Raw genomic sequence first — 56,391 nt, 5'->3', positions numbered from 1 at the left:
GAACAGCGCTTCGAGCGCCTGGAGATGCGCACCGCCGCCGGCAACACCGCCGCCCAGCAGGTCGCCCAGAAGATCGGCTGCATCAGCGAGGGCGTCCTGCGCAACGCCTGGATAGCCCGCGCCCAGACGGAGGACGGCGGATGGACCGACATCAGGACCGACCTCATCGTCTGGAGCCTCCTCCCCGAGGACCTCGACGGCGGCACCGGCCGGTACAGCGACGCGCGGCACCCGTCGTACACCGACTGGAACTGACCGCGCCCACCCCCTTCCGCACCCCGCGAACCGGTACGCTCGCCCCTGCCCCGACCTGCATCGACACCCCAGGAGACTGACGAAGATGGCCGACCGGGTCACGGTGATCGGATGGGACGGCTCGCCCCTCACCGCGGCCGCGCGGGGCGCCCTGTCGGCCGCCACCCTCGTCGCCGGGGCCGCCCACCACCTCGGGCTCCCGGAGGTCCCCGAGCGGGCCGAGCGCATCCGCCTCGGCAGCGTCGACCTCGCCGCCCGCCGCATCGCCGGCCACCGCGGCACCGCCGTCGTCCTCGCCGACGGCGACCCGGGCTTCTTCGGCGTCGTGCGCACCCTGCGCGCTCCCGAACACGGCCTGGAGGTCGAGGTCGTGCCCGCCGTCTCCTCGGTGGCCGCCGCGTTCGCCCGCGCCGGCATGCCCTGGGACGACGCCCGCGTCGTCGTCGCCCACACCCGGACGCTGCGCCGCGCCGTCAACGTCTGCCGCGCACACCCCAAGGTCGCCGTCCTCACCTCCCCGGGCGCCGGCCCCGCCGAACTCGCCCTGCTGCTCGAAGGGGTGCACCGCACCTTCGTCATCTGCGAGGCCCTCGGCACCGAACGCGAACAGGTCACCGTCCTCACCTCCGACAAGGCGGCCGACCACACCTGGCGCGACCCCAACGTCGTCATCTCCATCGGCGGCTCCGGCCCCCCCGGCGGCGGCTGGCTCATGGGCCCGGACCCCGGCCCGGTCCGCGGCTGGGGCCTGCCACCCGAGGCGTACGAGGACGACACCGCCCCCGCCCCGGGCCGCACCCCCGAACTGCGCGCCGCCCAGCTGGCCCGGCTCGGCCCGCGCGTCGGCGACCTCGTGTGGGACATCGGCACCGGATCCGGCGCCTTCGCCGCCGAGGCCGCCCGGTTCGGCGCCGCCGTCATCGCCGTCGACGCCGACCCGGCCGCCTGCGCACGCGCGGAGGCCGCCGCCCGCCGCTCCGGCGTCCAGCTCCAGGTCGTCGCCGGCCGCGCCCCCTACGTCCTGGAGCGCCTGCCCGAGCCGGACGTCGTCCGCGTCGGCGGCGGGGGAGCGGACGTCGTCGCCGCCTGCGCCGACCGCCGCCCGGAGCGCATCGTCACGCACGCCGGCACCCGCGACGAGGCCGAAGCCGCCGCGGCGGCCCTGGCCGCCGGAGGCTACGCCGTCGAGTGCGTCCTGCTCCAGTCCGTCGACCTCGACCCGGACACCTGGTCGGAACGCGCCCGGTCCGTGGCCTTCCTCGTCGCCGGCCGCAGACCCGCCCCGTGATCTCCCCACTACGGAAGGCCAGGTAGGCTGGCCGACCGTTCCACCGCGCCGGACGTCCGGCGGCCCTCCGGCCACCGCCGGGCGGCACCCGGACCACACCCGGGGACGGGGCCCCGGAGAGGGGCGCCGGGCGGCGGGACGTGGGAGGGGGACGCGCGACGTGGCGCAGTCCACAGCCGACCGTGGCGGAAGCCGCTGCCACGGGGCCCGAAGGCGGCGAGAATGCAGTGTGTCCGCACGCCGTTCGTGCCGCGCGGCGCGCACGCTCGTTCTTCACGGCGGGCGGAAGTCTGAAGGAGCACAACCGATGGGCGAGGGGTACGCATGACTGACACCGGCCAGGTCCCGGGCGAGGGGCAGCCGGAGAACGCAGGCATGGTGGAGCAGCCGGGCATGCCCGCTCCGGGTGCGTACACCTTCCTCGACCCCTCCGACACCACCCCAGAAGACGACGACCTGCTGCTGATGCCGGGTGCCCAGGGCGCCTGGACGGAGCCGCAGCCCGGTGTCGTCCCCGCGCCCCCCGTGGCCGTACCGCCGGCCGAGCACCTCGGGTACCAGCCGCTCGTCCAGGAGGCCCCGGCCCCCGCGTACGAGCCGCACGAGACCGGCGCCCACGAGGCGGGCGGCCGGGACTCCGGCTCCGTCGACCTCGGCGCCGTACGGATCCCCGCGCCGGCCGCCGAGAGCCCGCAGCCCCAGAGCCAGCAGCCCCGGCGTCCGCTCCACATGGGCCCGCCGACCCCCGACGGCACGGCCGGCGTGGTCCGCTCGCTCGCCGACCGCGGCCCCGCCCCCGTCCCGGCCGCGCCCGCGCCGGTCCAGTCCCCGCCGACCAGCGGCCTGGAGTACCTGGACGCGCCCCACACGGCCCCGGCCGCCCCGGTGGCGCAGCCGGTCGAGGTCCCGCAGCACGTCGACGCCTCGCCGCAGGGCGCCGAGGCGTGGCCGCAGGAGCCACAGCAGCCGCAGCAGCCGCAGGAAGCCCTGCAGCCGCTGGAGCCGCACGCGTCACAGCAGGCTCACCACCCGCTTCCCGCCCCAGCAGAAACGGTCGTTCCCGACCAGGCGGCACCCCCGCAGTTCGCTCCGGCTCCGGCCCCGGCGGCGCCCGAGGCGCCGGTCGACGAGCAGGCGGTGACGGTCCCGCAGGCCACGGAGCAGCAGGCCCCGCAGCCGGTGGTGACGGTTCCCGCGCCGCGCGACGCCACGGCACCGGAGCACCAGGCCATCTCCGCGGCACAGGCGCCCGGGGCACCGGCACCCCCGGCGGCCCCGGCGCACCCGGAGCAGCCGGTCACGCCCCCCGTGCCGGCGCCCGAGGAGGCCCTCGCCCCGGAGCAGGCCCCCGAGACCCCCGAGGCGGCCCAGGGCCCCGAGACGGCCGAGGCCCCCGTGGAGGCCGCCCCGACCCCGGAGCAGCCGGAGCAGGCCGCCGAGCCCGCGCAGGCCCCGGAGGCCGTCTCCCCGGAGGCCATGACCCCGGACGCAAAGGCGCCGCAGGTCCCGACGCCGGCACCGACCGAGCCGCAGGCCGTCGTCGTCGAGCCGGTACCGGCTCCGCAGCCGGAGCAGCCGCCCGCGGCCGAGCCGGTGGCGGAGGCGCCTCAGGCCCCGGCGCCCGAGCCGCAGGCCGCCGCACCGGCGGCCCCGGCCGCGGAAGAGGCCGCCGCGCCCGCCCCGGACGCCGTCCCGGAGGCCCCCGCGCCCGCCCCGGCCGCACCCGAGGCCCCGGCCTCCGTGCCCTCCAAGACGGCCGCTCCCGTCGCCGAGGCCGTCGTGCCCGTGGAGCCCGAGGCCGTCGTGCCCGTGGAGCCCGAGGCCGTCGTGCCCGTGGAGCTCCAGGCCGAGGCGCCCGCGCCGACGGAGCCCGCGACGGACGTCCAGCCCGCCGAGCAGGCCCCGGCCACCGCCGGTCAGGCCGCCGTCGAGCCCACCGAGGCCGCCGGGCAGCCCACGGAGGAGGCCCCGGCCGCCGCGCCCGCGCCCGAAGCCGCCCCGGCCACCGAGCCCGCGCCCGCCGACCCGCCCGCCGAGGACCCGGCTGCCGTACGGCAGGCCCCCGCCGAAGAGCCGGCCGCCGCCGAGCCGCAGCCCCTGGAAGAACCGGCCGCCGCGCAGCCGCAGCCCGCCGGGGACGCGGTCCCCGTCCCGGACGCGGCACCCGCCGAGGACCCGGCCGCGGCGCCGGAGGCCCCCGAGGCGGCGGTCCCCGCCGGCCCGCCGGCCCCCGGCTACGCCGACGAGGAGCGCGAGGCGATCCTCCGCGTCATGCGCGAGCGCCGCGACATCCGCAACGGCTTCCGCAGCGACCCGATCCCGCACGAGGTGCTGCTCCGCGTCCTGGAGGCGGCCCACACCGCCCCGTCCGTGGGCCACTCGCAGCCCTGGGACTTCGTCGTCATCCGCTCGGCCGAGACGCGCCGCACGATGCACGAGCTCGCCCAGCGCCAGCGCGAGGCGTACGCCACGTCGCTGCCCAAGGGCCGGGCCAAGCAGTTCAAGGAACTGAAGATCGAGGCCATCCTCGACACCCCGGTCAACATCGTCGTCACCGCCGACCCCACCCGCGGCGGCCGCCACACCCTCGGCCGGCACACGCAGCCCCAGATGGCCCCGTACTCCTCCGCGCTGGCGGTGGAGAACCTCTGGCTCGCCGCCCGCGCCGAGGGCCTGGGCGTCGGCTGGGTGAGCTTCTTCGACGAGCGCGAGATGGTCCGTGCCCTCGGCCTGCCCGAGCACCTGGAGGTCGTCGCCTACCTGTGCGTGGGGTACGTCGACGAGTTCCCCGAGGAGCCGGAGCTGATGCAGGCGGGCTGGGCCAAGCGCCGCCCGCTGTCGTGGGTCGTCCACGAGGAGACGTACGGCCGCCGGGCCCTGCCCGGCGAGCAGCCGCACGACCTGCTCCAGGAGACCGTCGCCACCGTCCGGCCGCTGGACGCCAAGGCGCTCGGCGAGGCGTGGGAGCGGCAGAAGCGCATGACCAAGCCGGCCGGCGCGCTCGGCATGCTGGAGATCATCTCCGCGCAGCTGTGCGGCCTGTCCCGGAGCTGCCCCCCGCCGATCCCGGAGCCCGCCGCCGTGGCGATCTTCGCGGGGGACCACGGGGTGCACGCCCAGGGCGTCACCGCCTGGCCGCAGGAGGTGACGGCCCAGATGGTCGCCAACTTCCTCGGCGGCGGGGCCGTCTGCAACGCCTTCGCCACCCAGGTCGGCGCGGAGGTGTGCGTCGTCGACGTCGGCGTCGCCGCCGACCTGCCGGCCACCCCCGGCCTGCTGCCCCGAAAGGTCCGCGCCGGCACGGCCGACTTCACCGCCGGCCCCGCCCTCACCCGCGAGGAGGTGCTCGCCGCCCTGGAGGTCGGCATCGAGACCGCCCGCGACCTGGTCGCCGCCGGCAACAAGGCGATCCTCACCGGTGAGATGGGCATCGCGAACACCACCGCGTCCGCCGCCCTCATCTCCGTCTACACGGGCGCCGACCCGGCCGAGGTCACCGGCCGCGGCACCGGCATCAACGACGAGATGCACGCCCGCAAGGTCGACGTCGTACGCCGCGCCCTCGACCTGCACCGGCCCGACCCGGCGGACCCGATCGGCGTCCTCGGGGCGGTCGGCGGCCTGGAGCACGCCGCGATGGTCGGCTTCATCCTCGGCGGCGCCTCGCTGCGGACGCCCGTCATCCTCGACGGCGTCAGCGCGGGCGCGGCGGCCCTCGTCGCCCGCGCCATCGCTCCCGAGTCGCTCGCCGCCTGCATCGCCGGCCACCGCAGCGCCGAGCCCGGCCACATGGCCGCGCTCAACAAGCTGGGCCTGCGCCCCCTGGTCGACCTGGACCTCCGACTCGGCGAGGGCACCGGCGCCCTGCTCGCCCTGCCCCTGGTCCAGAGCGCCGCCCGTGCCATGCACGAGGTCGCGACCTTCGACTCGGCGGGCGTCAGCGAGAAGTAGCGCGACCACCACCGCGCGCCCCGCCCGCCCCCGCGCACACCGCGGCCGGCCCGTCACCCGACGGACCGGCCGCGGCGTGACGATCGCAACGCGTCCGGGCCGGCGGCGCCCCCGGCCGCGACCCGTATCGTGGTCGCCAGCGCACGCCCCCCGCCCCACCAGCCACTTCACCGTCGCAGTGGCCCCGCAGCCGCACCATCCGCCGAGGAGACCACACCGCCATGGTCGAGCACGCCGAGCAGCCCGCCTACCCCGTCGGACTCCGCCTCTCCGGGCGCCGGGTCGTCGTCATCGGCGGTGGCCAGGTCGCCCAGCGCCGTCTTCCGGCCCTCGTCGCCGCGGGCGCCGACGTCACGCTCGTCTCGCCCTCCGCCACCGCCTCCGTCGAGGCCATGGCCGAGGCGGGGGAGATCCGCTGGGAGCGCCGCCGGTACGAGGACGGTGACATCGCCGACGCCTGGTACGCGCTCGTCGCGACGAGCGACGCCGAGGCGAACGCCCGTGCCTCCGCCGAGGCGGAGCGGACGAAGACCTGGTGCGTTCGGGCCGACGACGCCGAGGCGGCGACCGCCTGGACCCCCGCGACGGGCCGGGTCGAGGGCGTCACCGTGGCGGTCCTCACCGGCAACGACCCGCGGCGCTCCGCCGCCGTGCGCGACGCCGTCGTGGAGGGGCTGCGGGACGGCAGCCTCGCCGCCCCGCAGCACCGCTCCCGGACGCCGTTCGTCGCGCTGGTCGGCGGGGGACCGGGTGACCCCGACCTGATCACGCTGCGCGGCCGTCGGCTCCTCGCGGAGGCCGACGTCGTGATCGCCGACCGGCTGGGCCCGCGCGACCTGCTCGACGAACTCCCCCCGCACGTCGAGGTGATCGACGCGGCGAAGATCCCGTACGGCCGGTTCATGGCCCAGGAGGCGATCAACAACGCCCTGATCGAGCACGCGCGGCGGGGCAGGTCGGTGGTCCGCCTCAAGGGCGGTGACCCGTTCGTCTTCGGCCGGGGCATGGAGGAGGCGCAGGCGCTGGCCGAGGTGGGCATCCCCTGCACGGTCGTCCCCGGCATCTCCAGCTCGATCTCCGTCCCCGGCGCAGCCGGCATCCCCGTCACGCACCGGGGCGTCGCCCACGAGTTCACCGTGGTCAGCGGGCACGTCGCACCCGACGACCCGCGCTCGCTCGTCGACTGGGCCGCCCTGGCGAAGCTGCGGGGCACTCTCGTCGTCCTCATGGGCGTCGACAAGATCGGCCGCATCGCCGAGGCGCTCGTCGCCCACGGCAAGGACCCGGCCACCCCGCTCGCCCTGGTCCAGGAGGGCACGACGGCCGCGCAGCGCCGCGTGGACGCCACGCTCGCGACCGTCGCCGAGACGGTACGGGCCGAGGACGTCCGCCCGCCCGCCGTGATCGTCATCGGCGACGTGGTCCATGAGGGGCCGGAGAAGCCGGGGCGGTAACGCCCCGAGCCCCGGACGCCGGCCCACCGGGCCGGCGCCCCGGTCCCCAGCCCAGCCCGGCCCCCAGACCCAGCCCCAGACCACCTCCGGGTGGCGCCGCACGGCGGCACCCGGGCACCCCCCCACCGACGAGGCAGCACCGTGGCAGAGATCATCACCCTCGACGACCCCGACGATCCGCGCCTGCACGACTACACGGGCCTCACCGACGTCGAGCTGCGCCGCCGCCGCGAACCGGCGGAGGGACTGTTCATCGCCGAGGGCGAGAAGGTCATCCGCCGCGCCCGGCAGGCCGGCTACGCGATGCGGTCGATGCTCCTGTCCGCGAAGTGGGTCGACGTCATGCGCGACGTCATCGACGAGGACCCCGCCCCGGTCTACGTCGTCCACCCCGACCTCGCCGAGCGGGTGACCGGCTACCACGTCCACCGGGGCGCGCTGGCGTCCATGCGGCGCGAACCGCTGCCGGAGGCGTCGCAGGTGCTGGCGACCGCCCGCCGCGTGGTGGTCATGGAGTCGGTCAACGACCACACCAACATCGGCGCCATCTTCCGCAGCGCCGCCGCCCTCGGCATGGACGCCGTCCTGCTCTCCCCGGACTGCGCCGACCCGCTGTACCGGCGCTCGGTGAAGGTCTCGATGGGTGCGGTCTTCTCCGTCCCGTACGCCCGGCTCGACGCCTGGCCGCGGGGCCTGGACGCGGTGCGCGACGCCGGGTTCCGGCTGCTGGCGCTGACGCCCGGCGAGGACGCCACCCCGATCGACGAGGCGGCCCCGCACCGGCTGGACCGGGTGGCGCTCATGCTGGGAGCCGAGGGCGAGGGCCTGACGGAGCGGGCGATGCGGGCCGCCGACGAGCGGGTCCGCATCCCGATGGCGCACGGCGTCGACTCGCTCAACGTCGGCGCGGCCGCGGCGGTGGCGTTCTACGCCGTGACGGCGGGCCGCCCCCAGCCCTGACCCGGCCACCCCCGGCGCCGGCCCGGCCACTGCCCTCCTGACCCGGCCACCCCCGGCGCCGGCCCGGCCGCTCCAGCCCTACCCCGGACTCCGCGGCCCTGACCCCACGCGGCCGTCCGCGGCCCCGACCCACGGCCGCGTTCAGCCCTGGAGGGCCTGCGCCCCGGCGATCCCCAGCAGCACGACCAGCGTCACGACGACGAAGACGAACAGGCGCTGCCGCAGCAGCCGCGGATTCGCCGGTCTGCGCAGCCCGGAGGACGCCCCCGTCCCCGTCCCGGTCCCCGGGCCGGTCCTGCGGGGGCCCGTGCGCGGGCCGGTGCGCGACCCCGGGTGCGACGCGTTGCGCCGGGGCCGCGACGAGCCGCCGGTCCGCGATCCCTGCCCGCCCGGGTTGCGCGGCGCGGGGGTGCGCTGCGCCGGCCGCTCCGGGTACCGCTCCGTGGGCCTCGGCTGCGCGCGACCGCCCCGGGGCCCCGTGGAACGCTCGGCGCGGGCCAGGCGCTCCGCCCGCTCGGGCCGGGGCAGCGCGGGCCGCCCGTCCGGAGGCTGGGGCGCCATGCCGAGCCCCTGCGCCTCCCGCGCGGCGATCTCCTTCAGCCTCAGGGACAGCTGCAGGGTGCTGGGCCGCTCCTCGGGCTCCTTGGCGAGGCACGCCCGCACCAGCGGTGCCAGGGCGTCCGGAACGCCCTGCAGGTGGGGTTCCTCGTGCACCACGCGGTACAGCAGCACCTCGGAGCTGCCGTGCCCGAACGGCGAGTCGCCCATCGCCGCGTACGCCAGGGTGGCGCCGAGGGCGAAGACGTCGGTCGCGGGGGTGACGGTGGCGCCGCGCACCTGCTCCGGCGCGAGGAAGCCGGGCGAGCCCACCGCCGTGCCGACGTGGGTGAGGGTGGAGGCGCCGGTCGCCCAGGCGATGCCGAAGTCGATGATCCGCGGACCCTTGGGGGAGAGCAGGATGTTCGACGGCTTCAGGTCCCGGTGCACCACACCGGCCTCGTGGACCGCGACGAGCCCCTCGGACAGGGCGGCCCCGATCGCGGCGACGTCGGCCGCCGACAGCGGCCCCTCCTCGGCGATCTTGTCGTGCAGGGAGGGGCCCGGTACGTACTGCGTGGCGAACCACGGGCGGTCCGCCTCCAGATCGGCCGCGACCAGCCGGGCCGTGCACCCGCCGCGGATCCGCCGCGCGGCGGACACCTCGCGCGCGAAGCGCGAGCGGAACTCCTGGTCCTCCGCGAGGTCCGGCCGGATCACCTTCAGCGCCACCCGCTGCCCGCGCCGGTCGGAGCCGAGGTACACGACCCCCATGCCGCCCGCGCCGAGCCGCCGGTGCAACCGGAACGAGCCGACGACACGCGGGTCCTCGCGCCGGAGCCGCATCATCGCCATGTCCGTCCCCTACCTGCCGTGGGGAGCTCCCCACCCCGCCGTCGCGGTCTTCTGACGCGCCCAGCTTACGTACCCGGACCCGGGTGCGCTCATAGGCCGCGCCCTCACGCCCCGATCGATTCTCCGTCCCGCACGCGCCGCCTGAGGCCGGCTCAGGGGCCCTCGGTGGGCGGTCCGCTGGGTCCCACGAATGATCAAGATGCTTGACGGGCAAGGGGGTTGGCCCTCGGTCCGGGTGCTCCGTCCGCCACCCGGTCGGGGGGCCTCCGCGCGGGCCCGTGGGGGAGGCGTGAGGACCCGCACGCGCACCCCGGGGGGACGTGAGCGATGTCACCCGCGCGCCGGGCGGCGCCCCCCTGCGCCCTGCGCGCCGTCCGCTCCTCGACGGCCTTCCCTCCGGGAGGACCCCGGGGCGCGGGGCCGCCGTCTCCACCCAGGGGAGTACGCGCCCCGGGGGGCCTCCTCCTGGAGGAGGCCCGGCAAGGGGTACGACGGCATGACGCCCGGGCTGTCCCGTTTCCCTAGGGTTGTTGTCGAGCGGCGGGTGCAGCACTCGTCCCCCGAGGTCCGACACCCGCCGCCGCAGACAGACGGGAGAGGGCCATGGCGGACACGGCACCGCGGACGGTGGTCCGCACGCTGGGGCGGAAGGCGTCGTACGTCTCGTCCGACGGTCGGCCGCCGGGCCGTCGCCACCCCCTGGTGGCGACGGCGATGGTCCTCCCCCTCGCCACCCTGCTGGTCGTCGTCTTCGGCGGCTGGGAAGCGGTGGTGACACAGGCGTCGTCCGTGGGCGTGATGCTGGGGCGCTGAGCGGCGCTCCGGGCCCGGGAGAGCGGCCCGGGCCGGGGACATCCGGCCATACAGCCCCGTGGGGACGGGGGTGCGGCGGACGGCAGTGGCGGTGGGTCGGCTGGGGAGCCGGCCCACCGCCACTTCTTCACGTCCGCACGTCCGGCTGCTCGCCCTGCCCCCGCCCGGCTCGCCCCGCCCGCCGCGCAGGTCACACCCGCCACGCAGGTCCGGGGCCCACTCGAGGTCGGCGTACGACGGAACCCCCGTCCGCGCGGGGCGGACGGGGGTTCCGGAGGTGTGGACGATACTGGGATTGAACCAGTGACCTCTTCCGTGTCAGGGAAGCGCTCTCCCGCTGAGCTAATCGTCCTCGGGACCACGAGACCGTGACAGATCGTACGGAACCGCGGGCACTGCGTGCGCGATACTGGGATTGAACCAGTGACCTCTTCCGTGTCAGGGAAGCGCTCTCCCGCTGAGCTAATCGCGCGGGAACCGCTGCTACCAGCGGTTTCAGTGGACGATACTGGGATTGAACCAGTGACCTCTTCCGTGTCAGGGAAGCGCTCTCCCGCTGAGCTAATCGTCCTTGGAGGTGGAGACGGGATTTGAACCCGTGTAGACGGCTTTGCAGGCCGTTGCCTCGCCTCTCGGCCACTCCACCCGGAGTGTGCGGGGTCTCGGGAAGATCCCCCACGTCGAGCGGACGACGAGATTCGAACTCGCGACCCTCACCTTGGCAAGGTGATGCTCTACCAACTGAGCCACGTCCGCCTGTCTTTTCCGGCCCGCTTCCGCGTCCCGGCGACGTGTTGAACTCTAGCGGATTCCCGGGCCAGTACAAAAACGCGTTTCCGCAGCGTGCTGCCCCGCCGTCCGGCGCGACCCGGTTCCGCGCCACCACCGGCCCCCGCGCCGACCTGTGCCGACGGCTCCCGAACGGCCCCGGGGCACCCCCCGCCCTACACTCGCATCCGTGCACGACCTCGCTCCCCTCGCCCGCTTCGGCGGCCTCGTCGCAACCGACCTGCGGGACGTCACCAGCGACCCGGAGGCCCTCGACTCCTCCGGCTTCTGGGCCGTCGCCGCCGACTTCGAAGGCCGCCTCACCTGCGCGCGCTTCGGTGACGTCCGGCCCGAGCCGGTGCCCGCCCCCGTACCCGGCCGATGGCGCGGCCCCGCGGCGGGCGACTGGACCTCGTCGCTCGACCGGGCGGCGTACACCGCGGGCGTCCGCCGCATCCGCGAGCACATCGCGGCCGGCGAGGTCTACCAGGCGAACCTCTGCCGGGTGCTCTCCGCGCCCCTCCCGCCCGGCACGGCGGACGCCGCCGACGTGGACGCCCTCACCGCACTGCTCGCCCGCGGCAACCCGGCCCCCTATGCGGGAACGATTCGCCTGCCCGCGCACGGGGTGGAGATAGCCACCGCGTCGCCCGAGCTGTACCTGCGGCGCGACGGCCGCACGGTCGAGTCCGGCCCGATCAAGGGCACCGGCAGGACCGCGGACGACCTGCTGGAGAAGGACCACGCCGAGAACGTGATGATCGTGGACCTGGTCCGCAACGACCTCGGCCGGGTCTGCGCCACCGGGACCGTCACCGTCCCCCGGCTCTGCGCCGTCGAGCCCCACCCCGGCCTCGTCCACCTGGTGTCCACCGTCCGCGGCGAGCTGGCCACGGGTGAGGGATGGGCCGGGCTCCTGGGCGCGACCTTCCCGCCGGGTTCGGTCACCGGCGCCCCGAAGTCCAGCGCCCTGCGGATCATCCGGGCACTGGAGACCGCCCCCCGGGGGCCGTACTGCGGCGGCGTCGGCTGGGTCGACGCCGACCGCCGCACCGGGGAGCTGGCCGTCGGCATCCGCACCTTCTGGCTCGACCGGCGCGAGCGCGGGGGCGTCCTGCGCTTCGGGACCGGGGCGGGCATCACCTGGGGCTCCGACCCCGAGCGGGAGTGGCAGGAGACCGAGCTCAAGGCGGCGAGGCTGCTCGCGGTAGCGTCGGGCGTCCACGAGGCGAGCGGAAGGATCATCTGACATGAAGGTGTGGGTCAACGGCGGACTGCGGGACGCGGACACGGCGACGATCTCCGTCCTCGACCACGGCCTGACCGTGGGGGACGGGGTCTTCGAGACGCTCAAGGCGGTCCAGGGCCGGCCCTTCGCCCTCGAACCCCACCTCGACCGGCTCGTGCGCTCCGCGCGCGGCCTCGGTCTGCCCGACCCCGACCTGGACGAGGTCCGCCGCGCCTGCGCCGCCGTCCTGGAGGCGAACCCGATGCCGCTCGGCCGGCTGCGCGTCACCTACACCGGCGGCCTCTCCCCGCTCGGCTCCGACCGGGGCGACGACGGTCCCAGCCTGGTCGTCGCCGTCGGCGAGGCCACCCCGCGCCCGGATAGCACGGCCGTCGTCACCGTCCCGTGGACCCGCAACGAGCGCGGCGCGCTCACCGGCCTGAAGACCACGTCGTACGCGGAGAACGTCGTCGCCCTCGCCCGCGCCCACCGGGCCGGCGCGTCGGAGGCGCTCTTCGCCAACACCGTCGGGCGGCTCTGCGAGGGCACCGGTTCCAACGTCTTCGTCGTCGTCGACGGCCGGATCCACACCCCGCCCCTCGCCTCGGGCTGCCTCGCCGGGATCACCCGCCGGCTCGTCGCCGAGTGGACCGGCGCCGTCGAGACGGACCTGCCGATGGACGTGCTGCGGAGCGCGGAGGAGATCTTCCTGACGTCCACGCTGCGGGACGTCCAGGCCGTCCACCGTGTCGACGACCGCGAGCTGGCGCCCGCGCCCGGCCCCGTCACCGCCAAGGCCATGCGCGTCTTCACCGAGCGGTCGGCGCTCCTGTGACGGGGTGATGGCCCGGCCCCCCGGGGTGGGTAGGAGAAGGGTGATGACCACCACCCTGCGGCCGGTCGGGCCGCTCCAGCAGGCCGGCGACGGCACCCGCTCGCGCGCCTACGAGGTGTGCGTGAACAGCCGCCCCGTGGGCGGCGTGCGGATCGCCACGGTACGCACCGCCGACGGGGCCGTCGGCACCATCAGCGACCTGCGCGTCGCCGAGGCGGACCGCGGCCGCGGCCGCGGGACGGTGGCCGCCCTCGCGGCCGAGGAGGTGCTGCGGGGCTGGGACTGCGAGCGGATCCGCGTCTCGGTGCCGGCCGACGCCGCGCCCGCCCGGCGTCTGGCCGCCGCCCTCGGGTACACCGAGAGCGGCCACCTCCTGCTCAAGGAGCTGGACCCGGCCGCCCCCCGCCCGCCGGCCCCCGCGGGGCTCGAGGTCCGGCCGATGACGGCCGCCGAGTTCACCCCCTGGCGGAGCGCCGTCCCCGGCCGCCGGGAACTGCTCCCCGACGACCCGGCCACCGGGGGCGCCCGGGTCGACCTCGCCCTGCGGGACGGCGTCCCGGTGGGCCACCTGTGGACCGGGTGGCGCGACCTGCCGGCGGGGGAGCGGGTGCCGTACGTCTGGGAGCTGGAGGTCACCGCCACCGAGCGCGGCAAGGGGTACGGCCGGGCCCTCATGCGCTGCGCCGAGGCCGCCGTGCGCGACGCGGGGGGCCACCGCCTCGCCCTGCGCGTGGACCCCGCGAACGCCCCGGCCCGCGCCCTGTACGACTCCCTCGGCTACCGCCCGCTCGCCGTCGACTACGAGAAGCGCCTGTACTGAGCCCGGTCCGGCGCGCTCAGCCCGCGAGGAGGCGGTCGGCGATCTCCTCCACGCGCGCCCGCAGCCCCTCCTGGCTCTTCCCGCCGTCCAGCCGCTCCCCGCCGATCAGGTACGTGGGCGTCCCGGTGACGCCCAGCGCCTTGCCCTCGGCCTGGTCGGCGTCGACGGCCAGCAGGTGCCGGCCGTCGATCAGCGCGGTGTCGAACTCCTCGGCGTCCAGGCCCAGTTCGCGTGCGACCTCCAGCAGGAACGCCTCGCCCTCGGTGTCCAGCCGTTCCACCCGGGCGAGGACCGCCTCCGCGTACGGCCACCCCCGTCCCTGCGTCAGGGCCTCCTCGGCCGCCTGCGCCGCGGCGTAGGCGTGCCGGTGCTTCTCCAGCGGGAAGTGGCGCAGCCGCACCTCCAGCCGGTCGCCGTAGCGGGCCCGCAGCGCCCGCAGGTCGTCCAGGGCGGTCCGGCAGTCCGCGCACTGCAGCTCGCACCAGACGTCCAGGACGACGGGCCGCACGGTGGGATCGGTGGTCGAGTCGCTCATGGCCCCAGTCTCCCAGCCGCGCGGTCCGCGCCCCAACCGGGACCCGGGACGGAGAGGGACCCGGAGATTCCCCGGAGATGACGCGCCACGCCCACCCGGACCGTGGCCGCCGCGCACCACGCCGATGCAGGATGGAAGGGACGTGACCCCCAGCTCTGGAGGACCGGATGCTCGCCGAGACCATATGCACCGCGGTGGCCGCGGCCGGACTGGGCGTCGCGGCCGTCACGGCGTACCGCAGGCGCTTGCGCGCCGCCGTGCGCGTCACCGCCTACGCGCTCGTACCGCTGGGCCTGGTACTGACCGGCACCGTCCGGTGGCTGGCCGGTACGGCGTTCAGCCCGGCGGCCTGGGTCGGCTTCGGCCTGCTCGGCGCGTCGTGGCTGATGTTCGCCGGGACCCGGATCGCCGAGCACCGCGCGGGTGGCGGCCGCGGGCGGCGCGGTGCGGCGGCCGCCGACGGGCCCGGGGCCGTGGCGCGGGGTGCGGCCCGCCCGCCGCTGGACGCCGGGGCCCGGCCGGGGAAGGCGACCGCGGCCCCCGGCGACGACTTCGACGAGATCGAGGCCATCCTCCGGAAGCACGGCATCTGACGCGGCCCGCCCCGCGCGGGAGCGCTCCTGAGGCGCGGCCGGCTGCGGTACCGGGGCCGGGCCCGGGAGGGGTGCGGAGGCGCGGCCGGGGCGGTCCGGGGTGGCGCGGAGGGTGGCGGTGGGAGGCGCCGGCATGGCGCTCCACGGCAGAATGAGGGGAACTGCCCTGCTTTGGGGGGCCTGTTGGGTCCGGAGCGGCCCGTCGGCTGCGCCATGATCTGCCCCGAGATGCTCGATACCTCGCGGGAGCAGACCCCCGCCACCTCCGAAGAACCGCGCGGCTGCCTGTTCGCGCTCTCCCAGCCACCGCTCATGATCTTCCTGGCGGTGATCGGCGTCCTGCTGTTGATGGCGTCCGTGCACGACCTGTTCCTGCTGTGAGCCCGGCCCGGTGCGGGGCCGGCCCGCCGACCGGTCAGCCGGCCGCCTCCCTGCGTCGGGCGCGGTAGGCCGCCACGTGCAGACGGTTGCCGCAGGTGCGGCTGTCGCAGTAGCGGCGGGACCGGTTGCGGGAGAGGTCGACGAAGGCACGGCCGCAGTCCGGCGCCTCGCACCGCCGCAGCCGCTCCCGCTCGCCCGCCACCAGGATGAAGGCGAGGGCCATGCCGCAGTCGGCGGCGAGGTGGTCGGCGACCGAGGCGCCGGGGGCGAAGTAGTGCACGTGCCAGTCGTAACCGTCGTGGTCGGTCAGCTGCGGCGTGGTGCCGGCGGCCGCCACCAGCTGGTTGATCAGCCCGGCCGCGGTCCGCGCCTCGGGCGCCGCGAACACCTCGGCGAACCGGCCCCGCACGGCGCGCACCGCCCGCAGGTCCTGTGCGTCCAGCTCGCCCACGCCGCTGATCTTGTGGGCCTCCACGAACGCGTACAACGACGGCACGTCCCCGAGCGCCTCGCCGCGGCCACCCTCCGGCGCCGTGTTCACGAGGTCGACGACGGTGTCGAGGGCGATCCGGGTGTCGTGGGGGATCAGCACGCTTCCGCTCCCTGGCCTGCCGCGGGCGGGCGCCCGACGGGTTCCGCTGACTCTAGCGGCTCGTCCGCGGCGTCCCCGGCGCGCGCCCGCGTCCCCCGGACGGCGGAGGGACCATGCCGGGGCGGTGGGGCCGGGGAGCGTCCGCGCCGGTGCGTGCCGGGGGAGCGCGGGTCGCGCGAGGCGTGCGTGCGCGTGCGCGTGCGGACGGGCGGGGACGGCCGGCACCGCGACGGTGCGCGGTGACGGCCACCCCTGCCCGTCCGCAGCTCACCCGTTCCACGGCCGGCTGCCGTGCGGTGGCCGTGGAGGGGTGTGCCGGCGCCGTCGCCCCGAGTCGGACGGCGCCGGATGGCTCTGGGTCGCTCAGTCGTTCAGCTCTCCGCCAGGATGTGCGAGAGCTCCGTGTCGAGGTCGAAGTGGCGGTGTTCGGTACCGGGCGGAACCGCGGCGTCGGTCCGCTTCAGGAACGACTCCAGGGCCCGCGCCGGCGCCTCGAGCAGCGCTTCGCCCTCCGGGGAGCTCAGCGCGATGCAGACGACGCCCTGACCGTGGCTGCGGGAGGGCCAGACTCTGACGTCGCCGGTGCCGGTGGGCCGGTGCAGCCCTTCGGCGAGGAGATCGCGGGCGAAGACCCACTCGACCGTCTCCTCGGCGCCGGTGTGGAAGGTGGCGTGCACGGCATACGGATCGGCCGTGTCATACCGCAGGCCCGCGGGGACGGGCAGTGAGGACTCACTCGACACAACGAGGCGCAGGTGCAGCTCGCAGCTGACCGTGGTGTTCATAAGCGCCATGGCCTTTCGCTCAGTGTGCGCTCGGGGATTCGCACGTCGGCGAAATCGACATCCCACCTACCGTGCCGTTGTAAACCCCTCTGCCCGTTTTGAGTGGCCTTGGGTACCTCGTTCGGCGGTGTGTAACCGGCGGTTATAGGTCCATTTCGGTAAGCCGCGCGAACCCGGAACGTCAGGTAGGTTGGGCCTTATGCGCGCGGAGAGTGACGAGCGGGAGAGGGTCGCCGGGCCTGCGGCGGCCGGTGGGCCCGCGGCGGGGGACATCCACGGCCGGGAGCACGCCGGCGGGACGGACGGCACCGGGACGACCGCCACGGAGCGGCCGCTCGGCTCGCGCGCGCCCGCCTTCGTCAAGGCGAGGCGCACCCTGCACCTCAGCTGGCAGGTGGGGGTCTTCCTGATCGGCCTCGCCGTGGTCCTGGCGGGCGTGCTCATGCTCGTCCTGCCCGGCCCCGGCTGGTTCGTGATCTTCGCGGGCATGGCGATCTGGGCGACGGAGTTCGTCTGGGCGCAGCTCGTGCTCCGCTGGACCAAGCGCAAGGTCACCGAGGCCGCGCAGCGCGCGCTCGACCCCAAGGTCCGGCGCCGCAACATGGCGCTCACCGCCGCCGGGCTCGTCATCGCCGGCGCCCTCGTCGGGATCTACCTGTGGAAGTTCGGCATCGTCATGCCGTGGAAGATCGCCCAGTGACCCGTCGGGCCCCCGAAGCTGGTCGGCGCACCCCCTGACATGCGGTAATGTTTGCCGTGCGCCCGGGCGATTAGCTCAGCGGGAGAGCGCTTCGTTCACACCGAAGAGGTCACTGGTTCGATCCCAGTATCGCCCACCACCCGGACCGAAGGCCCCGAGGATCCACCGATCCCGGGGCCTTCGGCATACCCGCGCGCGGACGCGGAACACGGTCTGCCATGGACTGGCACCGCTACCGCTTCCGCAGCCTCTGGACCCTCCCCGCCCCCGCCGCCACGGTCTACGCCGTCCTGGAGCGTCCCGAGGAGTACCCCCGCTGGTGGCCCCAGGTCCGTGCCGCGCACCGGCTCGACGGCCGCTCCGGCACCGCCCGCATCCGCTCCGTGCTCCCCTACGCGCTCGCCGTCACGCTCACCGAGCGCCGCCGCGACCCCGCCGCGGGCGTCCTGGAGGTGACCCTCACCGGCGACGTCGAGGGCTGGGCCCGCTGGACCGTCACCCCGCACGAGACGGTCGGCAGCCGGGCCCTGTACGAGCAGGAGGTCCGCGTCCGCAAGCCGCTGCTGCGCCGCCTCGCCGTACCCGCCCGCCCGCTCCTGCGCGCCAACCACGCCCTGATGATGCGGGCCGGGCGCCGCGGCCTCGCCGCCCGCCTGCGAGCGGTTTGAACGAAAGCCCGCGGGACCTGTATGGTTCAGTGCGTTCCCGGGCGATTAGCTCAGCGGGAGAGCGCTTCGTTCACACCGAAGAGGTCACTGGTTCGATCCCAGTATCGCCCACCGAGGAAGGCCGGTCCGTTCAGCGGACCGGCCTTCTCGCGTTCCCGGCCGCCCCCGCGCCGGCCACCGCTCACGCGGCCGCCACCGACTGTCCCGGGCGCACCGGCCACGCCGGGTCCACCTCCTCCTCCGAGCCGTTGCGCGCGAACCACGCCTGCAACCCCCGGGCCTGCGCCGCGTGCCACACGGCCTGCCGGGAGTGCAGCTCCGCCACCGTCAGCTCCTCCAGCCGCGTGGCGAACCGGCGCCCCACCGCGCGCACCACCCCCAGCGCCGCCGCCGCGTCCGCCGCGGCGTCGTGCGCACCGTCCAGCGCCACCTCGTAGTGCGCGCACAGGTCGGTCAACGTCCGCCGGCCCTTGCGGTACCGGTCCAGGTGCTTGTCCAGCACCCGCGGGTCCAGCACGCGCAGCGGCGCGTCGTTCAGGTAGCGCCCCAGCGACGACGCCCGGTGCCGGCGCAACTCCCGGTCCAGCAGCGTCAGGTCGAACGGCGCGTTCATCACCACCAGCGGCCGGCCCGCGGCCGCCTGCTCGGACAGCGCCCGGGCTATCTCCTCCATCACCGGCGCGGGCCACCGCCCCAGCCGCTGGAGGTGATCGTCCGTCAGGCCGTGCACCTCCGTCGCCTCCCGGGGAACCGGCACGCCCGGGTTCACCAACCACCGCGTCGTCCGCACCCGGCCGCCCTCGGCGTCCTGCACCACGACCGCCGCCGAGACGATCCGGTCCCGCTCCACGTCGACGCCCGTGGTCTCCGTGTCGAAAGCGGCCAGGGGTCCTTCAAACCAGTGCGCCATACCCCGAACTCCTCGTACATCAGCGGCAGATGGTCAGATCCCCTGCCCGAATCGGTGATACCCGGACCGTTTGCCCCGTACGCCGCCCGGTGACAACACACATGAGCAGCAGCTCTCCTGAAGCACAGCCAGCCCGGAAGGCACGAGGAGCCATGGCGCTCGCCGCGCAGCCCGACCCCGGCACCCAGCCCGTACCGCCCCTCCGCGGCGACCTCGCGACCACCGCCTGCATGGAGACCCTCCAAGTCGGCTACCTGCACGCGGTCGTGGCCGCCGCCGGCTGCACCCTGTCCCAGCCGTTCCCCGACAACGGCATCGACTGGCACGTCAGCCACAGCGCCCCCGGCCACGCCGTCGACGACGAGGTGACCATCAAGGTGCAGCTGAAGGCCACCTACCAGATCCCCCCGCGACCACCGGGCCCCGCCTTCTCCTTCACCCTCGACAACGACCACCTGCTGAAGCTCGCCCGCAGCCCCGTGGCCGTCCACAAGATCCTCGTCGTGATGCTCGTCCCCCGGGCCCGTGACGACTGGATCGGCGCCGGGCACGACCGGCTCGACCTGCGCCACTGTTGCTACTGGACCAACCTCGCCGGCCACCCCGTCACCGGCAGGCGCCGCACCACCGTCCGCGTACCGACCGCGCGGATCTTCGACGACCGGGCCCTCTGCGGGATCATGACCCGGGTAGGGGCGGGAGGCAGACCCTGATGCACCGACCGACCGACGGACCGGCCCACCCCGAACCGCACCGAGTCGACCCCCGCGTCCTCGGCGCCCTCCTCGACCGCCACGGCTGGCACCGCCGGGGCGGCGCCGCCGGCCGCTACACCCGCTGGACCCCACCCGGCCCCGGCACCACCCCCACCAGCCTCCTCATCCCCGACGGCCGCGCCTTCCCCGACTGCGACGACCTCCTCGCCGAAGCGCTCGCCGCGCTCGCCCGCAGCACCGCGCCCTCCGCCCGCGACGTCCTCACCGCCCTCGCCGTCCCCAGCGACGAGGTGCGCTGGTGGTGCGGGACCGGCCAGGACACCGGCCCGCCCGCCCCGCTCGGCGCCCCCGCCGAGGCGGCCCCCTGGACCGCCCAGGACCGGTTGCGCGCCGCCGCCCGCCAGGTCCTCGTCGCCGCCGCGCTCGCCGTGCACGGCCACGCCCGCCACCACGGCGCCCGCCACCGCGACCGCGCCCGCGCGCTCGTCGACGGCGTCCTCGTCGGTACGCCGCCCCCCGCCGGGTGCGGGCTCACCGCCTTCGTCCCCGTCGCCCCGGCCCGCCCCGTCACCGAGCGCCTCCACCACGCGCTGCACGCGGCCCGCGAGGCCGTCGACTACCAGCGGGCCACCGGCCGCCCGGACGCCTTCGACACCGCCGTCGCCGCCGGCGTCAGCCGCGAACTCACCGAAGCGCTCGTCGCACTCGTCCACGGCACCGAGGGCGCCGCCGTCACGCTCGCCTGGGCGCCCGCCGCGGGTGCCCCCGCCGGCTGCGCCACCCGCCCCGAACCCGTCGAGTTCACCCCCGGCGACCTGCCCGCCCTCCGCCAGGCCGGCGACCGCTACCTGCGCGACGAACCCTCCGTACCCGCCCGCGTCACCGGCGCGGTCGTCCGCCTGTGCCGCTCCGGCCCCCGCGGCGCCGGCACGGTCCGGCTGCGCGTCCTGTCCGGCGCCGACGTCCCGCGCCTGCGGGTCACCCTCGACGAGGACGCCTACCGGACGGCCGTCCACGCCCACCTGGCCGGCCTCCCGCTGCGCCTCTCCGGCGACCTGGACAGCCGTGCCGGCTTCCGCCGGCTGACCGGCGCGCACGACGTGGAGCCCGTGCCCGTGGACGACGCCGAGCGCGACCGGCTGCTGAAGGCGCTCGACGGGGAGAGCTGACCCGGGCAAACCGTTTCGCGACGGGGGACGCCGGCTCGGTACCATGCGGTACTACATGCGCGCGCCCCCCTCCCGGGGCGCTCCCCCTTCAGTCAGGAGAGACCGGTGTCAGACGTCCGTGTGATCATCCAACGCGATTCCGAGCGGGAAGAGCGCGTGGTGACGACGGGCACTACGGCCGCCGACCTCTTCGCCGGCGAGCGCACCGTCATCGCGGCCCGCGTGGACGGCGAGCTGAAGGACCTCGCATACGCGCCGCGCGACGGCGAGACCGTCGAGGGCGTCGAGATCTCCTCCGAGGACGGCCTGAACATCCTGCGCCACTCCACCGCGCACGTCATGGCGCAGGCCGTGCAGGAGCTGTTCCCCGAGGCCAAGCTGGGCATCGGCCCGCCCATCCGGGACGGCTTCTACTACGACTTCGACGTCAAGGAGCCCTTCACCCCCGAGGACCTCAAGCGCATCGAGAAGAAGATGCAGGAGATCCAGAAGCGGGGCCAGCGCTTCTCCCGCCGCGTCACCACCGACGAGGACGCCCGCGTCGAGCTGGCCGACGAGCCGTACAAGCTGGAGCTCATCGGCCTCAAGGGCAACGCCGCGCAGGCCGCCGACGGCGCCGACGCCGAGGTGGGCGCGGGCGAGCTGACCATCTACGACAACCTCGACGCCAAGACCGGCGAGCTGTGCTGGAAGGACCTCTGCCGCGGCCCGCACCTGCCGACCACGCGGAACGTCCCGGCGTTCAAGCTGATGCGCTCCGCCGCCGCCTACTGGCGCGGCAGCGAGAAGAACCCGCAGCTCCAGCGCATCTACGGCACCGCGTGGCCGTCCAAGGACGAGCTCAAGGCGCACCTGGAGTTCCTCGCCGAGGCCGAGAAGCGCGACCACCGCAAGCTCGGCGCGGAGCTGGACCTGTTCTCCTTCCCCGAGGAGCTGGGCCCGGGCCTCGCGGTCTTCCACCCCAAGGGCGGCGTGATCCGCAAGGTGATGGAGGACTACTCCCGCAAGCGGCACGAGGACTCCGGCTACGAGTTCGTCAACACGCCGCACATCTCGAAGGAGAAGCTCTTCGAGACGTCGGGCCACCTCCCGCACTACGCGGAGGGCATGTTCCCCGCGATCGAGTTCGACGAGCAGAACTACCGCCTCAAGGCGATGAACTGCCCGATGCACAACCTGATCTTCAAGTCGCGCGGGCGCTCGTACCGCGAACTGCCCCTGCGGCTGTTCGAGTTCGGCACGGTCTACCGCTACGAGAAGTCGGGCGTCGTCCACGGCCTGACCCGCTCGCGCGGCTTCACCCAGGACGACTCGCACATCTACTGCACCAAGGAGCAGATGGCCGAGGAGCTCGACAAGCTCCTCACCTTCGTCCTGGACCTGCTGCGCGACTACGGGCTGAACGAGTTCGAGCTGGAGCTGTCCACCCGCGACGACTCCGACAAGTTCATCGGCTCGGACGAGGACTGGGCCGAGGCCACCGAGGCGCTGCGCCAGGCCGCCGAGAAGCAGGGCCTGCCGCTGGTGCCCGACCCGGGCGGCGCCGCCTACTACGGGCCGAAGATCTCCGTCCAGGCGCGGGACGCGATCGGCCGGTCCTGGCAGATGTCGACCCTCCAGGTGGACTTCAACCAGCCGAAGCGCTTCGGCCTGGAGTACACCGCGGCGGACGGCTCCAAGCAGCAGCCGGTCATGTTGCACCGGGCCCTGTTCGGCAGCATCGAGCGGTTCTTCGGCGTGCTCCTGGAGCACTACGCCGGCGCGTTCCCCGCGTGGCTCGCCCCGGTGCAGGCGGTCGGGATCCCGGTCGGCGACGCGCACGTGCCGTACCTCCGCGACTTCGCGGAGGAGGCGAGGAAGCGCGGGCTGCGGGTCGAGGTGGACGCCTCGTCGGACCGCATGCAGAAGAAGATCAGGAACGCGCAGAAGTCCAAGGTCCCGTTCATGGTCATCGTCGGTGACGACGACATGAACGCCGGCACGGTCTCCTTCCGCTACCGCGACGGTTCGCAGGAGAACGGCATCGCCCGTGACGAGGCCATCGCCAAGCTCGTCGACGTGGTGGAGCGCCGCGTCCAGGTGTGACCCCGCACCGAGGGGCGGTCCCGGCACCGGGGCCGCCCCTCGGCGCTTCCGCCGTCACGTCCAGCGAATATGCTGGCCCGCATGACGACTGAGCCGGAGCAGCAGATCGGAGTCGGGACGCCTGACGCGTTCCAGCGCCTGTGGACGCCCCACCGGATGGCGTACATCCAGGGGGAGAACAAGCCGACCGGCCCCGGCGCCGACGACGGCTGTCCGTTCTGCACGATCCCGGCCAAGTCCGACGAGGACGGCCTGATCGTCGCCCGGGGCGCGTCGGTGTACGCCGTCCTCAACCTGTACCCGTACAACGGCGGGCACCTCATGGTCGTGCCGTTCCGGCACGTCGCCGACTACACGGAGCTGGACGACGCCGAGACCGCCGAGCTGGCGCTGCTGACCAAGCAGGCGATGACGGCGCTGCGCACGGCCTCCGGCGCGCACGGGTTCAACATCGGCATGAACCAGGGCAGCGCGGCGGGCGCCGGGATCGCCGCCCACCTGCACCAGCACATCGTGCCCCGGTGGGGCGGCGACACCAACTTCATGCCCGCCATCGCCGGCACCAAGGTGCTGCCGCAGCTGCTCGGCGACACCCGCCGGATGCTCGCCGACGCGTGGCCGGGGGCCTGAGCCGGGCCCGGCCGGCGTGCGACCGCCGGCCCCGGCGGCGTCCCCGCGCCCCGGGGCCCGCTCCGCGGGTCAGGCGTCGTACACGTCGGCCTTCCGGGGTGCCGGGTCGGCGGTGAAGTTGCTGCCGGCGAGCGAGCTGGTGTCCACGCCGTGCTCGTCGAGCATCCTGACCGTCGCGGCGTGCACGGCGCGCATGACGGGCGTGGAGGCGCGGATGACGTCGTCCGCCATGAAGCGGTGCTTCCACGGCGGCTCCGCCCAGGCGTGCCGCAGACCGAAGGGCTCGGGCAGGACGAGCTTGCCGCCGAGGAACTCGAGGACCGGCGGGAACCACGTGAGCGGGGCGCGGACGGCCAGCCGCACGACCTCGTTGGTCTCCACGAGGGGGAGCTTGATCTCGCGGGTCTCCCAGAAGCGGACGGTCTTGGAGACCTCCCGGGTCTTCGCGGCGGGCTTGCTCGTGAAGAGGGAGTGGACGGGGCCGAGCGCGTGCCCCGAGACCTCGATGCGCAGCGTGTGGAGCAGGGCGGTGACCGTGACGAGCATCGTCAGGACCAGCTGGCCGTCCCACAGGACGAACTGCACGCCCAGGTAGTGGCGGTTGCCCTTGCCGAACTGGTTCTCGTTGCAGATGCGCTGGATCTCGTGCGGCTTGACCTGGTACATGACCACGTCCTCGCCGTCGGGGCGGGCGACCTCCTTGGCGCCGTCGCCGACGGGCACCACGACCCAGTGGTGGACGGACGGGCTGGGGAAGCCCGTCTTCAGCGAGCCGCGTTCGAGCAGCTTCAGCTGGTCGTGGATGGGCCGTATGACGTCCCAGGTGCGGAAGGCGTGGATCTCCTTGCCGTCGCGGGGCTTCAGTTCCTCCGCGAGGTGCCAGCCGCCCCAGCGCGTGCCCATGCCGAGTATGCCGCGCGGGCCGGCGTAGAAGACGATGTTGGAGCGCTGCTCGGCGGTGAGCTTCTCCAGGGACTGGCGCAGCTCCTCGGCGGCGGTCTCACCGGGGCTCTGCGGGACGGCCTCGGGGATCTTCGCGGCGACGCCGCCCCCGCTCAGCAGCGCCTCCCAGCGGGTCCGCAGGTCGCGGGCGGTCGTCTCGCAGACGTGCTTGGCGAGGAACCAGCCGGCCACCGGCGCGATGATCGCGGCCCGTACGTACAGCGGCCAGAAACCGTCCAGCGGCAGCTTCCACAGGGCCAGCACGGCGAGCATGCCGACGCCGACGAGGAGGGTGGTGCCGGCGGCGCCGGCCCGCTTGTTGGCGGCGCCGGCCAGCGAGCGGCGGATCTGGAAGACGACCAGCCACAGGAGCAGGCCGGGGAGGAACACCACGCCGCAGAGCAGGGTGATGAGTGTCAGGCGCAGGTCCCGCTCCTTGCGGATGCGGTTGGCGGCGAGGCAGTGCTCGACGACCGGCTGCGGGTCGGTGCCGAAGGACTGGATGACCGGCTTGCGGGCGCCGCCGAGCATGCGGGCCACCACGGCCCGGGAGAACGCCTCGCCCAGGTTGGGTTCGAAGAGGGAGAACTTCCCCTTCTTGACGGTCGACTCGTACCAGGCGTTGTTCGCCTTGAGGATGTCGTCGACCGGGCTGTCGCGGTACGCGGCGGAGGCCAGGGCGTTCGTGGCCACCGCCTGTCCGGCCGAGCCCTGGAGCGGGACCTGTGCCCCGGGACCGAAACTGTCCATTGTCGCCTTCGCCCCCATCGACGCACGTGCCGTGCCGCATTCCTGACCCCGCACTGCGGCCCTGCCCAACTCGACCGTGTCGCACACCTGCTGAGTGGGGCGCTCCAGCCTATCGGGGAGTCGGCCCGCGCGTCAGTGGGAACCGGGACAGCCGAAGGCCGCCCGCCGGGAGGGGACCGGCGGACGGCCCGGCCCGGTCAGCGGGCGGCCCGCTCGGGTTCCTCCTTGCGCAGCCGGTCGGCGACGTGCGGCGGCATGGCCTCGTGGCGTGCGTAGGAGCGGCCGAAACGGCCCGTGCCGTGGGCGAGGGAGCGGAGGTCGACGGCGTACCGGCCGATCTCCAGCTCGGGCACCTCGGCGCGGACGAGGGTCCGCCCGGGGCCGGCCTGCTCGGTGCCGACGACGCGCCCGCGGCGGCCGGAGAGGTCGCTCATGACGGGACCGACGTACTCGTCCGGGACGAGGACGCGGACCTCGGCGACGGGCTCCAGCAGGTTGACGGGGATGCCCGCGGCGGCCTCGCGCAGGGCCAGGGCGCCGGCGGTCTGGAAGGCGGCGTCGGAGGAGTCCACCGAGTGCGCCTTGCCGTCGACCAGGGTGACGCGGACGTCGACGAGGGGGTACCCGGCGGCGACGCCGCGGGCGGCCTGGGCGCGGACGCCCTTCTCCACCGACGGGATGAACTGCCGCGGCACGGCGCCACCGACGACCTTGTCGACGAACTCGATGCCGGAGCCGGGCGGCAGGGGCTCCACCTCGATGTCGCAGATGGCGAACTGGCCGTGCCCGCCGGACTGCTTGACGTGGCGTCCGCGCGCGGTGGCGGGGGCGCCGAAGGTCTCGCGGAGCGCGACCCGGTGGGGCACGGCGTCGACCTGGACGCCGTAACGGCCGCGCAGCCGTTCGAGGGCGACGTCCACGTGCGCCTCGCCGAGGCACCACAGGACGACCTGGTGGGTGTCCGGGTTCTGCTCCAGGCGCATGGTGGGGTCCTCGGCGGCGAGCCGCGCCAGCCCCTGGGAGAGCTTGTCCTCGTCGGCCTTGCTGCGGGCCTGGATGGCCAGGGGCAGCAGCGGGTCGGGCATGCTCCAGGGCTCCATGAGGAGCGGGTCGTCCTTGGCCGACAGGGTGTCGCCGGTCTCGGCGCGGGAGAGCTTGGCGACGCAGGCGAGGTCGCCCGCGACGCAGTGGTCCATCGGGCGCTGCTGCTTGCCGAACGGGGAGAACAGGGAGCCGACGCGCTCGTCGACGTCGTGGTCCTCGTGACCGCGGTCGGCGAGGCCGTGGCCGGAGACGTGGACCGTCTCGTCGGGGCGGAGCGTGCCGGAGAAGACGCGGACCAGGGAGATGCGGCCGACGTACGGGTCGGACGTGGTCTTGACGACCTCCGCGGCCAGCGGGCCGTCCGGGTCGCAGGACAGGGCGGGGCGGGGCTCGCCGCGCGGGGTGGTGACCCCGGGGGCGGGGCGCTCCAGCGGTGTGGGGAAGCCGCGGGTGATCAGGTCGAGGAGTTCCACGGTGCCCAGGCCCTGCCGGCCGCCCGGGGCGGCGGGCGCGGCGGCGAGCACGGGGTGGAAGCTGCCCCGGGCGACGGCCTTCTCCAGGTCCTCGACGAGCGTCTTGAGGTCGATGTCCTCCCCGGCGAGGTAGCGGTCCATGAGGGTCTCGTCCTCGCTCTCCGCGATGATGCCCTCGATGAGCCGGTTGCGGGCCTCCTCGATCAGGGGGAGCTGCGCGTCGTCCGGAGGGTCCTCGCGCCGCTCGCCGGTGGAGTAGTCGAAGATCCGGCGGGTGAGGAGGCCGACGAGGCCGGTGGCGGGGGCGTGCCCGTCGGCGGCCTCCGGGCCGAGGACGGGGAGGTAGAGCGGGAGGACGGCGTCGGGGTCGTCGCCGCCGAAGAGCTCGCCGCAGACGCGGGTGAGCTGCTCGTAGTCGGTGCGCGCGGTGTCGAGGTGGGTGACGACGATCGCGCGGGGCATGCCGACGGCCGCGCACTCCTCCCAGATCAGCCGGGTCGAACCGGCGACGGCGCCCTCCTCCTGGGCGGCCGAGACGACGAAGAGCGCCGCGTCGGCGGCCCGCAGTCCGGCGCGGAGCTCGCCGACGAAGTCCGCGTAGCCGGGGGCGTCGAGGAGGTTGATCTTGCAACCGTCCCACTCGACGGGGACGAGGGAGAGCTGTACCGACCGCTGCCTGCGGTGTTCGATCTCGTCGTGGTCGGAGAGGGTGGAGCCGTCCTCCACGCGCCCCGCCCGGTTGACGGCACCCGCGGTGAGCGCGAGAGCCTCGACGAGGGTGGTCTTGCCGGATCCGCTGTGGCCGACCAGCACCACGTTCCTGATGGATGGGGGCTGGTCGGCCGTAGCCGCCCTGCCGGCGGCCCCGAGGTGGGTGTTCGCCTTGTCGCCCATGGTTCTTCCTCCCGATCGCTGGTGGACGGTGAGGTGGGGGGCGCGGGCTCGTCATGGGGAGCGGGGTGGGGGCGCGGCGGCCCCGGCCCGGGCGGGTCGGCTCCGGCGGTGCCCGCGGTCGTCCTTCGAGCTTTCCACCCCTCCGGGGCTGCGTCCATACGTCGGACATCGACCGACGTCGGAGGGCTGCCGCGGGTGCCCGGGGGTTTGCCGGCACGGTCCGTGGCTACGATGGGCCAGCCGGTGGCCGAAGGGGCCGCCCGGCCACCTACCCCTCGGGAAGGCCATGCTGAACAAGTACGCGCGTGCGTTCTTCACGCGTGTTCTCACACCGTTCGCCGCGTTTCTCCTCCGCCGCGGGGTGACCCCCGACGCGGTGACGCTCGTGGGTACCGCGGGCGTCGTGGCGGGAGCGCTGGTCTTCTTCCCGCGCGGGGAGTTCTTCTGGGGCACGATCGTGATCACGCTGTTCGTGTTCTCCGACCTCGTCGACGGCAACATGGCACGTCAGGCCGGTGTGTCCAGCCGGTGGGGCGCGTTCCTCGACTCCACGCTGGACCGCGTCGCCGACGGAGCCGTCTTCGGCGGCTTCGCGCTCTGGTACGCCGGCGCCGGTGATGACGACGTGCTGTGCGCGGTGTCCATCTTCTGCCTGGCCAGCGGGCAGGTCGTGTCGTACACGAAGGCGCGGGGAGAGTCGATCGGGCTGCCCGTCGCGGTGAACGGCCTGGTCGAGCGGGCCGAGCGGCTCGTCGTGTCGCTGGTCGCCGCCGGACTCGCCGGCCTGCACGCCTTCGGCGTGCCCGGCGTCAAGATCCTGCTGCCCGTCGCCCTGTGGGTGGTGGCCGTCGGCAGCGCGGTGACCCTGGGGCAGCGGGTCGTCACGGTCCGCCGCGAGGCCGCGGAGGCCGACGCCGGCGGAAGTACTCCGAGGGGGAGCGAGGCCACGTCATGAGCGCGATGAGGGACCGGCTGACAGACGCGCTCTACGGGGCGGGCTGGAGCACGGTGAAGAAGCTCCCCGCGCCCGTCGCCGCCGCGCTCGGGCAGCGCATCGCCGACACGGCGTGGAGGCGGCGCGGCAAGGGCGTGCTGCGGCTGGAGGCGAACCTGGCCCGGGTCGTGCCCGACGCGACCCCGCAGCGCCTCGCGGAGCTCTCCCGCGCCGGGATGCGCTCGTACATGCGGTACTGGATGGAGTCCTTCCGGCTGCCGACGTGGAGCGAGGAGCAGGTGCGCCGGGCCGTCGACATCAAGGACATCGACCGCCTGACCGACACCCTCGCGGCCGGCCGGGGCGTCGTCCTGGCGCTCCCGCACCTCGCCAACTGGGACCTCGCCGGCGTGTGGGCGACCCGGGCGCTCGGCGTGCCGTTCACGACGGTCGCCGAGCGGCTGGAGCCCGAGTCGCTGTACGACCGGTTCGTGGCGTACCGCGAGTCGCTGGGCATGGAGGTGATCCCGCACACCGGCGGCAGCGCCTTCGGCGCGCTCGCCCGGCGGCTGCGCTCCGGCGGGCTGGTGTGCCTCGTCGCGGACCGCGACCTGTCGGCGTCCGGCGTCGAGGTCGACTTCTTCGGCGAGCGGGCACGGATGCCCGCCGGGCCCGCGCTGCTCGCCCAGCAGACCGGCGCGCTGCTGCTGGCCGCCACGCTCTGGTACGACGACGCGTCGACGATGCGGGGACAGATCCACCCTCCGGTGGACGTGCCCGCCTCGGGCACGCGCGCCGAGAAGACCGCCGTGATGACCCAGGCGCTGGCCGACGCCTTCGCCGGCGGGATCGCCGAGCACCCGGAGGACTGGCACATGCTGCAGCGGCTGTGGCTCGCCGACCTGGAGACCCCCGGGGGCCCCGCGTGAGGATCGGCATCGTCTGCCCCTACTCGTGGGACGTCCCGGGCGGCGTCCAGTTCCACATCCGCGACCTGGCCGAGCACCTGATCCGCCTCGGCCACCACGTCTCGGTGCTCGCCCCGGCCGACGACGGGACGCCGCTGCCGCCGTACGTGGTCTCGGCCGGCCGGGCCGTCCCCGTCCCGTACAACGGCTCCGTGGCCCGGCTGAACTTCGGGTTCCTGTCGGCGGCGCGGGTGCGGCGGTGGCTGCACGAGGGCACCTTCGACGTCATCCACATCCACGAGCCGGCGTCGCCGTCCCTGGGCCTGCTCGCCTGCTGGGCCGCGCAGGGACCGATCGTCGCCACGTTCCACACGTCGAACCCCCGCTCGCGCGCGATGATCGCCGCGTACCCGATCCTCCAGCCCGCGCTGGAGAAGATCCGCGCGCGGATCGCGGTGAGCGAGTACGCCCGGCGCACGCTGGTGGAGCACCTCGGCGGTGACGCCGTCGTCATCCCCAACGGCGTGGACGTCGACTTCTTCGCCCGCGCCGAGCCGAAGGCCGCCTGGCAGGGGGGCACACTCGGCTTCATCGGCCGCATCGACGAGCCGCGCAAGGGGCTCCCCGTCCTGATGAAGGCGCTCCCGCGCATCCTCGACGCCCGTCCCGACACGCGGCTGCTGGTCGCCGGCCGGGGCGACGAGGAGGAGGCCGTGGCGTCCCTGCCCGCCGAGATGCGCGAGCGCGTGGAGTTCCTCGGCATGGTCAGCGACGAGGACAAGGCACGGCTGCTGCGCAGCGTGGACGTGTACGTGGCGCCCAACACCGGCGGCGAGAGCTTCGGCATCATCCTCGTCGAGGCCCTGTCGGCGGGCGCGCCCGTGCTCGCCAGCGACCTCGACGCGTTCGCCCAGGTCCTGGACCGGGGCGCGGCCGGTGAGCTCTTCGCCAACGAGGACGCCGACGCCCTCGCCGACGCGGCGGTCCGCCTCCTCGACGACGCGCCGCGCCGCGCGGAGCTCAGCGCGCGGGGCAGCGCGCACGTACGGCGCTTCGACTGGTCGACGGTCGGGGCGGACATCCTGGCGGTGTACGAGACCGTCACCGACGGTGCCGCCTCCGTCGCGACCGACGAGCGGACCACGGGTCTGCTGGCGCGCTGGGGGCTGGCACGCGATTGAGGGGGGTGCCGCGATGGCGGCGGACACGATCGTCCACCGGCTGGACCTGGGGTACTTCGTACGGCCCGCGGTGGAGACCGGCACCGGCCTGCCGCGGGTGGAGCCGGTCCTGGCCTACCTCGTGCGCCACGAGGCGGGCCTGCTGCTGTTCGACACCGGCATCGGGGCGGGCGACCCGGAGGCCGAGGCACACTACCGGCCCCGGCGGCGGGACCTGCGGGCCGCGCTCGCCGGCGTGGGGGCCGCGCCCGGGGACGTCCGGCTCGTGGTCAACTGCCACCTCCACTTCGACCACTGCGGGGGCAACCCCGCACTGGCCGGGCGCCCCGTGCTCGTGCAGCGCACGGAACTCGCCACCGCCCGGGCGGGCGGCCACACCATCGACGCCCTGGTGGACCACCCCGGCGCCCGGTACGAGGAGCTCGACGGCGAGGCCGAGGTGTGGCCCGGCGTGAGCGTCGTCCCGACCCCCGGGCACACCGAGGGCCACCAGTCGCTGGTGGTGTCCGGCGCCGGGGGGACGACCGTCCTCGCCGGGCAGGCCCGGGACTTCGCGTCGGAGTTCGCCTCCGACGAGATGGCCCGCCGGGCCGGGCTCGACGCCCCCGGCACCGACCGGCCGCCCCACCCGCGCTGGCTCGACCGGCTGGCCGACTTCGCCCCGGGGCGGGTGCTGTTCGCCCACGACCGGTCCGTGTGGGAGGGCACGATGCCGCCGGGCGGGGGCGCCCCGCGGACGGGGGAGGGGCCGGCGCGGCCGCCCCGGTAGCCTTCGGCCCGTGACCGTAACGCTGATCTGGATCGCCGTCGCCCTCGTCGCGATCGGCCTGTACCTGAGCTGGACCGCGGGGCGGCTCGACCGGCTGCACGCCCGCATCGACGCCGCACGCGCCGCGCTCGACGCCCAGTTGCTGCGCCGCGCCTCGGTCGCCCAGGAGCTGGCCACCGCCGGGATCCTCGACCCGGCGGCGTCGATCGTCCTCTACCAGGCCGCCCACGCGGCCCGGCAGGCCGAGGAGGAGCAGCGGGAGGTCGCCGAGAGCGAGCTGAGCCAGGCGCTGCGCGCGGTGTTCGGCGAGCCGGAGCAGATGGAGGCCGTACGGGAGGTGCCCGGCGGCGACGAGGCGGCCGGCGAACTGGCCGCGGCGGTGCGCCGGGTGCCGATGGCCCGCCGGTTCCACAACGACGCCGTGCGCGCGGCCCGGGCGCTGCGCAGGCACCGTACGGTGCGGTGGTTCCGGCTCGCGGGGCACGCGCCGTTCCCGTTGGCGTTCGAGATGGACGACGAGCCGCCGGTGGCCCTCGCGGACCGGGCGGCCTGAGGGCGTACGAGCGGCACCCGTGGCGGGCACTCCCGTCGGGCCCGCGTCGGCCGGTCGGCCGCGCGCGCGCCGGACGGCGCGGGGCCGGGGCTCCGCGCGTCGCGCGTCGGGTGCGGGGCCCGGGCGGGCGCGTCGCCGGGCCGGCGCCGGGTACCCGGGCGGCCGGTGGACCGCGCCCCGGCCGCATCCGCATCCGCCGCGCCGCGGCCCGGACGCCGGGCGTTCCCACAAAACGAGCCACCACCTCACCATTGGCCCTTGCTGTGGACTGGGTGGGGCGTGTTTCCTCGCCTGTGTTGTCCCCGGGTCGTCGTACCCGCCCCGTATGCCCGAGTGAGGTCTTCGTGTCCACCACGCCCACCACCACCCCGCAGTCCCCCGAGACCGGCACCGCCCGCGTGAAGCGCGGCATGGCGGAGCAGCTCAAGGGCGGCGTGATCATGGACGTCGTCACGCCGGAGCAGGCGAAGATCGCCGAGGACGCCGGTGCCGTCGCCGTCATGGCCCTGGAGCGGGTGCCCGCCGACATCCGCAAGGACGGCGGCGTCGCCCGCATGTCCGACCCGGACATGATCGAGGGCATCATCGAGGCCGTCTCGATCCCCGTCATGGCCAAGTCCCGCATCGGCCACTTCGTCGAGGCGCAGGTCCTGCAGTCCCTCGGCGTCGACTACATCGACGAGTCCGAGGTCCTCACCCCGGCCGACGAGGTCAACCACTCCGACAAGTGGGCCTTCACCACCCCGTTCGTCTGCGGCGCCACCAACCTCGGCGAGGCCCTGCGCCGCATCGCCGAGGGCGCGGCCATGATCCGCTCCAAGGGCGAGGCCGGCACGGGCAACGTCGTGGAGGCCGTCCGCCACCTGCGCCAGATCAAGAACGAGATCGCCCGGCTGCGCGGCTACGACAACAACGAGCTGTTCGCCGCCGCCAAGGAGCTGCGCGCCCCGTACGAGCTGGTCAAGGAGGTCGCCGAGCTCGGCAAGCTGCCGGTCGTGCTGTTCTCCGCCGGTGGCGTCGCCACCCCGGCCGACGCCGCGCTCATGCGCCAGCTCGGCGCCGAGGGCGTCTTCGTCGGCTCCGGCATCTTCAAGTCCGGCGACCCGGCCAAGCGCGCCGCCGCCATCGTGAAGGCCACCACCTTCTACGACGACCCGAAGATCATCGCCGACGCGTCCCGCAACCTGGGCGAGGCCATGGTGGGCATCAACTGCGACACCCTGCCCGAGGCCGAGCGCTACGCGAACCGGGGCTGGTAACACCCATGGGCAACACCCCCGTCGTCGGCGTCCTGGCCCTCCAGGGCGACATCCGGGAGCACCTGATCGCCCTGGCCGCGGCGGACGTCGTGGCCAGGCCGGTCCGGCGCCCCGAAGAGCTCGCCGAGGTCGACGGACTGGTCATCCCGGGCGGCGAGTCCACGACCATCTCCAAGCTGGCGCACCTCTTCGGCATGATGGAGCCGCTGCGCGGGCGCGTCGCGGCCGGCATGCCCGTCTACGGCACCTGCGCCGGGCTCATCATGCTCGCCGACAAGATCCTCGACCCGCGCTCGGGTCAGGAGACGCTCGGCGGCATCGACATGATCGTCCGCCGCAACGCCTTCGGGCGGCAGAACGAGTCCTTCGAGGCGCGCGTCGACGTGACCGGTGTCGAGGGCGGCCCCGTGGAGGGCGTCTTCATCCGCGCCCCGTGGGTCGAGTCCGTCGGTGCCTCCACCGAGGTCCTCGCCCGGTACGACGGCCACATCGTCGCGGTGCGCCAGGGCAACGCGCTCGCCACCTCGTTCCACCCCGAGCTCACCGGGGACCACCGGCTGCACGCCCTGTTCGTCGACATGGTGCGCGCCGCGCTCTGATGAGATCCCGGTAGGATCGCCGGTGGTTCGTTCTGAATTGGGTTACGCGAAGGAGACAGGCAGATGTCCGGCCACTCTAAATGGGCTACGACGAAGCACAAGAAGGCCGTGATCGACGCCAAGCGCGGCAAGCTCTTCGCGAAGCTGATCAAGAACATCGAGGTCGCGGCCCGTACCGGCGGTGCCGACCCGGACGGCAACCCGACCCTCTTCGACGCCATCCAGAAGGCCAAGAAGAGCTCGGTGCCGAACAAGAACATCGACTCCGCGGTCAAGCGCGGCGCCGGCCTGGAGGCCGGTGGCGCCGACTACGAGACGATCATGTACGAGGGCTACGGCCCGAACGGCGTCGCGGTGCTCATCGAGTGCCTCACGGACAACCGCAACCGCGCCGCCTCCGACGTGCGCGTCGCCATGACCCGCAACGGCGGCTCGATGGCCGACCCGGGCTCGGTGTCGTACCTCTTCCACCGCAAGGGCGTGGTGATCGTCCCCAAGGGCGAGCTGACCGAGGACGACGTGCTCGGCGCGGTCCTCGACGCCGGCGCGGAGGAGGTCAACGACCTCGGTGACACCTTCGAGGTGATCAGCGAGGCCACCGACCTGGTCGCGGTCCGCACCGCCCTGCAGGAGGCCGGCATCGACTACGACTCGGCCGACGCCAACTTCGTCCCGACCATGCAGGTCGAGCTGGACGAGGAGGGCGCGCGCAAGATCTTCAAGCTGATCGACGCGCTGGAGGACAGCGACGACGTGCAGAACGTCTTCGCCAACTTCGACGTCTCGGACGACGTGATGGCGAAGGTCGACGCCTGACCCACGGCGCGACGGCGCCCGACGCGACGGGCCGACGGGACACACCCCCGTCGGCCCGTCGCGTTGTCGGAGGCAGCGGTTACCCTGGCCAACCGCGACCACCGCCTCGAAGGCGAGGGCGCCGGCCGGCCGTTCCACACGGACGCGACGGCCGCCCGCGCCGGAACGCCGGGGCCGACGGGACCGACGGAGCCGATAGGCCCACCGGGGCCGACGGACCGGTGGACCGCGACGGACCCGAGGAACGACAGACACAAGGGGAGGGGCCACATGCGTGTTCTGGGGGTGGACCCGGGCCTGACCCGCTGCGGCGTCGGCGTCGTCGAAGGGGTCGCCGGCCGGCCCCTCACCATGCTCGGCGTCGGCGTCGTCCGCACGCCCGCCGACGCCGACATCGGCCACCGGCTCGTCGCCATCGAGCGCGGCCTCGAGGAGTGGCTCGACGAGCACCGGCCCGAACTGGTCGCCGTCGAGCGGGTCTTCAGCCAGCACAACGTCCGCACCGTCATGGGCACCGCCCAGGCCAGCGCCGTCGCCATGCTCTGCGCCTCCCGGCGCGGCATCCCCGTCGCCCTGCACACCCCCAGCGAGGTCAAGGCCGCCGTCACCGGCAGCGGCCGCGCCGACAAGGCGCAGGTCGGCGCCATGGTCACCCGGCTCCTGCGGCTCGCCGCACCGCCGAAGCCCGCCGACGCCGCCGACGCCCTCGCCCTCGCCATCTGCCACATCTGGCGCGCCCCCGCCCAGAACCGCCTCCAGCAGGCGGTCGCCGCACAGCTCGCGTCGAAAGGCCGTACCGCATGATCGCCTTCGTGACCGGCCCGGTCGCCGCCCTCGCCCCGACGACCGCAGTCGTCGAGGTCGGCGGCGTCGGCATGGCCGTCCAGTGCACGCCGAACACCCTCTCCACGCTGAGGATCGGTCAGGAGGCACGGCTGCACACGTCGTTGGTCGTCCGGGAGGACTCCCTCACCCTCTACGGCTTCGCCGACGACGACGAGCGGCAGGTCTTCGAGCTCCTCCAGACCGCCAGCGGCGTCGGCCCCCGGCTCGCGCAGGCCATGCTCGCCGTCCACACCCCGGACGCCCTGCGCGCGGCCGTCGCCTCCGGTGACGAGAAGGCGCTGACGGCCGTGCCCGGCATCGGCAAGAAGGGCGCCCAGAAGCTCCTGCTGGAGCTGAAGGACCGGCTCGGCGAGCCCCTCGGCACCGTCCGCCCCGGCGGCGCCGCCCCGACCGGCGCGCCCGGCTGGCGCGACCAGCTCCACGCGGCGCTCGTCGGCCTCGGGTACGCCGCGCGCGAGGCCGACGAGGCGGTCACCGCCGTCACCCCGCAGGCCGAGGCCGCCGACGGCGACCCGCAGGTCGGCCGGCTGCTCAAGGCCGCCCTGCAGACCCTGAACCGGGCCCGCTGACCCCGCAGCCCCACCACCACACCGCGAGGCACACCACATGAACTGGGACGAGACGACCGACGCCACCGCCCCCGAGCGGCTCGTCGGCGCGTCCGCCGACGGCGACGACCAGGCCGTCGAGGCGGCGCTGCGCCCCAAGGACCTGGACGAGTTCATCGGCCAGGAGAAGGTCCGCGAGCAGCTCGACCTCGTCCTGAAGGCCGCCCGTGCCCGCGGTGCCACCGCCGACCACGTCCTGCTCTCCGGCGCCCCCGGCCTCGGCAAGACGACCCTCTCCATGATCATCGCGGCGGAGATGGGCGCCCCGATCCGCATCACCTCCGGTCCGGCCATCCAGCACGCCGGCGACCTCGCGGCGATCCTCTCCTCCCTCCAGGAGGGGGAGGTCCTCTTCCTCGACGAGATCCACCGCATGTCCCGGCCCGCCGAGGAGATGCTGTACATGGCCATGGAGGACTTCCGCGTCGACGTGATCGTCGGCAAGGGTCCGGGCGCCACGGCCATCCCGCTCGAACTGCCGCCCTTCACCCTCGTCGGCGCCACGACCCGGGCCGGACTCCTCCCGCCGCCCCTGCGCGACCGTTTCGGCTTCACCGGGCACATGGAGTTCTACGCCCCCGCCGAGCTGGAACGCGTCGTCCACCGCTCGGCCCTCCTCCTCGACGTCGAGATCGACGCCGAGGGCGCCGCCGAGATCGCCGGCCGCTCCCGCGGCACCCCCCGCATCGCCAACCGCCTGCTGCGCCGGGTCCGCGACTACGCGCAGGTCAGGGCCGACGGCGTGATCACCCGGGAGATCGCGGCGACCGCGCTCGGCGTGTACGAGGTGGACGAGCGCGGCCTGGACCGGCTGGACCGCGCCGTACTGGAGGCCCTGCTGAAGCTCTTCGGCGGCGGGCCCGTCGGCCTGTCGACCCTCGCCGTGGCCGTGGGGGAGGAGCGCGAGACCGTCGAGGAGGTCGCCGAGCCCTTCCTCGTACGGGAGGGGCTGCTCGCCCGCACCCCCCGGGGCCGGGTCGCGACCCCCGCCGCGTGGGCCCACCTCGGGCTCGCACCACCGCAGGCGGCGGGCCCGGCGACCGGGCAGCCGGGGCTGTTCGAGACGTGACGGCGCGGAGACTCGCACCGCCAGGAACCCCGGTGCGATGCTGGGCGTTGTTCCATCGATGCGGACTCGCCTAGACTCCGCCGATGCCGCCCTTTCAGGTCGGCGTACCCACCCCCGTAGACCAGGCCGCTCACCAGCGCGGTCGTGCGAAGGAATCCCGTCCCGTGGACATTCTGACCCTCCTCCCCTTCATTGTGCTCATCGGGGCCATGTTCCTGATGACCCGCTCTGCGAAGAAGAAGCAGCAGCAGGCCGCGGAAATGCGGAACCAGATGCAGCCCGGCACCGGCGTGCGCACGATCGGGGGGATGTACGCCACCGTCAAGGAGGTCGGTGACGACACCGTCCTCCTCGAGGTCGCACCGGGCGTGCACGCCGTCTACGCCAAGAACGCCATCGGCGCCGTCCTCGACGACGACGAGTACAACCGCATCGTCCACGGCGACACGGGCGCGGACGCCGGCGACGGCGACCTGCCGGTCGTGCCGGACGACGCCTCCTCGCTCGTCCGGCCCGCCGGTGACGCCACCGCCTCCGGTGACACCGAGGACACCGCCAAGCCGGACCTCACGAAGAAGGCCGACGCGGACGACACCGCGCGGGGGGACGTCAAGGACGGCAAGACCGACGGCGAGGCCGACGCGAAGTAGTCACGCACGGGGACCGCGGGGCGCCTACGCGCCCGACCGGTCCCCTGACCGCGTGACCACATCGTGCATCTGCGGGGGCAGGTCCCCACACACACTTCGTGGCCGCCCCGCGCACACCCGGCGCGGGGCGGTTGGACAGGGAGAAACGACAAGGTGGCAGCACCGAAGAAGGGCAGAAGGCCGTCGGGGGGCCAGGGGAGGCCGGGGCGTGCCCTGGCACTCATCCTGATCGCGATGGTCGCGCTCACCGGCGGGATGTTCTGGTCCGGTCACACCACGCCGCGCCTCGGCATCGACCTGGCGGGTGGCACGACCATCACGCTGAAGGCCGAGGCCGAGCCCGGCAAGGAAGACGCCGTCAACGAGACCAACATGAACACGGCGATCGGCATCATCGAGCGCCGCGTCAACGGTCTGGGCGTCCAGGAGGCCGAGGTCCAGAAGCAGGGCACGGACAACATCATCGTCAACATCCCCAAGGGGACCGACGAGGAGCAGGCCCGCCAGCAGGTGGGCACCACCGCCCAGCTGTACTTCCGCCCGGTCGTGGCCGTCGCGGCCAGCGAACCGGCCATGCCGGAGCCCTCCACCTCCACCGGCCCGTCCGGCAGCCCCGGCCCCTCGGCGTCCCCGTCCGGCAAGGGCGGCACGGACGAGGGTGACAAGGCCACCGCACCGGGGTCGTCCCCGTCCCCGAGCGCCACCACGCAGGGCCGCGCGCTGACCGACGCGCTGAAGAAGGCCCCCAGCCCCTCGGGCAGCCCCTCCGGCGCGCCGAGCCCGAGCGGCTCGACGCTGCCCGCCCCGGCCGTCTCGCCGTCGGCCGACCCGGCCGCCGACGCCGGCCTCCAGGCGAAGTTCGCGGCGCTCAACTGCGCCGACCCGAAGCAGCGCGCCTCCGTGGGCAAGTCCGCCAAGCCGACCGAGCCCACCGTCGCCTGTGGGCGAAACGGCCTGGGCCAGTGGGAGAAGTACCTCCTCGGCCCGTCCGAGGTGGACGGCAAGGAGGTCGACGACGCGAAGGGCGTGCTCGACTCCCAGCGCGGCATCTGGATCGTGCAGCTGGAGTTCAACGGCAAGGGCGCGAAGGAGTTCGCCGAGATCACCGGCCGCCTCGCCAGCCAGCCCGAGCCGCAGAACCGCTTCGCCATCGCCCTCGACGGCGAGGTCGTCTCCGCGCCGTCCGTCGACGCCGCCATCCCCGGCGGCCGGGCGGAGATCTCCGGCAGCTTCAACCAGGAGTCCGCCCAGGACCTGGGCAACATCCTGTCGTACGGTGCGCTGCCGCTCTCCTTCGAGGAGCAGTCCGTCACCACCGTCACCGCCGCCCTCGGTGGCGAGCAGCTGCGGGCCGGCCTGATCGCCGGCGCGATCGGCCTCGCGCTCGTCATCATCTACCTGGTGGCGTACTACCGCGGCCTGTCGCTGATCGCGATCCTCTCGCTGGGGGCGTCCGCCGTCCTCACCTACACGATCATGTCGCTGCTCGGCCCGGCCATCGGCTTCGCGCTGAACCTGCCCGCCGTCTGCGGCGCGATCGTGGCGATCGGCATCACCGCCGACTCGTTCATCGTGTACTTCGAGCGCATCCGCGACGAGATCCGCGAGGGCCGCACGCTGCGCCCGGCCGTCGAGCGCGCCTGGCCGCGCGCCCGCCGCACCATCCTCGTCTCGGACTTCGTGTCCTTCCTCGCCGCCGCGGTGCTCTTCATCGTCACCGTCGGCAAGGTCCAGGGATTCGCGTTCACGCTCGGCCTGACCACGCTCCTCGACGTCGTGGTGGTGTTCCTCTTCACCAAGCCGCTGATGACGATCCTGGCCCGCGGCAAGTTCTTCGGCGGCCAGCACCCCTGGTCCGGCCTGGACCCGAAGCGGCTGGGCGCGCAGCCGCCGCTGCGCCGCACCCGCCGCGCACCCGCCCCGATCGAACCGAAGGAGGCGTGAGATGTCGCGACTCGGAAATCTCGGCGCCCGTCTCTACCGCGGTGAGGTCGGGTACGACTTCGTCGCCAAGCGCAAGTTCTGGTACGCCGTCTCGATCCTGATCACGATCACCGCCATCGCCGGTCTGGCGGTGCGCGGCCTGAACATGGGCATCGAGTTCAAGGGCGGCGCCGTCTACACGACGCCGCAGACCACCGTCTCCGCCTCCACGGCGGAGGAGATCGCCGAAGAGACCGCCGGGCACGACGCGATCGTCCAGGAGCTCGGCACCGGCGGCCTGCGCATCCAGGTCTCCGGCCTGGACACCAAGCAGGCCAACGCCCTCAAGGACGAGATCGCCGCCGGCATCGACGTCCCGGCGAAGGAGATCACCGCCGAGCTGGTGGGCCCGAGCTGGGGCGAGCAGATCGCCAACAAGGCGTGGACCGGCCTCGGCGTCTTCATGATCCTCGTCGTCGTCTACCTGGCCTTCGCCTTCGAGTGGCGCATGGCGCTCGCCGCGCTCATCGCCCTCGTCCACGACCTCACGATCACCGTCGGCGTGTACGCGCTGGTCGGCTTCGAGGTCACACCCGGCACGGTGATCGGTCTGCTGACCATCCTCGGCTACTCCCTCTACGACACCGTCGTCGTCTTCGACGGTCTGAAGGAGGGCTCGAAGGACATCACCAAGCAGACGCGCCACACCTACAGCGAGATGGCCAACCGCAGCCTCAACGGCACGCTGGTCCGCTCGATCAACACCACCGTCGTGGCGCTGCTGCCGGTCGCCGGCCTGCTCTTCATCGGCGGCGGCTTCCTCGGCGCGGGCATGCTCAACGACATCTCGCTGTCCCTGTTCGTCGGTCTCGCGGCCGGTGCCTACTCGTCCATCTTCATCGCCACCCCGCTCGTCGCGGACCTCAAGGAGCGCGACCCGCAGATGATCGCCCTGCGCAAGCGCGTCCTGGCGAAGCGGGCCGCCGCGGCCGCCAAGGGCGAGACGCAGGACGGCGACGCCCTCGCCGAGGTACCGGAGGGCGCGGCCGCCGCCGGCGTCGTCGGTCCTCGCGGCCGCCGCGGACGTCCCACGGAGAAGCGCTGATGACGACGACAGCCGTCCGGGAACTGCTGCTCAGCCGTATCCGGGACGTCGCCGACCACCCCAAGCCCGGCGTCGTCTTCAAGGACATCACGCCGCTGCTCGCGGACCCCGAGGCGTTCGCCGCCCTCACCGGCGTCTTCGCCGAGCAGTGCGTGCGCCACGGGGCCACGAAGATCGTCGGACTGGAGGCGCGCGGGTTCATCCTCGCCGCCCCCGTCGCGGTCTCCGCGGGGATCGGTTTCGTCCCGGTCCGCAAGGCGGGCAAGCTCCCCGGGGCCACGCTCCGGCAGGCGTACGAGCTGGAGTACGGCACGGCCGAGATCGAGGTCCACGCCGAGGACCTCGCCGCGGGCGACCGCGTCCTGGTCATCGACGACGTGCTCGCCACCGGCGGCACGGCCGAGGCGTCGCTGGACCTCATCCGGCGCGCCGGGGCCGAGGTCGCGGGGGTGTCGGTGCTGATGGAGCTCGGCTTCCTCGGTGGCCGCGCCCGCCTGGAGCCGGCGCTGCGCGGAGCGCCGCTGGAGGCGGTCATCCAGCTCTGACGTGAGGGATCAGCGCCGTGGGGGCGTCCGGGCCGAGGGCCGGGGCGCCCCCTCGCGTGCCCCCGGTCCGCTCGATCGGGTGGTGTGGGACGGGACTGCCGCGTCAGCGGCCCCCGGGCGGGGCGGTCCCCTGGTTGGATCTCGGCGACGCCGCGGACCGGCGTCGCCGAGAGAGGGAGTCGCATGACGCTGTCACGCAGGATCGCCACGGGTCTCGTCCCGTTCGCCGTGCTCGCGGCCGTCGCCGCGGGGACCGCGCCGGCGGGCGCTTCGGGTGCTTCCGCCGCTTCGGGCGCGGCCGGCACGAGCGGTACGGCCGTGGCGCCGGAGCGGGGCGCGGCGGCCCCGGTGCAGGCCCCGGCCGTCGCCGCCGGGCCCTGCACCGGCTGGAAGAAGGCCGGCAGCCTCCCGCTGAAGTGGAGCACCGTCAAGGACAGCTGCGGCCACTTCGGCAAGCCCGGCATGAAGATGGGGTACGGCTGGCGGGTCTACAAGGGGTCGGCCATCTGCGTCCGGGTCAAGGGCTTCGACACCCGGGGGCGGACCGTCTGGCACGAGGCCGGGTGCGGCAGGACCGGCTCGGTGCGGGTCCCGTGGGGCAACGCCGCCGCGAACAAGGAGATGAAGGTCAAGGGCGGGGCGCTCTTCGAGTGGTCCTGACCCGCACGTCGGACGGCCGGGACCCGGAGGCGCCCGCGTGCGGGGCGACCGTCGCGCGCCCCTGACCGCCGTGCTCCGGTCGGGACGGCCGAAAACGCACCTGACGGGCATCCGCGACCCCGGGTGCCCGTTCCGCGGGGTCCGCGCTCCCGCCCGGGGCGAGCGGGACGCCCGGGGTGGATACCATGGGATTTCCGGGGCTCACCGGGGGACCCGGACCCGCACGAGGAGCGCCCTTGCCAGACGAGGCCCAGCCACTCTCCGCCGCGACCCCCGACCAGCGGGCCGACCAGGCCGCGGCGTCCTCCGCCGCGCCGCCGACCAGGCAGGACGCCTCGGGCAAGGGCACCGAAGCCGAGCCCGCCCCCGCGGAGCCGCCCCGTGCCGCGCGCCCGGCCCCGGTCTCGGCGCCCAAGCCGGCGCCCGCCGCCCCCGCCCGCGCCGCCGGCTCCTCCAACCGCGTGCGCGCCCGGCTCGCCCGGCTCGGCGTCCAGCGCTCGTCGCCGTACAACCCGGTCCTGGAGCCGCTCCTGCGCATAGTGCGGAGCAACGATCCGAAGATCGAAACGGCCACTCTGCGCCAGATCGAGTTCGCCTACCAGGTGGCCGAGCGCTGGCACCGCGGCCAGAAGCGCAAGAGCGGCGACCCGTACATCACGCACCCCCTCGCCGTCACCACCATCCTCGCCGAGCTGGGCATGGACCCCGCGACGCTGATGGCCGGCCTCCTCCACGACACCGTCGAGGACACCGAGTACGGCCTGGAGGACCTGCGCCGCGACTTCGGCGACCAGGTCGCCCTCCTCGTCGACGGCGTCACCAAGCTCGACAAGGTCAAGTTCGGCGAGGCCGCCCAGGCGGAGACGGTCCGCAAGATGGTCGTCGCCATGGCGAAGGACCCCCGCGTCCTCGTCATCAAGCTCGCCGACCGCCTGCACAACATGCGCACCATGCGCTACCTGAAGCGGGAGAAGCAGGAGAAGAAGGCGCGCGAGACGCTGGAGATCTACGCGCCGCTCGCCCACCGCCTCGGCATGAACACCATCAAGTGGGAACTGGAGGACCTCGCCTTCGCGATCCTCTACCCCAAGATGTACGACGAGATCGTCCGACTCGTCGCCGAGCGCGCCCCCAAGCGGGACGAGTACCTCGCCATAGTGACCGACGAGGTCCAGGCCGACCTGCGCTCCGCCCGCATCAAGGCGACCGTCACCGGCCGCCCCAAGCACTACTACAGCGTCTACCAGAAGATGATCGTCCGCGGCCGTGACTTCGCGGAGATCTACGACCTGGTGGGCATCCGCGTCCTCGTCGACACGGTCCGCGACTGCTACGCGGCCCTCGGCACCGTCCACGCGCGGTGGAACCCGGTCCCCGGCCGGTTCAAGGACTACATCGCGATGCCGAAGTTCAACATGTACCAGTCGCTCCACACGACGGTCATCGGACCCAACGGCAAGCCCGTCGAGCTGCAGATCCGCACCTTCGACATGCACCGCCGGGCCGAGTACGGCATCGCCGCGCACTGGAAGTACAAGCAGGAGGCCGTCGCCGGCGCCTCCAAGGTGCGCACCGACGTGCCGAAGAAGGCCGGCAAGGACGACCACGTCAACGACATGGCGTGGCTGCGCCAGCTGCTCGACTGGCAGAAGGAGACCGAGGACCCCAGCGAGTTCCTGGAGTCCCTGCGCTTCGACCTGTCGCGCAACGAGGTCTTCGTCTTCACCCCCAAGGGTGACGTCATAGCGCTCCCGGCGGGCGCCACGCCCGTGGACTTCGCCTACGCCGTGCACACCGAGGTCGGCCACCGCACCATAGGGGCCCGCGTCAACGGGCGGCTCGTCCCGCTGGAGTCGACCCTCGACAACGGTGACCTGGTGGAGGTCTTCACCTCCAAGGCGGCCGGCGCGGGACCGTCCCGCGACTGGCTCGGCTTCGTCAAGTCGCCCCGGGCCCGCAACAAGATCCGCGCCTGGTTCTCCAAGGAGCGCCGCGACGAGGCGATCGAGCAGGGCAAGGACGCCATCGCGCGCGCCATGCGCAAGCAGAACCTGCCGATCCAGCGGATCCTCACCGGGGACTCCCTGGTCACGCTCGCCCACGAGATGCGCTACAGCGACATCTCCTCGCTGTACGCGGCGATCGGCGAGGGCCACGTCACGGCCCAGTCCATCGTCCAGAAGCTCGTCCAGGCCCTCGGTGGCGAGGAGGCGGCCACCGAGGACATCGCCGAGTCGGCGCCCCCGGCGCGCGGCCGCGGCAAGCGCCGTACCAAGGCCGACCCGGGCGTCGTCGTCAAGGGCGTCGAGGACGTGTGGGTGAAGCTGGCCCGGTGCTGCACCCCCGTGCCCGGCGACCCGATCATCGGCTTCGTCACCCGGGGCAGTGGAGTATCGGTTCACCGCGCCGACTGCGTGAACGTCGACTCCCTGTCGCAGCAGCCCGAGCGGATGCTGGACGTCGAGTGGGCGCCCACCCAGTCGTCGGTGTTCCTCGTCGCCATCCAGGTCGAGGCGCTGGACCGCTCCCGGCTCCTGTCGGACGTCACCCGCGTCCTGTCCGACCAGCACGTCAACATCCTGTCCGCGGCCGTCCAGACCTCTCGCGACCGGGTGGCCACCTCCCGCTTCACCTTCGAGATGGGCGACCCCAAGCACCTGGGGCACGTCCTGAAGGCGGTCCGGGGCGTGGAGGGCGTGTACGACGTGTACCGCGTGACGTCGGCCCGCCGCCCGTAGCGCGGCGCCCAGGCGTACGGCACACGACGAGGAGGGCCTCCCCGGAACCGGGGAGGCCCTCCTCATGTGCCCTGGGGCCGGCGGGCCGGTGGGTCCGCGGACCCACCGGCCGGGCGGATGTCAGCCGCCGAACTCCTGCAGACCCTTGAGCGCCTGGTCGAGCAGCGCCTGGCGGCCCTCCAGCTCACGCGCGAGCTTCTCGGCCTTGGCGTCGTTGCCCGCGGCGCGCGCCGTGTCGATCTGCTTGCGCAGCTTGTCGACCGCGTCCTGGAGCTGCCCCGTCAGACCCGCGGCACGCGCGCGCGCCTCCGGGTTGGTCCGGCGCCACTCGGCCTCCTCGGCCTCCTGGATCGCCCGCTCCACCGCGTGCATCCGGGCCTCGACCTTCGGCCGGGCGTCCCGCGGCACGTGACCGATGGCCTCCCAGCGCTCGTTGACGGAGCGGAACGCCGCCCGCGCGGCCTTCAGGTCCGTCACCGGGAGCAGCTTCTCGGCCTCGGCGGCGAGCTCCTCCTTCAGCTTGAGGTTCTCGCCCTGCTCGGCGTCACGCTCGGCGAAGACCGCGCCGCGCGCCGCGAAGAACACGTCCTGGGCACCGCGGAAACGGTTCCACAGGTCGTCCTCGTGCTCACGCTGCGCCCGGCCCGCGGCCTTCCACTCCGTCATCAGCTCGCGGTACCGGGCGGCCGTCGTGCCCCAGTCCGTGGAGCCCGACAGCGACTCGGCCTCCGCGACCAGCCGTTCCTTCGTCCGACGGGCCTCCTCGCGCTGCGCGTCGAGCGCCGCGAAGTGCGCCTTGCGCCGCTTCGAGAACGCCGACCGGGCGTGCGAGAAGCGGTGCCACAGCTCGTCGTCGGACTTCCGGTCGAGCCGCGGCAGACCCTTCCACGTGTCCACGAGGGCCCGCAGCCGCTCACCGGCGGAACGCCACTGCTCGCTCTGCGCGAGCTGCTCGGCCTCCGCGACCAGCTCCTCCTTGGCGCGCCGCGCCTCGTCGGTCTGCTTCGCCTTCTGGACCTTGCGCTCCTCGCGGCGCGACTCGACCGTCTCGACCAGCTTGTCGAGCCGCTTGGCGAGCGCGGCGAGGTCACCGACCGCGTGGTGCTCGTCGACCTGCGTGCGCAGATGGTCGATCGCGGTCATCGCGTCCTTCGCGGACAGGTCGGTGGTCCTCACCCGCCGCTCGAGGAGGCCGATCTCGACAACCAGGCCCTCGTACTTGCGCTCGAAGTAGGCCAGTGCCTCCTCGGGGGAACCGGCCTGCCACGATCCGACGACCTTCTCGCCGTCGGCAGTACGCACGTACACGGTGCCCGTCTCGTCGACGCGGCCCCACGGGTCGCTGCTCACAGCGCCTCCTCCACATGATGCCGATGAAGGGGGGTCTTCCCCCCGGGCATCGTCCACAGTTTCCCGGACGGGCCTCGCCCGCCCCTCACAGCGCGCATCCAGTCCGCGCTGCACAACGCCAATCTAGGCGACCGGCCGCCCGGCTGTCCGCTCCCAGCGCGACCGAAATCCAGCGGTTCACCTCTTGCTGACCGTGGCCTTTTCGATCGTGACGGGCTTCTTCGGCGCACCGTCCCCGGTGCTGCCCTCGGCGCCACCCTCGGCGATCTTCCGGACCGTCTTCAGCCCGGCCGCGTCCATCGTGCCGAACGGGGTGTACGCCGGAGGCAGTTCGCTGTCCTGGTACACGAGGAAGAACTGGCTGCCGCCGCTGTTCGGCGCACCGGTGTTGGCCATGGCGACCGTGCCGGCCTTGAAGGTCACCTTGCCGTTCGCCCCGGGCTTGCCGAGGGAGGCGAGGTTCTCGTCCGGCACGTGGTAGCCGGGGCCGCCCGTGCCGTCGCCCGTGGGGTCGCCGCACTGGAGCACGAAGATGCCCTGTGTGGTCAGCCGGTGGCAGGTCGTCCCGTCGAAGTACCCGCGCCCGGCGAGGTGCCGGAAGGAGTTCACCGTGCGCGGCGTCTTCGCGGCGTCCATCGCGACCGTGACGTCGCCGTGGTTGGTCCTGAGCGCCATCGTGTACGTCGCCGCGGTGTCCACCGCCATCGACGGCTCGGGCGAGGGGGACGGGGAGGGCGCGCTCGGCGTCGGGCTCGGGCTCCCTGCCGCAGCGCCGTCCACGTCGTCGCGGCCGTCGCCGGTCAGCTGGACCGAGGCGTACACCGCCCCGCCCGCCGCGAGCACCACGGCGAGCACCGCGGCGACGACGGTGTTGCGCCGCTTGGCCTTCCTGCGCGACTCCTCGCGGCGGCGCTGCTGCCGCTCGAACTTCTCCCGCGCGAGCTGCCGCCGCCGCTGATCGTTGCTGACCACCGGGTCCTCTCCTCCTCCGTCGTCGCCGTCCCGTCCGGGGCTGGTGTGCCCGTACCGTATACGGGTTGGCTGTGGAAAGAGCAGCGCCGGTAGGCTCTGATCTGCTGCATTCTTCCGCCGGACGACTATCTGAGGACGATCGTGCTTATTGCCGGGTTCCCGGCCGGGGCCTGGGGGACCAACTGCTACCTGGTCGCCCCCGCCGCGGGCGAGGAGTGCGTGATCATCGACCCCGGCCACCGGGCGGCCGCCGGCGTCGAGGAGACGCTGAAGAAGCATCGGCTCAAGCCCGTGGCGGTCGTGCTCACCCACGGACACATCGACCACGTCGCGTCCGTCGTCCCCGTCTGCGGTGCCCACGACGTGCCCGCGTGGATCCACCCGGCCGACCGGTACATGATGAGCGACCCCGAGAAGGCCCTCGGCCGCTCGATCGGCATGCCGCTCATGGGCGAGCTGACCGTGGGGGAGCCGGACGACGTCCACGAGCTCACCGACGGCGCCCGCCTGGAGCTGGCCGGACTGGAGCTCACGGTCGCGCACGCGCCCGGCCATACCAAGGGGTCGGTGACCTTCGGGATGCCCGAGGCCGCGGACGTCCCGCCGGTCTTCTTCTCGGGCGACCTGCTCTTCGCCGGCTCCATCGGACGCACCGACCTGCCCGGCGGTGACATGGACGAGATGCTCGCGTCGCTGGCCCGTGTGTGCCTGCCGCTCGACGACTCGACCGTGGTGCTGTCCGGCCACGGCCCCCAGACGACCATCGGCCGCGAGCGCGCCGCCAACCCGTACCTGCGGCAGGTGGCGGACGGCCAAGGGAGCCCCTCGGCTCCCCGACGAGGAATGTGACGAGAGACCCCGTGAGTACTTTCCAGGCCCCCAAGGGCACCTACGACCTGCTGCCGCCCGTCTCGGCGACGTACCTGGCCGTCCGTGAGGCGATCGCCGCTCCGCTGCGCTCCTCCGGCTACGGCTACGTCGAGACGCCCGGCTTCGAGAACGTCGAGCTGTTCGCGCGCGGTGTCGGCGAGTCCACCGACATCGTGACCAAGGAGATGTACGCCTTCGAGACCAAGGGCGGCGACCGCCTCGCCCTGCGCCCCGAAGGCACCGCCTCCGTCCTGCGCGCCGCCCTGGAGGCCAACCTCCACAAGGCCGGCAACCTCCCCGTCAAGCTCTGGTACTCCGGCTCGTACTACCGCTACGAGCGCCCGCAGAAGGGCCGCTACCGCCACTTCTCGCAGGTCGGCGCCGAGGCGATCGGCGCCGAGGACCCGGCGCTGGACGCCGAGCTGATCATCCTCGCCGACCAGGCGTACCGCTCGCTGGGCCTGCGGAACTTCCGCATCCTGCTGAACTCGCTGGGCGACCAGGAGTGCCGCCCCGCCTACCGCGAGGCGCTCCAGGGCTTCCTGCGCGGCCTGGACCTCGACGAGGACACCCGGCGCCGCGTCGAGATCAACCCGCTGCGGGTCCTCGACGACAAGCGCAAGGACGTCCAGGCGCAACTGGTCGGCGCGCCGCTGCTGCGCGACCACCTCTGCGAGGCGTGCAAGGCGTACCACCAGGAGGTGCGCGAGCTGCTGACCGCGGCGGGCGTCGCCTTCGAGGACGACGAGCGGCTGGTGCGCGGGCTCGACTACTACACCCGCACCACCTTCGAGTTCGTCCACGACGGGCTCGGCGCGCAGTCCGCGGTGGGGGGCGGCGGCCGGTACGACGGTCTGTCCGAGATGATCGGCGGCCCGGCGCTGCCGTCCGTCGGCTGGGCCCTCGGCGTCGACCGCACGGTCCTCGCCCTGGAGGCGGAGGGCGTGACCCTCGACGTCCCGGCGGCGACGGACGTCTTCGCCGTGGCGGTGGGCGAGGACGCCAGGCGGCGCCTGTTCGGGCTGGTCACGCAGCTGCGCAAGGCCGGTGTCGCCACGGACATGGCGTACGGCGGCAAGAGCATGAAGGCGGGCATGAAGGCGGCGAACCGCTCGGGCGCCCGGTACGCGCTCGTCGCGGGTGAGCGCGACCTCGCCGACGGCGTCGTCCAGCTCAAGGACATGGAGACCGGCGAGCAGGAGCCGGTCGCGCTGGACGCGGTCGTGGCCACCCTGCGGGACAGGACGGCCTGACCGGGGCCGACACGGCCTCACCGGGCGGGCCCGGCCCCATCGGGCCGACGCGGCCCCGCCCGGGCCGCGGGACACAAGGAGGGCGGGGCACCGCACGCGGGTGCCCCGCCCTCCTTATGTCCATCGAACGGCGGAACGGTGCCCCCGTCCGGCACAATGACCACTGCCTGCAGGGCGCACCACCCCACCCCCCTACTGACGGAACGGCTGGTATGACGACGAAAGCGGCGGTTGACGAGAGGTCCCCGGACTCCCGCTCCCTCGGTGCGGGCCGGGCGTTCGCCTGGATGCTGGTCGTCACCGGCGCGGCCGGGCTGCTCGCCGCGTGGGTGATCACCCTCGACAAGTTCAAGATCCTCGAGGACCCCACCTTCGTCCCCGGGTGCAGCTTCAACCCGGTGCTGGCCTGCGGCAGCATCATGAAGAGCGAGCAGGCATCGGTCTTCGGCTTCCCCAATCCGATGCTCGGCCTCGTCACGTACGGCATGGTGATCGCGATCGGCGTCGGCCTCCTCGCGGGCGCCCGCTACCGCCGCTGGTACTGGCTCGGCCTGAACGCCGGCACCCTCTTCGGCGTGGTCTTCTGCGCCTGGCTGACGGCGCAGTCCCTGTACGCCATCAACGCCCTGTGCCTGTGGTGCTGCCTCGCCTGGGTCGCGACCATCGTCATGTTCTGGTACGTGACCTCGCACAACGTCCGCAACGGCGTCCTGCCCGCGCCCGCCTGGCTGCGCCGCTTCCTCGACGAGTTCACCTGGGTGCTGCCTGTCGTGCACATCGGGATCATCGGCATGCTCATCCTGACGCGCTTCTGGGACTTCTGGACCCGGTGACGGGCACGGGCCCCCGGGGGCCCTGTCAGTGGGCTGGCATAGGCTTCACGTCGTGGAGCCCGACCTCTTTACCGCCGCAGCCGAGGACCGCCAGGAGAAGAACCCGTCCAGCAGCCCGCTGGCGGTCCGGATGCGCCCGCGCACCCTGGACGAGGTCGTCGGCCAGCGGCACCTGCTGAAGCCGGGATCGCCGCTGCGCCGGCTCGTCGGGGACGGCGCGGGCGGCCCGGCCGGGGCCTCCTCCGTGATCCTGTGGGGGCCGCCCGGCATCGGCAAGACCACTCTCGCCTACGTGGTGTCCAAGGCCACCAACAAGCGGTTCGTGGAGCTCTCCGCGATCACCGCCGGCGTCAAGGAGGTCCGCGCGGTCATCGAGGGGGCCCGCCGCGCGGCGGGCGGCTTCGGCAAGGAGACCGTGCTGTTCCTCGACGAGATCCACCGGTTCAGCAAGGCACAGCAGGACTCGCTGCTGCCGGCCGTGGAGAACCGCTGGGTCACGCTCATCGCGGCGACGACGGAGAACCCGTACTTCTCGGTGATCTCCCCGCTGCTCTCCCGCTCCCTGCTGCTCACCCTGGAGCCGCTCACCGACGACGACCTGCGCGGGCTGCTGGCGCGCGCGCTCACCGAGGAGCGGGGCCTGGGCGGGGCCGTCACGCTCCCCGAGGACGCCGAGGCGCACCTGCTGCGCATCGCGGGCGGCGACGCCCGGCGCGCGCTGACGGCACTGGAGGCCGCGGCCGGCGCGGCCCTGGCGAAGGGCGAGCCGGAGATCACCCTGGCGACGCTGGAGGAGACCGTCGACCGCGCCGCCGTGGCCTACGACCGGGACGGCGACCAGCACTACGACGTGGCGAGCGCCCTGATCAAGTCGATCCGGGGCTCGGACGTGGACGCGGCGCTGCACTACCTGGCCCGGATGATCGAGGCGGGGGAGGACCCGCGGTTCATCGCCCGCCGGCTGATGATCTCCGCGAGCGAGGACATCGGCCTCGCCGACCCGACCGCCCTGCCCACGGCGGTCGCGGCGGCCCAGGCGGTGGCGATGATCGGCTTCCCGGAGGCCGCGCTGACGCTCAGCCACGCCACCATCGCCCTCGCCCTCGCCCCCAAGTCGAACGCGGCGACGCTCGCCATCCAGGCGGCCCAGGCGGACGTCCGGGCCGGGCTGGCCGGCCCGGTGCCGTCCCACCTGCGCGACGGCCACTACAAGGGCGCGGCCAAGCTGGGGCACGCCCAGGGCTACGTCTACCCGCACGACGTCCCCGGCGGCATCGCCGCCCAGCAGTACGCCCCGGACACCGTCCAGGGCCGGCAGTACTACCGCCCCACGCGGTACGGCGCCGAGGCGCGGTACGCGGACGTCGTGGAGAAGGTGCGCGGGCGCCTGCGCGGCGACGCGTCGGGGCCGGCGCCGTCCTGATCCCGGTCCTGGTCCGGGTCCTCGTCCCGGTCCGGGGCCTGGTCCGGCGCCGTTCGCGGGTCGGCCGCCGTCTGCCGAAAGCGCCTCGGCCCCCGGTCCGGCCCGCCTGAAGCGCCCGGCCCTCCTGCAGCGCTCGGCGGGCTCGGTTCCCCGGGAGCGCCCGCCCCGCTCAGTCCTCCTGGGCCGCCGCCTCGAAGAGGGCGTGCATGGCGCGCCGCAGACCGTGCACGTCCCGGACGGGTTCGGGGAAGTCGAAGCGCGCGTCGAAGGTGCGGCGGTCGGCGTCGCGGCAGCGGACCCGCAGGCCGAACCGGTCGAGGGCGAGCGGCACCACCTCGCGCACGGCCGAGGGCCCGGTGCCGGCGCGCTCACCGAGCAGCGCGGTGAGCGCGAGCATCTGGTCGTCGTGGGCGGCGGCCAGGTGCTGGAGCAGTTCGGTCTCGTGGTGGCGGAGCGGGTCCGGGACCGCCCGGGCGAACTCCTCCGGGTCGACGGGGTCGGCGCCCCACAGGTCGTCGACGTACAGGTCGCCGACCTCCAGGCGGAGCATCGTGTGGCCGGGCTCGGCGGCGACGCCCGGCAGGACCGTGAGCCAGCCCGAGGCCCAGGCGCGGCCGCGGACCCGGTTGGGCACGGCGACGGGGGCCACGTCGGTGAGCTCCAGCACGGCGGGCAGCTCGTCGTCCTGCGCGTGCGTGGCGGCCCGTACGGCGGGGGAGTCGGCCGGGTACAGCAGCAGGACCTCCCCGTCGGGGCCGACGGCTCGGGCGTCGGGGGCGAGCTGGTCGAGGAGGGGTGCGGTCGCCCCGGGGATCAGCAGGACCGCGGAGCATGTACCCTGTACGAGAGTTCGTGTGCGCTCGGCTGCTGACGGCATCCGGGCGATCTCAAGCCCGCTGGGACGCGGCTGACCATGAGCTGATCGGACCTCCGTCACATCGATGCCCTTCTGAGAGGCATCGCTCTTTGTGCTGCTGTCTGTGATGCGCGTGGTGTTCCCAGGGCGAGACATGCGATCTCCTTGAGTAAGGTGAGCCTAACCTAACCTATTTCGGAGGTCTGGAGAACGTGCCTAACCAGTCGCGTCCCAAGGTCAAGAAGTCCCGTGCGCTCGGCATCGCCCTGACGCCGAAGGCCGTCAAGTACTTCGAGGCCCGCCCGTACCCGCCGGGTGAGCACGGCCGGGGCCGCAAGCAGAACTCGGACTACAAGGTCCGTCTGCTGGAGAAGCAGCGTCTGCGCGCCCAGTACGACATCAGCGAGCGCCAGATGGCCCGCGCCTACGACCGCGCCAAGAAGGCCGAGGGCAAGACGGGCGAGGCGCTGGTCGTCGAGCTCGAGCGCCGCCTCGACGCCCTGGTCCTGCGTTCGGGCATCGCCCGCACCATCTACCAGGCCCGTCAGATGGTCGTCCACGGCCACATCGAGGTCAACGGCGGCAAGGTCGACAAGCCGTCCTTCCGCGTCCGCCCCGACGACGTCGTGATGGTCCGCGAGCGCTCGCGCAGCAAGACGCTGTTCCAGGTCTCCCGTGAGGGCGGCTTCGCCCCCGACGGCGAGATCCCGCGCTACCTGCAGGTCAACCTGAAGGCCCTCGCCTTCCGCCTCGACCGCGAGCCGAACCGCAAGGAGATCCCGGTCATCTGCGACGAGCAGCTGGTCGTCGAGTACTACGCCCGCTGACCCGGGCGCGGTACCACTCCACCGCAGCGGTATCAGCCCGCCGTCTCCCCGCCCTTCCGGGTGGGGGAGCCGGCGGGCTTCCGCATGCCCGGCACCCACCGGCCACCGCGCCGGGCCCGCCCGCCCACCGCCTCCCCGGCCCCGCGCCGCCCCCGCCCGGCCAGCGCCCGCGCCACCGCCTCGTCGAGCGACAGCCGCCCGCCCTCCGCCAGGTGCCCCGCGAAGCGCTCCGCGCCCAGCGCCTCGACGGCCCGCTGCTCGCACAGGGTCCGCGGGGCGCTGAAGTACGCCGAACCGAACAGCGGCGGCCCCACCTTCTCCCACATCGCGCCGGCCGCCCCCTGGAGCACCGCGGCCTCCGCCGGATCGCCCTCGCTCGCCGTCACCAACGCCAGCAGCTCCACCGCCAGGACCAGCCCCACCAGGTCGTGGAAGGCGTGGTCGATCGCCACGCACTCGTCGAGCAGTCCCCGCGCCGCCGCATGGTCGCCGCGCGTCCACGCCGCGTACGCCAGCACGTACAGCGCGTACGCCCGGGTCCACCGCTCGCCGCGCTCCTCGCACACCTCCCGCACGTCCTCGCACAGGGCGACGGCCGACTCCAGGTCCCCCTGGAACACCCGGGTGATCGCCAGCTCCACCTGCCCCATCAGCACCTGGCTGTTCAGCTCCCCGAGCTCCCGGTACGCCCCCAGCGCCCGGCCCAGCAGCTCCTCGGCGCGCGGCATGTCGTCCGACAGCAGCGCCAGGCACCCCGCGCGGTGCGTCGTGTACGCCGCGGCCAGCGCGTTGCCGCCGAGCGCCGCCCGCTCGCCGCACTCGTGCAGCGCCCGCAGCGCCGCCGTCCGGTCCCCCTGCAGGATCGCCACGTACCCCAGCACCCGCAGCGCCTTCAGCCGCGCCTCCTCGTGGTCCGAGGCCGACGACAGCGACCGGTCCAGCCAGTGCCGCCCCTCCGCGAGCCGCCCGCACCCCACCCAGTAGAACCAGAGCGTGCCCGACAGGTGCTGCGCCAGGTGCGCCTCGCCCGGCGTCTCCAGGCACACCTCCAACGCCGCCCGCAGGTTCGGCAGCGCGCTCGCCGCGCACGCCGCGACCTCCGCCTGCCGGGGACCGAACCAGTCCAGCTCGCACCAGGTGGCCAGCCCCATGTACCAGTCCCGGTGCCGCCGCCGCACCCGGCGCGCGTCCCCCAGGGCCTCCAGCCACTCCGCCCCGTACGCCGCGACCGTGTCCAGCACGCGGAAGCGCGGCCCCGCCGGGTCCGCCTCCCTCGCCACCACCGACTGGGCCACCAGCTCGCCCAGTACGTCCAGCACCCGGTCCGCCGGCAGGTCGGGTCCGCCGCACACGTACTCCGCCGCCTCCAGGTCGAAGGGCCCGGCGAACACCGACAGTCGCGCCCACAGCAGCCGCTCCTGCGGCGTGCACAGCTCGTGGCTCCACCCGATCGCCGTCCGCAGCGTCCGGTGGCGCGCCGGCGCCCCCCGCGTCCCGCCGGTCAGCAGCCGGAACCGGTCGTCCAACCGGTGCAGCACCTGCTCCACCGTCAGCGCCGGCAACCGGCCCGCGGCCAGCTCCAGCGCGAGCGGGATCCCGTCCAGCCGCCGGCACAGCTCCCGCACCGGAGCGCCGACCTCGGAGCCGAACGCGGGCCACGCCGCCACCGCCCGCTCCGTGAACAGCCGCACCGCGTCCTCCTCGGACATCGGCGCCAGCGGCAGCACCGCCTCGCCGTCCAGCCGCAGCGGCCGCCTGCCGGCCGCCAGCACGGTCAGCCCCGGCGCGCTCCGCAGCAGCCGCCGCACCGACTCCGCACACACGTCCACCAGGTGCTCGAAGCCGTCCAGGACCAGCAGCAGCCGCCGGTCGGCCAGATGGTCGGCGAGCACCTCCCGCGGCGGCCTGCTCGTCCCGTCCGCCAGGCCCAGCGCCTCCAGCAGCGCGTGCTCCAGCAGACCCGGGTCGCGCAGGTGGGCCAGCTCCACCAGCCACGCCCCGTCGCAGTAGCGATTCTGCGCCGCGCGCGCGGCCCTCAGCGCCAGCCTCGACTTGCCGACGCCCCCCACGCCCACCACCGTGACGAGCCGGAACCGCGCCAGCAGTCCGTCGAGTTCCGCCCGTTCGGCCGCGCGGCCCACGAACCCGTCGAGCTCCGCCGGGAGATTGCTCCGTCGCATGGGACACGGAGCGTACCGACGGCAGTGCTCTCCGTACAATCGGCCTGTCGCGGGCGGTCCGGGGGCGGCGGATCCGGTTCGGGGAGCCACCACGGGCGCGATAGGCTCGGAGGACGACTTTTCAGCTGCCGAACAATCAACGGGCTTCGACGAGCAGAGAGCGGTGCGCACAGTGACCGGTGGAGAGGTTGCCGGGATCCTGGTGGCCGTCTTCTGGGCGATCCTGGTGTCCTTCCTGGCCGTGGTGCTGGTGAGGCTGGCCCAGACGCTCAGGGCGACCACCCGGCTCGTGGCGGACGTGACCGAGCAGGCCGTCCCCCTGCTGGCCGACGCCTCGGCGACCGTGCGCTCCGCGCAGACCCAGCTCGACCGGGTCGACGCGATCGCCTCGGACGTCCAGGAGGTCACCTCCAACGCCTCCGCGCTCTCCTCCACCGTGGCCTCGACCTTCGGCGGCCCCCTCGTCAAGGTCGCCGCGTTCGGCTACGGCGTACGCCGGGCGCTCGGCCGCGACAAGACCGACCGCCCCGCCGAACGTGAGCGCGGGCGGTCGAAGCGCACCGTCATCATCGGCCGTACGGTGCCCCAGGCGCGCGGCGGCCGGAACCGGAAGGGCTGACCCGACACATGTTCCGCCGGGCATTCTGGTTCACCGCCGGCGCGGCCGCCGGCGCGTGGGCCACCACCAAGGTCAACCGCAAGCTCAGGCAGCTCACCCCCGAGAGCCTCGCGGCGCAGGCCGCCGACAAGGCGGTCGAGGCCGGTCACCGGCTCAAGGAGTTCGCCCTCGACGTCCGCGCGGGAATGCTCCAGCGCGAGACGGAGCTGGAAGAGGCACTGGGCCTGGACACACCGGTCGACCCGGCCCTCCCCGGTCCCCGCCGCACGGCCCTCGGCCCGGGCGGCGACGCCCCCCGCCCCCGCGCGCCCCCCCCCCCCCCCCCCCCCCCAAAACCGCAATATGGCCCCAAATTGTTTGGGCGGGTAAAACCCCCCCCCCGGCGGTGTGATTTTAAGTGGCGGGGGGCCCCCA

Annotated in this window: 51 protein-coding genes, 7 tRNA genes and 1 pseudogene (1 of these 59 only partly in view); 43 read left to right on the top strand and 16 right to left on the bottom strand. The window is 74.1% G+C overall.

The window, feature by feature from the left end:
• The 5 genes from ACF053_RS23785 to ACF053_RS23765 form a co-directional block, all read left to right on the top strand.
• Window positions 1–255 carry the 3' end of a GNAT family N-acetyltransferase gene (locus tag ACF053_RS23785; protein ID WP_391955801.1) on the top strand. Its footprint begins 381 nt before the window's first position, so 255 of the gene's 636 nt are visible here — the last part of the coding sequence; its start codon lies off the left edge, out of view; it ends in the stop codon at window positions 253–255.
• A gap of 85 nt (window positions 256–340) precedes the next feature.
• On the top strand, window positions 341–1,543 hold the full coding sequence (cbiE, locus tag ACF053_RS23780) for a precorrin-6y C5,15-methyltransferase (decarboxylating) subunit CbiE (RefSeq protein WP_391955800.1): 1,203 nt from the start codon (window positions 341–343) through the stop codon (window positions 1,541–1,543).
• Between the two features lie 324 nt (window positions 1,544–1,867).
• Window positions 1,868–5,494 (top strand): nicotinate-nucleotide--dimethylbenzimidazole phosphoribosyltransferase, encoded by a 3,627-nt coding sequence (cobT, locus tag ACF053_RS23775; RefSeq protein ID WP_391955799.1) that lies wholly within the window; start codon window positions 1,868–1,870, stop codon window positions 5,492–5,494.
• Window positions 5,495–5,715: 221 nt separating this feature from the next.
• The gene (gene cobA, locus ACF053_RS23770) at window positions 5,716–6,948 is read left to right on the top strand and encodes a uroporphyrinogen-III C-methyltransferase (protein WP_391955798.1); all 1,233 of its coding nucleotides are present in this window, start codon (window positions 5,716–5,718) and stop codon (window positions 6,946–6,948) included.
• 141 nt (window positions 6,949–7,089) lie between these two features.
• Window positions 7,090–7,908 carry a TrmH family RNA methyltransferase gene (locus ACF053_RS23765; RefSeq protein ID WP_391955797.1) on the top strand — a complete coding sequence of 273 codons (819 nt, stop codon included), beginning with the start codon at window positions 7,090–7,092 and terminating at the stop codon, window positions 7,906–7,908.
• 141 nt (window positions 7,909–8,049) lie between these two features.
• Here ACF053_RS23765 and ACF053_RS23760 read toward each other — a convergent pair whose 3' ends face one another.
• Window positions 8,050–9,300: a serine/threonine-protein kinase gene (locus ACF053_RS23760; RefSeq protein ID WP_391955796.1), complete on the bottom strand. Its 1,251-nt coding sequence runs from the start codon at window positions 9,298–9,300 to the stop codon at window positions 8,050–8,052.
• A gap of 603 nt (window positions 9,301–9,903) precedes the next feature.
• Between ACF053_RS23760 and ACF053_RS23755 the strand changes: the two genes are divergently transcribed.
• Window positions 9,904–10,113: a hypothetical protein gene (locus tag ACF053_RS23755; protein WP_391955795.1), complete on the top strand. Its 210-nt coding sequence runs from the start codon at window positions 9,904–9,906 to the stop codon at window positions 10,111–10,113.
• 280 nt (window positions 10,114–10,393) lie between these two features.
• Here ACF053_RS23755 and ACF053_RS23750 read toward each other — a convergent pair.
• From ACF053_RS23750 to ACF053_RS23730, 5 genes are all read right to left on the bottom strand, one after another.
• Window positions 10,394–10,465 (bottom strand) — tRNA-Val (locus tag ACF053_RS23750).
• A 48-nt stretch (window positions 10,466–10,513) separates the two neighbouring features.
• Window positions 10,514–10,585, bottom strand: a tRNA-Val gene (locus tag ACF053_RS23745).
• Window positions 10,586–10,612: 27 nt separating this feature from the next.
• Window positions 10,613–10,684, bottom strand: a tRNA-Val gene (locus ACF053_RS23740).
• Window position 10,685: 1 nt separating this feature from the next.
• Window positions 10,686–10,759: transfer RNA gene (locus ACF053_RS23735), tRNA-Cys, on the bottom strand.
• A gap of 37 nt (window positions 10,760–10,796) precedes the next feature.
• A tRNA-Gly gene (locus ACF053_RS23730) sits at window positions 10,797–10,869 on the bottom strand.
• 202 nt (window positions 10,870–11,071) lie between these two features.
• Between ACF053_RS23730 and ACF053_RS23725 the strand changes: the two genes are divergently transcribed.
• Genes ACF053_RS23725 through ACF053_RS23715 form a run of 3 tightly spaced genes read left to right on the top strand, consistent with a single transcriptional unit; the run spans window position 11,072 to window position 13,764 of the window.
• Window positions 11,072–12,130 carry a chorismate-binding protein gene (locus ACF053_RS23725; RefSeq protein WP_391955794.1) on the top strand — a complete coding sequence of 353 codons (1,059 nt, stop codon included), beginning with the start codon at window positions 11,072–11,074 and terminating at the stop codon, window positions 12,128–12,130.
• Window position 12,131: 1 nt separating this feature from the next.
• On the top strand, window positions 12,132–12,944 hold the full coding sequence (locus ACF053_RS23720) for an aminotransferase class IV (RefSeq protein ID WP_391955793.1): 813 nt from the start codon (window positions 12,132–12,134) through the stop codon (window positions 12,942–12,944).
• Between the two features lie 43 nt (window positions 12,945–12,987).
• Window positions 12,988–13,764 (top strand): GNAT family N-acetyltransferase, encoded by a 777-nt coding sequence (locus ACF053_RS23715; RefSeq protein ID WP_391955792.1) that lies wholly within the window; start codon window positions 12,988–12,990, stop codon window positions 13,762–13,764.
• 16 nt (window positions 13,765–13,780) lie between these two features.
• On the opposite strand, the gene ACF053_RS23710 is transcribed toward ACF053_RS23715, so the two are convergent.
• Entirely contained in the window at window positions 13,781–14,299 is a 519-nt protein-coding gene (locus ACF053_RS23710) for a DsbA family protein (protein ID WP_391955791.1), read from the bottom strand.
• A gap of 167 nt (window positions 14,300–14,466) precedes the next feature.
• Here ACF053_RS23710 and ACF053_RS23705 point away from each other — a divergent pair, with 167 nt between their 5' ends.
• Window positions 14,467–14,892: a hypothetical protein gene (locus tag ACF053_RS23705; protein WP_391955790.1), complete on the top strand. Its 426-nt coding sequence runs from the start codon at window positions 14,467–14,469 to the stop codon at window positions 14,890–14,892.
• A gap of 228 nt (window positions 14,893–15,120) precedes the next feature.
• A complete protein-coding gene (locus tag ACF053_RS23700; protein ID WP_198549370.1) occupies window positions 15,121–15,273 on the top strand; it encodes a hypothetical protein in 153 nt (50 codons plus the stop codon).
• Window positions 15,274–15,307: 34 nt separating this feature from the next.
• Here ACF053_RS23700 and ACF053_RS23695 read toward each other — a convergent pair whose 3' ends face one another.
• Window positions 15,308–15,865: a CGNR zinc finger domain-containing protein gene (locus ACF053_RS23695; protein WP_391955789.1), complete on the bottom strand. Its 558-nt coding sequence runs from the start codon at window positions 15,863–15,865 to the stop codon at window positions 15,308–15,310.
• A gap of 371 nt (window positions 15,866–16,236) precedes the next feature.
• Window positions 16,237–16,650 (bottom strand): SsgA family sporulation/cell division regulator, encoded by a 414-nt coding sequence (locus tag ACF053_RS23690; RefSeq protein ID WP_003959770.1) that lies wholly within the window; start codon window positions 16,648–16,650, stop codon window positions 16,237–16,239.
• A 199-nt stretch (window positions 16,651–16,849) separates the two neighbouring features.
• Between ACF053_RS23690 and ACF053_RS23685 the strand changes: the two genes are divergently transcribed.
• The 4 genes from ACF053_RS23685 (at window position 16,850) to ACF053_RS23670 (ending at window position 18,129) form a co-directional block, all read left to right on the top strand.
• Entirely contained in the window at window positions 16,850–17,350 is a 501-nt protein-coding gene (locus ACF053_RS23685; protein WP_391955788.1) for a TIGR02611 family protein, read from the top strand.
• 64 nt (window positions 17,351–17,414) lie between these two features.
• A tRNA-Val gene (locus tag ACF053_RS23680) sits at window positions 17,415–17,489 on the top strand.
• Window positions 17,490–17,568: 79 nt separating this feature from the next.
• On the top strand, window positions 17,569–18,018 hold the full coding sequence (locus tag ACF053_RS23675; protein WP_391955787.1) for an SRPBCC family protein: 450 nt from the start codon (window positions 17,569–17,571) through the stop codon (window positions 18,016–18,018).
• A gap of 39 nt (window positions 18,019–18,057) precedes the next feature.
• A tRNA-Val gene (locus ACF053_RS23670) sits at window positions 18,058–18,129 on the top strand.
• A gap of 70 nt (window positions 18,130–18,199) precedes the next feature.
• Here ACF053_RS23670 and ACF053_RS23665 read toward each other — a convergent pair.
• Entirely contained in the window at window positions 18,200–18,928 is a 729-nt protein-coding gene (locus ACF053_RS23665) for an exonuclease domain-containing protein (RefSeq protein WP_391955786.1), read from the bottom strand.
• 152 nt (window positions 18,929–19,080) lie between these two features.
• On the opposite strand from ACF053_RS23665, the gene ACF053_RS23660 reads away from it, so the two are divergent.
• The 4 genes from ACF053_RS23660 (at window position 19,081) to ACF053_RS23645 (ending at window position 23,528) form a co-directional block, all read left to right on the top strand.
• Window positions 19,081–19,641 (top strand): DUF4365 domain-containing protein, encoded by a 561-nt coding sequence (locus tag ACF053_RS23660; protein WP_391955785.1) that lies wholly within the window; start codon window positions 19,081–19,083, stop codon window positions 19,639–19,641.
• Window positions 19,641–20,813, top strand: coding sequence for a hypothetical protein (locus ACF053_RS23655; RefSeq protein WP_391955784.1), 1,173 nt, complete (start codon window positions 19,641–19,643; stop codon window positions 20,811–20,813). The genes ACF053_RS23660 and ACF053_RS23655 overlap by 1 nt, the downstream gene beginning before the upstream one ends.
• Window positions 20,814–20,918: 105 nt before the next feature.
• Window positions 20,919–22,898, top strand: a complete 1,980-nt coding sequence (gene thrS, locus ACF053_RS23650) for a threonine--tRNA ligase (RefSeq protein ID WP_058942951.1) — start codon at window positions 20,919–20,921, stop codon at window positions 22,896–22,898.
• Between the two features lie 69 nt (window positions 22,899–22,967).
• A complete protein-coding gene (locus ACF053_RS23645; RefSeq protein WP_391955783.1) occupies window positions 22,968–23,528 on the top strand; it encodes an HIT family protein in 561 nt (186 codons plus the stop codon).
• Between the two features lie 69 nt (window positions 23,529–23,597).
• On the opposite strand, the gene ACF053_RS23640 is transcribed toward ACF053_RS23645, so the two are convergent.
• Entirely contained in the window at window positions 23,598–25,220 is a 1,623-nt protein-coding gene (locus ACF053_RS23640) for a hypothetical protein (protein WP_391955782.1), read from the bottom strand.
• A 197-nt stretch (window positions 25,221–25,417) separates the two neighbouring features.
• The gene (locus ACF053_RS23635) at window positions 25,418–27,631 is read right to left on the bottom strand and encodes an elongation factor G-like protein EF-G2 (protein ID WP_391955781.1); all 2,214 of its coding nucleotides are present in this window, start codon (window positions 27,629–27,631) and stop codon (window positions 25,418–25,420) included.
• A gap of 286 nt (window positions 27,632–27,917) precedes the next feature.
• Here ACF053_RS23635 and pgsA point away from each other — a divergent pair, with 286 nt between their 5' ends.
• The 17 genes from pgsA to ACF053_RS23550 all read left to right on the top strand — a co-directional run bounded on the left by pgsA (window position 27,918) and on the right by ACF053_RS23550 (window position 44,794).
• Entirely contained in the window at window positions 27,918–28,586 is a 669-nt protein-coding gene (gene pgsA, locus ACF053_RS23630) for a phosphatidylinositol phosphate synthase (protein ID WP_391955780.1), read from the top strand.
• A complete protein-coding gene (locus ACF053_RS23625; RefSeq protein ID WP_391955779.1) occupies window positions 28,583–29,494 on the top strand; it encodes a phosphatidylinositol mannoside acyltransferase in 912 nt (303 codons plus the stop codon). Before pgsA ends, ACF053_RS23625 begins: the two co-directional genes overlap by 4 nt.
• Window positions 29,491–30,654 carry a glycosyltransferase family 4 protein gene (locus ACF053_RS23620; protein ID WP_391955778.1) on the top strand — a complete coding sequence of 388 codons (1,164 nt, stop codon included), beginning with the start codon at window positions 29,491–29,493 and terminating at the stop codon, window positions 30,652–30,654. The genes ACF053_RS23625 and ACF053_RS23620 overlap by 4 nt, the downstream gene beginning before the upstream one ends.
• Window positions 30,655–30,667: 13 nt before the next feature.
• Window positions 30,668–31,423, top strand: coding sequence for an N-acyl homoserine lactonase family protein (locus ACF053_RS23615; RefSeq protein WP_391955777.1), 756 nt, complete (start codon window positions 30,668–30,670; stop codon window positions 31,421–31,423).
• A 10-nt stretch (window positions 31,424–31,433) separates the two neighbouring features.
• Window positions 31,434–31,976 (top strand): hypothetical protein, encoded by a 543-nt coding sequence (locus ACF053_RS23610; RefSeq protein WP_391955776.1) that lies wholly within the window; start codon window positions 31,434–31,436, stop codon window positions 31,974–31,976.
• Between the two features lie 344 nt (window positions 31,977–32,320).
• Entirely contained in the window at window positions 32,321–33,235 is a 915-nt protein-coding gene (gene pdxS / locus ACF053_RS23605) for a pyridoxal 5'-phosphate synthase lyase subunit PdxS (RefSeq protein ID WP_058942960.1), read from the top strand.
• A gap of 5 nt (window positions 33,236–33,240) precedes the next feature.
• Complete coding sequence (pdxT, locus tag ACF053_RS23600; RefSeq protein WP_391955775.1) at window positions 33,241–33,834, top strand: pyridoxal 5'-phosphate synthase glutaminase subunit PdxT; 594 nt, start codon at window positions 33,241–33,243, stop codon at window positions 33,832–33,834.
• Between the two features lie 63 nt (window positions 33,835–33,897).
• On the top strand, window positions 33,898–34,650 hold the full coding sequence (locus ACF053_RS23595; protein ID WP_257375332.1) for a YebC/PmpR family DNA-binding transcriptional regulator: 753 nt from the start codon (window positions 33,898–33,900) through the stop codon (window positions 34,648–34,650).
• Between the two features lie 270 nt (window positions 34,651–34,920).
• Entirely contained in the window at window positions 34,921–35,454 is a 534-nt protein-coding gene (gene ruvC, locus ACF053_RS23590) for a crossover junction endodeoxyribonuclease RuvC (RefSeq protein WP_391955774.1), read from the top strand.
• Window positions 35,451–36,065 (top strand): Holliday junction branch migration protein RuvA, encoded by a 615-nt coding sequence (gene ruvA / locus ACF053_RS23585; RefSeq protein WP_391955773.1) that lies wholly within the window; start codon window positions 35,451–35,453, stop codon window positions 36,063–36,065. The genes ruvC and ruvA overlap by 4 nt, the downstream gene beginning before the upstream one ends.
• Window positions 36,066–36,102: 37 nt before the next feature.
• Window positions 36,103–37,173, top strand: coding sequence for a Holliday junction branch migration DNA helicase RuvB (gene ruvB / locus ACF053_RS23580; protein WP_391955772.1), 1,071 nt, complete (start codon window positions 36,103–36,105; stop codon window positions 37,171–37,173).
• A gap of 164 nt (window positions 37,174–37,337) precedes the next feature.
• Entirely contained in the window at window positions 37,338–37,823 is a 486-nt protein-coding gene (gene yajC, locus ACF053_RS23575) for a preprotein translocase subunit YajC (RefSeq protein ID WP_391955771.1), read from the top strand.
• 153 nt (window positions 37,824–37,976) lie between these two features.
• Window positions 37,977–39,767, top strand: coding sequence for a protein translocase subunit SecD (secD, locus tag ACF053_RS23570; RefSeq protein WP_391955770.1), 1,791 nt, complete (start codon window positions 37,977–37,979; stop codon window positions 39,765–39,767).
• A 1-nt stretch (window position 39,768) separates the two neighbouring features.
• A complete protein-coding gene (gene secF, locus ACF053_RS23565) occupies window positions 39,769–40,851 on the top strand; it encodes a protein translocase subunit SecF (protein ID WP_391955769.1) in 1,083 nt (360 codons plus the stop codon).
• Window positions 40,851–41,396: an adenine phosphoribosyltransferase gene (locus tag ACF053_RS23560; protein WP_058941113.1), complete on the top strand. Its 546-nt coding sequence runs from the start codon at window positions 40,851–40,853 to the stop codon at window positions 41,394–41,396. Before secF ends, ACF053_RS23560 begins: the two co-directional genes overlap by 1 nt.
• A gap of 183 nt (window positions 41,397–41,579) precedes the next feature.
• The gene (locus ACF053_RS23555; protein WP_391955768.1) at window positions 41,580–42,056 is read left to right on the top strand and encodes a hypothetical protein; all 477 of its coding nucleotides are present in this window, start codon (window positions 41,580–41,582) and stop codon (window positions 42,054–42,056) included.
• A 236-nt stretch (window positions 42,057–42,292) separates the two neighbouring features.
• Complete coding sequence (locus tag ACF053_RS23550; RefSeq protein ID WP_391955767.1) at window positions 42,293–44,794, top strand: RelA/SpoT family protein; 2,502 nt, start codon at window positions 42,293–42,295, stop codon at window positions 44,792–44,794.
• Window positions 44,795–44,914: 120 nt separating this feature from the next.
• Here the strand turns inward: ACF053_RS23550 and ACF053_RS23545 are convergent, their stop codons facing one another.
• Entirely contained in the window at window positions 44,915–46,144 is a 1,230-nt protein-coding gene (locus ACF053_RS23545) for a DUF349 domain-containing protein (protein WP_058941111.1), read from the bottom strand.
• Between the two features lie 177 nt (window positions 46,145–46,321).
• Complete coding sequence (locus tag ACF053_RS23540) at window positions 46,322–47,116, bottom strand: peptidylprolyl isomerase (protein WP_391955766.1); 795 nt, start codon at window positions 47,114–47,116, stop codon at window positions 46,322–46,324.
• A gap of 141 nt (window positions 47,117–47,257) precedes the next feature.
• Between ACF053_RS23540 and ACF053_RS23535 the strand changes: the two genes are divergently transcribed.
• The 4 genes from ACF053_RS23535 to ACF053_RS23520 all read left to right on the top strand — a co-directional run bounded on the left by ACF053_RS23535 (window position 47,258) and on the right by ACF053_RS23520 (window position 51,495).
• Window positions 47,258–47,965 carry an MBL fold metallo-hydrolase gene (locus ACF053_RS23535; protein WP_391955765.1) on the top strand — a complete coding sequence of 236 codons (708 nt, stop codon included), beginning with the start codon at window positions 47,258–47,260 and terminating at the stop codon, window positions 47,963–47,965.
• A gap of 11 nt (window positions 47,966–47,976) precedes the next feature.
• On the top strand, window positions 47,977–49,239 hold the full coding sequence (hisS, locus tag ACF053_RS23530; protein ID WP_391955764.1) for a histidine--tRNA ligase: 1,263 nt from the start codon (window positions 47,977–47,979) through the stop codon (window positions 49,237–49,239).
• A 212-nt stretch (window positions 49,240–49,451) separates the two neighbouring features.
• The gene (locus ACF053_RS23525; RefSeq protein WP_391955763.1) at window positions 49,452–50,072 is read left to right on the top strand and encodes a vitamin K epoxide reductase family protein; all 621 of its coding nucleotides are present in this window, start codon (window positions 49,452–49,454) and stop codon (window positions 50,070–50,072) included.
• A gap of 52 nt (window positions 50,073–50,124) precedes the next feature.
• Window positions 50,125–51,495 (top strand): replication-associated recombination protein A, encoded by a 1,371-nt coding sequence (locus ACF053_RS23520; RefSeq protein ID WP_391955762.1) that lies wholly within the window; start codon window positions 50,125–50,127, stop codon window positions 51,493–51,495.
• A gap of 169 nt (window positions 51,496–51,664) precedes the next feature.
• Here the strand turns inward: ACF053_RS23520 and ACF053_RS23515 are convergent, their stop codons facing one another.
• On the bottom strand, window positions 51,665–52,372 hold the full coding sequence (locus ACF053_RS23515) for a DUF2470 domain-containing protein (protein WP_391955761.1): 708 nt from the start codon (window positions 52,370–52,372) through the stop codon (window positions 51,665–51,667).
• A gap of 191 nt (window positions 52,373–52,563) precedes the next feature.
• Between ACF053_RS23515 and rpsD the strand changes: the two genes are divergently transcribed.
• Entirely contained in the window at window positions 52,564–53,178 is a 615-nt protein-coding gene (rpsD, locus tag ACF053_RS23510; RefSeq protein ID WP_058941104.1) for a 30S ribosomal protein S4, read from the top strand.
• Between the two features lie 32 nt (window positions 53,179–53,210).
• Here the strand turns inward: rpsD and ACF053_RS23505 are convergent, their stop codons facing one another.
• On the bottom strand, window positions 53,211–55,358 hold the full coding sequence (locus ACF053_RS23505; RefSeq protein WP_391955760.1) for an ATP-binding protein: 2,148 nt from the start codon (window positions 55,356–55,358) through the stop codon (window positions 53,211–53,213).
• Between the two features lie 172 nt (window positions 55,359–55,530).
• Here ACF053_RS23505 and ACF053_RS23500 point away from each other — a divergent pair, with 172 nt between their 5' ends.
• Both ACF053_RS23500 and ACF053_RS23495 read left to right on the top strand, forming a co-directional pair.
• Window positions 55,531–55,977 carry a DUF948 domain-containing protein gene (locus tag ACF053_RS23500; RefSeq protein ID WP_391955978.1) on the top strand — a complete coding sequence of 149 codons (447 nt, stop codon included), beginning with the start codon at window positions 55,531–55,533 and terminating at the stop codon, window positions 55,975–55,977.
• Between the two features lie 8 nt (window positions 55,978–55,985).
• Window positions 55,986–56,252: pseudogene (locus ACF053_RS23495) on the top strand (DUF6167 family protein); the annotation flags it as partial.
• Window positions 56,253–56,391 lie beyond the last annotated feature (139 nt).

The sequence above is a fragment of the Streptomyces kanasensis genome (genome assembly GCF_043077165.1).
Lineage (GTDB): Bacteria > Actinomycetota > Actinomycetes > Streptomycetales > Streptomycetaceae > Streptomyces > Streptomyces changanensis.
The sequence above is the reverse complement of the archived record's forward strand: the minus strand, read 5'-3'. Positions and strand labels throughout refer to the sequence as shown.

Coding starts and splice junctions, on each gene's coding strand:
- cbiE (WP_391955800.1), top strand. CDS start 341: ATGGCCGACCGGGTCACGGTGATCGGATGGGACGGCTCGCCCCTCACC.
- cobT (WP_391955799.1), top strand. CDS start 1,868: ATGACTGACACCGGCCAGGTCCCGGGCGAGGGGCAGCCGGAGAACGCA.
- cobA (WP_391955798.1), top strand. CDS start 5,716: ATGGTCGAGCACGCCGAGCAGCCCGCCTACCCCGTCGGACTCCGCCTC.
- ACF053_RS23760 (WP_391955796.1), bottom strand. CDS start 9,300: ATGGCGATGATGCGGCTCCGGCGCGAGGACCCGCGTGTCGTCGGCTCG.
- ACF053_RS23755 (WP_391955795.1), top strand. CDS start 9,904: ATGGCGGACACGGCACCGCGGACGGTGGTCCGCACGCTGGGGCGGAAG.
- ACF053_RS23720 (WP_391955793.1), top strand. CDS start 12,132: ATGAAGGTGTGGGTCAACGGCGGACTGCGGGACGCGGACACGGCGACG.
- ACF053_RS23715 (WP_391955792.1), top strand. CDS start 12,988: ATGACCACCACCCTGCGGCCGGTCGGGCCGCTCCAGCAGGCCGGCGAC.
- ACF053_RS23710 (WP_391955791.1), bottom strand. CDS start 14,299: ATGAGCGACTCGACCACCGATCCCACCGTGCGGCCCGTCGTCCTGGAC.
- ACF053_RS23705 (WP_391955790.1), top strand. CDS start 14,467: ATGCTCGCCGAGACCATATGCACCGCGGTGGCCGCGGCCGGACTGGGC.
- ACF053_RS23700 (WP_198549370.1), top strand. CDS start 15,121: ATGCTCGATACCTCGCGGGAGCAGACCCCCGCCACCTCCGAAGAACCG.
- ACF053_RS23690 (WP_003959770.1), bottom strand. CDS start 16,650: ATGAACACCACGGTCAGCTGCGAGCTGCACCTGCGCCTCGTTGTGTCG.
- ACF053_RS23685 (WP_391955788.1), top strand. CDS start 16,850: ATGCGCGCGGAGAGTGACGAGCGGGAGAGGGTCGCCGGGCCTGCGGCG.
- ACF053_RS23675 (WP_391955787.1), top strand. CDS start 17,569: ATGGACTGGCACCGCTACCGCTTCCGCAGCCTCTGGACCCTCCCCGCC.
- ACF053_RS23665 (WP_391955786.1), bottom strand. CDS start 18,928: ATGGCGCACTGGTTTGAAGGACCCCTGGCCGCTTTCGACACGGAGACC.
- ACF053_RS23660 (WP_391955785.1), top strand. CDS start 19,081: ATGGCGCTCGCCGCGCAGCCCGACCCCGGCACCCAGCCCGTACCGCCC.
- ACF053_RS23655 (WP_391955784.1), top strand. CDS start 19,641: ATGCACCGACCGACCGACGGACCGGCCCACCCCGAACCGCACCGAGTC.
- ACF053_RS23645 (WP_391955783.1), top strand. CDS start 22,968: ATGCTGGCCCGCATGACGACTGAGCCGGAGCAGCAGATCGGAGTCGGG.
- ACF053_RS23640 (WP_391955782.1), bottom strand. CDS start 25,220: ATGGACAGTTTCGGTCCCGGGGCACAGGTCCCGCTCCAGGGCTCGGCC.
- ACF053_RS23635 (WP_391955781.1), bottom strand. CDS start 27,631: ATGGGCGACAAGGCGAACACCCACCTCGGGGCCGCCGGCAGGGCGGCT.
- pgsA (WP_391955780.1), top strand. CDS start 27,918: ATGCTGAACAAGTACGCGCGTGCGTTCTTCACGCGTGTTCTCACACCG.
- ACF053_RS23625 (WP_391955779.1), top strand. CDS start 28,583: ATGAGCGCGATGAGGGACCGGCTGACAGACGCGCTCTACGGGGCGGGC.
- ACF053_RS23615 (WP_391955777.1), top strand. CDS start 30,668: ATGGCGGCGGACACGATCGTCCACCGGCTGGACCTGGGGTACTTCGTA.
- pdxT (WP_391955775.1), top strand. CDS start 33,241: ATGGGCAACACCCCCGTCGTCGGCGTCCTGGCCCTCCAGGGCGACATC.
- ACF053_RS23595 (WP_257375332.1), top strand. CDS start 33,898: ATGTCCGGCCACTCTAAATGGGCTACGACGAAGCACAAGAAGGCCGTG.
- ruvC (WP_391955774.1), top strand. CDS start 34,921: ATGCGTGTTCTGGGGGTGGACCCGGGCCTGACCCGCTGCGGCGTCGGC.
- ruvA (WP_391955773.1), top strand. CDS start 35,451: ATGATCGCCTTCGTGACCGGCCCGGTCGCCGCCCTCGCCCCGACGACC.
- ruvB (WP_391955772.1), top strand. CDS start 36,103: ATGAACTGGGACGAGACGACCGACGCCACCGCCCCCGAGCGGCTCGTC.
- secF (WP_391955769.1), top strand. CDS start 39,769: ATGTCGCGACTCGGAAATCTCGGCGCCCGTCTCTACCGCGGTGAGGTC.
- ACF053_RS23560 (WP_058941113.1), top strand. CDS start 40,851: ATGACGACGACAGCCGTCCGGGAACTGCTGCTCAGCCGTATCCGGGAC.
- ACF053_RS23555 (WP_391955768.1), top strand. CDS start 41,580: ATGACGCTGTCACGCAGGATCGCCACGGGTCTCGTCCCGTTCGCCGTG.
- ACF053_RS23525 (WP_391955763.1), top strand. CDS start 49,452: ATGACGACGAAAGCGGCGGTTGACGAGAGGTCCCCGGACTCCCGCTCC.
- ACF053_RS23515 (WP_391955761.1), bottom strand. CDS start 52,372: ATGCCGTCAGCAGCCGAGCGCACACGAACTCTCGTACAGGGTACATGC.
- ACF053_RS23505 (WP_391955760.1), bottom strand. CDS start 55,358: ATGCGACGGAGCAATCTCCCGGCGGAGCTCGACGGGTTCGTGGGCCGC.